57 protein-coding genes, 3 tRNA genes and 3 rRNA genes (2 of these 63 cut by a window edge) are annotated in these 54,779 nt (G+C 63.6%); 45 read left to right on the top strand and 18 right to left on the bottom strand.

The window, feature by feature from the left end:
* The 4 genes in view from hslV to ASS64_RS10485 are tightly spaced (at most 4 nt apart) and all read left to right on the top strand, a layout consistent with a single transcriptional unit that may run on beyond the window.
* A protein-coding gene (gene hslV, locus ASS64_RS10470) for an ATP-dependent protease subunit HslV (RefSeq protein ID WP_067693896.1) crosses the window boundary here: on the top strand, positions 1-180 show its 3' portion. It extends 381 nt beyond the left edge of the window; 180 of the gene's 561 nt are visible here — the last part of the coding sequence; its start codon lies off the left edge, out of view; its stop codon occupies positions 178-180.
* A 4-nt stretch (positions 181-184) separates the two neighbouring features.
* Positions 185-1,486 carry an ATP-dependent protease ATPase subunit HslU gene (gene hslU / locus ASS64_RS10475; RefSeq protein ID WP_067693899.1) on the top strand — a complete coding sequence of 434 codons (1,302 nt, stop codon included), beginning with the start codon at positions 185-187 and terminating at the stop codon, positions 1,484-1,486.
* Between the two features lie 4 nt (positions 1,487-1,490).
* Positions 1,491-1,946 (top strand): GNAT family N-acetyltransferase, encoded by a 456-nt coding sequence (locus ASS64_RS10480; protein WP_304438369.1) that lies wholly within the window; start codon positions 1,491-1,493, stop codon positions 1,944-1,946.
* A complete protein-coding gene (locus ASS64_RS10485) occupies positions 1,943-2,347 on the top strand; it encodes an ACT domain-containing protein (protein ID WP_067693906.1) in 405 nt (134 codons plus the stop codon). Before ASS64_RS10480 ends, ASS64_RS10485 begins: the two co-directional genes overlap by 4 nt.
* 81 nt (positions 2,348-2,428) lie before the next feature.
* Here ASS64_RS10485 and ASS64_RS10490 read toward each other — a convergent pair whose 3' ends face one another.
* The 3 genes from ASS64_RS10490 to ASS64_RS10500 all read right to left on the bottom strand — a co-directional run bounded on the left by ASS64_RS10490 (position 2,429) and on the right by ASS64_RS10500 (position 6,871).
* Positions 2,429-3,934 (bottom strand): SulP family inorganic anion transporter, encoded by a 1,506-nt coding sequence (locus ASS64_RS10490; RefSeq protein WP_067693910.1) that lies wholly within the window; start codon positions 3,932-3,934, stop codon positions 2,429-2,431.
* Between the two features lie 106 nt (positions 3,935-4,040).
* Positions 4,041-5,849 carry an ABC transporter ATP-binding protein/permease gene (locus ASS64_RS10495; protein WP_067693913.1) on the bottom strand — a complete coding sequence of 603 codons (1,809 nt, stop codon included), beginning with the start codon at positions 5,847-5,849 and terminating at the stop codon, positions 4,041-4,043.
* Positions 5,850-5,896: 47 nt separating this feature from the next.
* Entirely contained in the window at positions 5,897-6,871 is a 975-nt protein-coding gene (locus ASS64_RS10500; RefSeq protein ID WP_067693916.1) for an aspartyl protease family protein, read from the bottom strand.
* Between the two features lie 117 nt (positions 6,872-6,988).
* On the opposite strand from ASS64_RS10500, the gene ASS64_RS10505 reads away from it, so the two are divergent.
* On the top strand, positions 6,989-7,861 hold the full coding sequence (locus tag ASS64_RS10505; RefSeq protein WP_067693919.1) for a glycosyltransferase: 873 nt from the start codon (positions 6,989-6,991) through the stop codon (positions 7,859-7,861).
* Here the strand turns inward: ASS64_RS10505 and ASS64_RS10510 are convergent.
* Positions 7,779-9,320 (bottom strand): lipopolysaccharide biosynthesis protein, encoded by a 1,542-nt coding sequence (locus ASS64_RS10510; protein WP_083508309.1) that lies wholly within the window; start codon positions 9,318-9,320, stop codon positions 7,779-7,781. The two genes, ASS64_RS10505 and ASS64_RS10510, sit on opposite strands and share 83 nt — an antisense overlap.
* Before the next feature lie 630 nt (positions 9,321-9,950).
* Between ASS64_RS10510 and ASS64_RS10515 the strand changes: the two genes are divergently transcribed.
* The 6 genes from ASS64_RS10515 to ASS64_RS10540 all read left to right on the top strand — a co-directional run bounded on the left by ASS64_RS10515 (position 9,951) and on the right by ASS64_RS10540 (position 15,264).
* Positions 9,951-11,436 (top strand): 16S ribosomal RNA (locus ASS64_RS10515).
* Positions 11,437-11,618: 182 nt separating this feature from the next.
* A tRNA-Ile gene (locus ASS64_RS10520) sits at positions 11,619-11,695 on the top strand.
* Between the two features lie 15 nt (positions 11,696-11,710).
* Positions 11,711-11,786 (top strand) — tRNA-Ala (locus tag ASS64_RS10525).
* 260 nt (positions 11,787-12,046) lie between these two features.
* Positions 12,047-14,840, top strand: a 23S ribosomal RNA gene (locus ASS64_RS10530).
* A gap of 116 nt (positions 14,841-14,956) precedes the next feature.
* Positions 14,957-15,071 (top strand): 5S ribosomal RNA (gene rrf / locus ASS64_RS10535).
* The 16S, 23S and 5S rRNA genes sit together here with 3 tRNA genes alongside, the layout of an rRNA operon.
* A gap of 116 nt (positions 15,072-15,187) precedes the next feature.
* Positions 15,188-15,264: transfer RNA gene (locus ASS64_RS10540), tRNA-Met, on the top strand.
* 91 nt (positions 15,265-15,355) lie between these two features.
* Here ASS64_RS10540 and ASS64_RS10545 read toward each other — a convergent pair.
* Positions 15,356-16,105, bottom strand: coding sequence for an FMN-dependent NADH-azoreductase (locus ASS64_RS10545; RefSeq protein ID WP_067695183.1), 750 nt, complete (start codon positions 16,103-16,105; stop codon positions 15,356-15,358).
* Positions 16,106-16,252: 147 nt separating this feature from the next.
* Here ASS64_RS10545 and ASS64_RS10550 point away from each other — a divergent pair, with 147 nt between their 5' ends.
* Positions 16,253-17,116 carry a LysR substrate-binding domain-containing protein gene (locus ASS64_RS10550; RefSeq protein ID WP_067693922.1) on the top strand — a complete coding sequence of 288 codons (864 nt, stop codon included), beginning with the start codon at positions 16,253-16,255 and terminating at the stop codon, positions 17,114-17,116.
* Positions 17,117-17,129: 13 nt separating this feature from the next.
* On the opposite strand, the gene ASS64_RS10555 is transcribed toward ASS64_RS10550, so the two are convergent.
* A complete protein-coding gene (locus ASS64_RS10555; protein ID WP_067693925.1) occupies positions 17,130-18,332 on the bottom strand; it encodes a YbfB/YjiJ family MFS transporter in 1,203 nt (400 codons plus the stop codon).
* Positions 18,333-18,410: 78 nt separating this feature from the next.
* On the opposite strand from ASS64_RS10555, the gene ASS64_RS10560 reads away from it, so the two are divergent.
* Complete coding sequence (locus ASS64_RS10560; RefSeq protein WP_067693928.1) at positions 18,411-18,911, top strand: helix-turn-helix domain-containing protein; 501 nt, start codon at positions 18,411-18,413, stop codon at positions 18,909-18,911.
* Positions 18,912-19,578: 667 nt separating this feature from the next.
* Here the strand turns inward: ASS64_RS10560 and ASS64_RS10565 are convergent.
* Positions 19,579-20,142, bottom strand: a complete 564-nt coding sequence (locus ASS64_RS10565) for a PilZ domain-containing protein (protein WP_067693931.1) — start codon at positions 20,140-20,142, stop codon at positions 19,579-19,581.
* 184 nt (positions 20,143-20,326) lie between these two features.
* Positions 20,327-21,169, bottom strand: a complete 843-nt coding sequence (locus ASS64_RS10570) for a flagellin (RefSeq protein WP_067693934.1) — start codon at positions 21,167-21,169, stop codon at positions 20,327-20,329.
* A 223-nt stretch (positions 21,170-21,392) separates the two neighbouring features.
* Here ASS64_RS10570 and ASS64_RS10575 point away from each other — a divergent pair, with 223 nt between their 5' ends.
* From ASS64_RS10575 to ASS64_RS10665, 19 genes are all read left to right on the top strand, one after another.
* Positions 21,393-22,655: a sigma-54-dependent Fis family transcriptional regulator gene (locus ASS64_RS10575; protein WP_067693937.1), complete on the top strand. Its 1,263-nt coding sequence runs from the start codon at positions 21,393-21,395 to the stop codon at positions 22,653-22,655.
* Positions 22,652-23,014 (top strand): flagellar hook-basal body complex protein FliE, encoded by a 363-nt coding sequence (gene fliE, locus ASS64_RS10580; RefSeq protein ID WP_067693940.1) that lies wholly within the window; start codon positions 22,652-22,654, stop codon positions 23,012-23,014. Before ASS64_RS10575 ends, fliE begins: the two co-directional genes overlap by 4 nt.
* 3 nt (positions 23,015-23,017) lie before the next feature.
* Positions 23,018-24,649: a flagellar basal-body MS-ring/collar protein FliF gene (fliF, locus tag ASS64_RS10585; protein ID WP_083508312.1), complete on the top strand. Its 1,632-nt coding sequence runs from the start codon at positions 23,018-23,020 to the stop codon at positions 24,647-24,649.
* Positions 24,646-25,665: a flagellar motor switch protein FliG gene (gene fliG / locus ASS64_RS10590; protein ID WP_067693942.1), complete on the top strand. Its 1,020-nt coding sequence runs from the start codon at positions 24,646-24,648 to the stop codon at positions 25,663-25,665. The genes fliF and fliG overlap by 4 nt, the downstream gene beginning before the upstream one ends.
* On the top strand, positions 25,658-26,239 hold the full coding sequence (locus ASS64_RS10595; RefSeq protein WP_067693945.1) for a FliH/SctL family protein: 582 nt from the start codon (positions 25,658-25,660) through the stop codon (positions 26,237-26,239). Before fliG ends, ASS64_RS10595 begins: the two co-directional genes overlap by 8 nt.
* Complete coding sequence (locus ASS64_RS10600; protein WP_067693948.1) at positions 26,227-27,558, top strand: FliI/YscN family ATPase; 1,332 nt, start codon at positions 26,227-26,229, stop codon at positions 27,556-27,558. The genes ASS64_RS10595 and ASS64_RS10600 overlap by 13 nt, the downstream gene beginning before the upstream one ends.
* A complete protein-coding gene (locus ASS64_RS10605; RefSeq protein WP_067693951.1) occupies positions 27,548-27,934 on the top strand; it encodes a hypothetical protein in 387 nt (128 codons plus the stop codon). Before ASS64_RS10600 ends, ASS64_RS10605 begins: the two co-directional genes overlap by 11 nt.
* A gap of 60 nt (positions 27,935-27,994) precedes the next feature.
* The gene (locus ASS64_RS10610; RefSeq protein ID WP_067693954.1) at positions 27,995-29,623 is read left to right on the top strand and encodes a hypothetical protein; all 1,629 of its coding nucleotides are present in this window, start codon (positions 27,995-27,997) and stop codon (positions 29,621-29,623) included.
* Positions 29,624-29,656: 33 nt separating this feature from the next.
* On the top strand, positions 29,657-30,253 hold the full coding sequence (locus tag ASS64_RS10615) for a flagellar basal body-associated FliL family protein (protein WP_067693957.1): 597 nt from the start codon (positions 29,657-29,659) through the stop codon (positions 30,251-30,253).
* A complete protein-coding gene (locus ASS64_RS10620) occupies positions 30,253-31,146 on the top strand; it encodes a FliM/FliN family flagellar motor C-terminal domain-containing protein (RefSeq protein WP_198147696.1) in 894 nt (297 codons plus the stop codon). Before ASS64_RS10615 ends, ASS64_RS10620 begins: the two co-directional genes overlap by 1 nt.
* 5 nt (positions 31,147-31,151) lie before the next feature.
* The gene (gene fliN / locus ASS64_RS10625) at positions 31,152-31,475 is read left to right on the top strand and encodes a flagellar motor switch protein FliN (protein ID WP_157075165.1); all 324 of its coding nucleotides are present in this window, start codon (positions 31,152-31,154) and stop codon (positions 31,473-31,475) included.
* Positions 31,475-31,780, top strand: coding sequence for a flagellar biosynthetic protein FliO (locus ASS64_RS10630; RefSeq protein WP_067693964.1), 306 nt, complete (start codon positions 31,475-31,477; stop codon positions 31,778-31,780). Before fliN ends, ASS64_RS10630 begins: the two co-directional genes overlap by 1 nt.
* Positions 31,777-32,544 carry a flagellar type III secretion system pore protein FliP gene (fliP, locus tag ASS64_RS10635; protein ID WP_067693967.1) on the top strand — a complete coding sequence of 256 codons (768 nt, stop codon included), beginning with the start codon at positions 31,777-31,779 and terminating at the stop codon, positions 32,542-32,544. Before ASS64_RS10630 ends, fliP begins: the two co-directional genes overlap by 4 nt.
* A gap of 5 nt (positions 32,545-32,549) precedes the next feature.
* Entirely contained in the window at positions 32,550-32,822 is a 273-nt protein-coding gene (locus ASS64_RS10640; protein WP_067693970.1) for a flagellar biosynthetic protein FliQ, read from the top strand.
* 10 nt (positions 32,823-32,832) lie between these two features.
* Positions 32,833-33,618, top strand: a complete 786-nt coding sequence (fliR, locus tag ASS64_RS10645) for a flagellar biosynthetic protein FliR (RefSeq protein WP_067693973.1) — start codon at positions 32,833-32,835, stop codon at positions 33,616-33,618.
* Positions 33,615-34,778: a flagellar biosynthesis protein FlhB gene (locus tag ASS64_RS10650; protein ID WP_067693976.1), complete on the top strand. Its 1,164-nt coding sequence runs from the start codon at positions 33,615-33,617 to the stop codon at positions 34,776-34,778. The genes fliR and ASS64_RS10650 overlap by 4 nt, the downstream gene beginning before the upstream one ends.
* Complete coding sequence (fliD, locus tag ASS64_RS10655) at positions 34,775-36,193, top strand: flagellar filament capping protein FliD (protein WP_067693979.1); 1,419 nt, start codon at positions 34,775-34,777, stop codon at positions 36,191-36,193. Before ASS64_RS10650 ends, fliD begins: the two co-directional genes overlap by 4 nt.
* 1 nt (position 36,194) lies before the next feature.
* Positions 36,195-36,575 (top strand): flagellar protein FliS, encoded by a 381-nt coding sequence (locus tag ASS64_RS10660; protein WP_067693982.1) that lies wholly within the window; start codon positions 36,195-36,197, stop codon positions 36,573-36,575.
* Between the two features lie 265 nt (positions 36,576-36,840).
* Positions 36,841-37,437, top strand: a complete 597-nt coding sequence (locus tag ASS64_RS10665; protein ID WP_067693985.1) for a response regulator transcription factor — start codon at positions 36,841-36,843, stop codon at positions 37,435-37,437.
* On the opposite strand, the gene ASS64_RS10670 is transcribed toward ASS64_RS10665, so the two are convergent.
* From ASS64_RS10670 to ASS64_RS10710, 9 genes are all read right to left on the bottom strand, one after another.
* A complete protein-coding gene (locus ASS64_RS10670) occupies positions 37,432-37,755 on the bottom strand; it encodes a hypothetical protein (protein ID WP_157075166.1) in 324 nt (107 codons plus the stop codon). The genes ASS64_RS10665 and ASS64_RS10670 overlap by 6 nt on opposite strands.
* Positions 37,756-37,984: 229 nt before the next feature.
* Positions 37,985-38,701, bottom strand: a complete 717-nt coding sequence (locus ASS64_RS10675) for a sigma-70 family RNA polymerase sigma factor (RefSeq protein WP_067693991.1) — start codon at positions 38,699-38,701, stop codon at positions 37,985-37,987.
* On the bottom strand, positions 38,698-40,800 hold the full coding sequence (locus tag ASS64_RS10680) for a flagellar biosynthesis protein FlhA (RefSeq protein ID WP_067693994.1): 2,103 nt from the start codon (positions 40,798-40,800) through the stop codon (positions 38,698-38,700). Before ASS64_RS10680 ends, ASS64_RS10675 begins: the two co-directional genes overlap by 4 nt.
* Complete coding sequence (locus ASS64_RS10685) at positions 40,797-41,651, bottom strand: transglycosylase SLT domain-containing protein (RefSeq protein ID WP_234002382.1); 855 nt, start codon at positions 41,649-41,651, stop codon at positions 40,797-40,799. The genes ASS64_RS10680 and ASS64_RS10685 overlap by 4 nt, the downstream gene beginning before the upstream one ends.
* Before the next feature lie 75 nt (positions 41,652-41,726).
* The gene (locus tag ASS64_RS16700) at positions 41,727-42,062 is read right to left on the bottom strand and encodes a hypothetical protein (protein ID WP_157075167.1); all 336 of its coding nucleotides are present in this window, start codon (positions 42,060-42,062) and stop codon (positions 41,727-41,729) included.
* Positions 42,059-42,346: a flagellar biosynthesis anti-sigma factor FlgM gene (locus ASS64_RS16705; protein ID WP_067694000.1), complete on the bottom strand. Its 288-nt coding sequence runs from the start codon at positions 42,344-42,346 to the stop codon at positions 42,059-42,061. Before ASS64_RS16705 ends, ASS64_RS16700 begins: the two co-directional genes overlap by 4 nt.
* A gap of 80 nt (positions 42,347-42,426) precedes the next feature.
* Positions 42,427-42,939: a flagella basal body P-ring formation protein FlgA gene (locus tag ASS64_RS10700; protein WP_067694003.1), complete on the bottom strand. Its 513-nt coding sequence runs from the start codon at positions 42,937-42,939 to the stop codon at positions 42,427-42,429.
* A gap of 57 nt (positions 42,940-42,996) precedes the next feature.
* A complete protein-coding gene (locus ASS64_RS10705; RefSeq protein WP_067694006.1) occupies positions 42,997-43,437 on the bottom strand; it encodes a hypothetical protein in 441 nt (146 codons plus the stop codon).
* On the bottom strand, positions 43,434-44,090 hold the full coding sequence (locus ASS64_RS10710; protein ID WP_067694009.1) for a MotA/TolQ/ExbB proton channel family protein: 657 nt from the start codon (positions 44,088-44,090) through the stop codon (positions 43,434-43,436). The genes ASS64_RS10705 and ASS64_RS10710 overlap by 4 nt, the downstream gene beginning before the upstream one ends.
* Positions 44,091-44,272: 182 nt before the next feature.
* On the opposite strand from ASS64_RS10710, the gene flgB reads away from it, so the two are divergent.
* Genes flgB through ASS64_RS10775 form a run of 13 tightly spaced genes read left to right on the top strand, consistent with a single transcriptional unit; the run spans position 44,273 to position 53,738 of the window.
* A complete protein-coding gene (gene flgB / locus ASS64_RS10715) occupies positions 44,273-44,620 on the top strand; it encodes a flagellar basal body rod protein FlgB (protein WP_067694012.1) in 348 nt (115 codons plus the stop codon).
* 2 nt (positions 44,621-44,622) lie between these two features.
* Positions 44,623-45,027: a flagellar basal body rod protein FlgC gene (gene flgC / locus ASS64_RS10720; protein ID WP_083508313.1), complete on the top strand. Its 405-nt coding sequence runs from the start codon at positions 44,623-44,625 to the stop codon at positions 45,025-45,027.
* Complete coding sequence (locus tag ASS64_RS10725) at positions 45,024-45,308, top strand: flagellar hook assembly protein FlgD (RefSeq protein WP_067694019.1); 285 nt, start codon at positions 45,024-45,026, stop codon at positions 45,306-45,308. Before flgC ends, ASS64_RS10725 begins: the two co-directional genes overlap by 4 nt.
* Positions 45,309-45,323: 15 nt before the next feature.
* Complete coding sequence (locus ASS64_RS10730; protein ID WP_067694022.1) at positions 45,324-46,136, top strand: flagellar hook-basal body complex protein; 813 nt, start codon at positions 45,324-45,326, stop codon at positions 46,134-46,136.
* A 5-nt stretch (positions 46,137-46,141) separates the two neighbouring features.
* Positions 46,142-46,882 carry a flagellar basal body rod protein FlgF gene (locus ASS64_RS10735; protein WP_067694025.1) on the top strand — a complete coding sequence of 247 codons (741 nt, stop codon included), beginning with the start codon at positions 46,142-46,144 and terminating at the stop codon, positions 46,880-46,882.
* A 19-nt stretch (positions 46,883-46,901) separates the two neighbouring features.
* Complete coding sequence (flgG, locus tag ASS64_RS10740; protein ID WP_067694028.1) at positions 46,902-47,690, top strand: flagellar basal-body rod protein FlgG; 789 nt, start codon at positions 46,902-46,904, stop codon at positions 47,688-47,690.
* Between the two features lie 11 nt (positions 47,691-47,701).
* Positions 47,702-48,358 (top strand): flagellar basal body L-ring protein FlgH, encoded by a 657-nt coding sequence (locus ASS64_RS10745; protein WP_067694031.1) that lies wholly within the window; start codon positions 47,702-47,704, stop codon positions 48,356-48,358.
* A gap of 11 nt (positions 48,359-48,369) precedes the next feature.
* Complete coding sequence (locus tag ASS64_RS10750; protein ID WP_067695188.1) at positions 48,370-49,467, top strand: flagellar basal body P-ring protein FlgI; 1,098 nt, start codon at positions 48,370-48,372, stop codon at positions 49,465-49,467.
* Positions 49,464-49,769 carry a rod-binding protein gene (locus ASS64_RS10755; RefSeq protein WP_083508314.1) on the top strand — a complete coding sequence of 102 codons (306 nt, stop codon included), beginning with the start codon at positions 49,464-49,466 and terminating at the stop codon, positions 49,767-49,769. The genes ASS64_RS10750 and ASS64_RS10755 overlap by 4 nt, the downstream gene beginning before the upstream one ends.
* Positions 49,769-51,109: a flagellar hook-associated protein FlgK gene (gene flgK / locus ASS64_RS10760; protein WP_067694034.1), complete on the top strand. Its 1,341-nt coding sequence runs from the start codon at positions 49,769-49,771 to the stop codon at positions 51,107-51,109. The genes ASS64_RS10755 and flgK overlap by 1 nt, the downstream gene beginning before the upstream one ends.
* On the top strand, positions 51,106-52,017 hold the full coding sequence (locus ASS64_RS10765) for a flagellar biosynthesis protein FlgL (protein WP_067694037.1): 912 nt from the start codon (positions 51,106-51,108) through the stop codon (positions 52,015-52,017). Before flgK ends, ASS64_RS10765 begins: the two co-directional genes overlap by 4 nt.
* A 28-nt stretch (positions 52,018-52,045) precedes the next feature.
* Positions 52,046-52,909 (top strand): flagellar motor stator protein MotA, encoded by an 864-nt coding sequence (gene motA / locus ASS64_RS10770; protein ID WP_067694040.1) that lies wholly within the window; start codon positions 52,046-52,048, stop codon positions 52,907-52,909.
* Position 52,910: 1 nt separating this feature from the next.
* Positions 52,911-53,738, top strand: coding sequence for a flagellar motor protein MotB (locus tag ASS64_RS10775; RefSeq protein ID WP_067694043.1), 828 nt, complete (start codon positions 52,911-52,913; stop codon positions 53,736-53,738).
* Between the two features lie 25 nt (positions 53,739-53,763).
* Here the strand turns inward: ASS64_RS10775 and ASS64_RS10780 are convergent, their stop codons facing one another.
* Positions 53,764-54,779, bottom strand: partial view of a sigma-54 dependent transcriptional regulator gene (locus tag ASS64_RS10780; RefSeq protein ID WP_198147697.1) — the 3' portion only. The gene runs 406 nt beyond the window's last position; the window shows 1,016 of its 1,422 coding nt (coding positions 407-1,422); its start codon lies beyond the right edge, outside the window; its stop codon occupies positions 53,764-53,766.

Genomic DNA, 54,779 nt, shown 5'->3' on the forward strand with positions numbered 1-54,779 from the left:
GTGCTCGAACCCGAAGGCGGCATTGCCGCGATCGGATCGGGCGGCAATTACGCGCTTTCTGCGGCCAAGGCGCTGGTCGATTACGAAGACGATGCCGAAACCATTGCGCGCAAGGCGATGGCGGTCGCCGCCGATGTCTGCGTCTTCACCAACGGCAATGTGACCGTCGAAACGGTCTGAGGATTTGATGGACAATTTGACCCCCAAGGCGATCGTCGCCGCGCTCGACGAGCACATCATCGGCCAGAAAGACGCTAAGCGCGCGGTTGCCGTGGCGCTCCGCAATCGCTGGCGTCGCCAGCGGCTCGGCCCCGAACTGCGCGACGAGGTGACGCCCAAGAACATCCTGATGATCGGTCCCACCGGCTGCGGCAAGACCGAGATCAGCCGCCGGCTGGCCAGGCTCGCCGAAGCGCCGTTCATCAAGATCGAGGCGACCAAGTTCACCGAAGTCGGCTATGTCGGCCGCGATGTTGATCAGATCGCGCGCGACCTTGCCGAAGAGGCAATCCGTCTCGAGAAGGAGCGTCGTCGCGAGGCTGTGCGGGAGGCCGCCAGCGAAGCGGCGATGGAACGCCTGCTGACGGCGCTGGTTGGCGACAATGCCAGCGAGGCGACGCGCGAGGCGTTCCGCCAGCGGATCGTCGAGAATGCGATGAACGAGACCGAGGTCGAGGTCGAGGTGCGCGAACAGCCGGGCCAGCAGATGGACATTCCCGGCATGCCCGGCGGCGTCGGCATGATCGACCTCAGCGACATGCTCGGCAAGGCCATGGGCAAGAGCCCGATGAAACGCCGCAAGTTGAAAGTGCCCGATGCCTGGGATCGCCTCGTCGACGAGGAAGCTGAAAAGCGGATGGACCAGGACGACGTCAATCGCGTCGCGCTCGAAAATGCCGAGACCAACGGCATCGTCTTCCTCGACGAAATCGACAAGATCGCGGTTTCCGACGTCCGCGGCGGGAGCGTCAGCCGCGAGGGCGTGCAGCGCGATCTGCTGCCGCTGATCGAAGGCACGACGGTGGCGACGAAATACGGCCCGATGAAGACCGATCACGTGCTCTTCATCGCGTCGGGCGCGTTCCACGTCGCCAAGCCCAGCGACATGCTGCCCGAACTGCAGGGCCGCCTCCCGATCCGCGTCGAACTGCGCGCGCTGACCGAGGAGGACTTCGTGCGTATCCTCAAGGAGACGCGCGCCAACCTCGTCGAACAGTACACAGCGCTGATCGGTACCGAAGACGTGACGCTGGACTTCACCGACGATGCGATCGCCGAAGTCGCCAAGCTGGCGGCGCGGGTGAACGAGACCGTCGAGAATATCGGGGCTCGCCGCTTGCAAACGGTGATGGAACGCCTGCTCGAAGACATTAGCTTCGAAGCCGAGGAACATACCGGCGAGACCGTGACGATCGACGCGGCATATGTGCGCGAGCGGCTCGAAACGCTCGCCGGCGACGCCGACCTCAGCAAGTATATTCTCTAGCGTGGTGGAATACGCGCGCCTGGTCCCTGGCGACGCCGACAGGCTGGAAGAGCTCAACCTGTTCTTCGCGCGCGTATTTCCCGATCCGGAGGTTCTCGATTGCGAGGGTGCCTCGGCGCAGCAGCGCGCCGCATGGCTTGCCGATAATGGCAATGTCGCGCTGGTCGCGCTGGAGAGTTCGGAAATCGTCGGCGGGCTTGTCGCCTACCGGTTCGACAAGATCGAAGGTCGGCGCGAGTTCTACATCTACGATCTCGCCGTCGCGGAAGTGTATCGCAGGCGCAGTATCGCGACCCGGCTCATCGAGACACTCTGCCGGATCGCGCGGGATGCCGGGGCGTGGGTGGTATATGTACAGGCCGACCAGGCGGATGCCCCTGCCGTTGCGCTCTACACCAAGCTCGGCGCGCGGGAGGATGTCCTCCATTTCGATATCGATCCGAAAGTCATGAAGCCGTGAGTGACGCAGTCGGCGAGCTTCGGGCCATGCTTGCCGGCATGGCCCCGCGACTCGATCCGCGTCGCTGGCGCTTCGTCCTCGTCGAACCCGGCAATGCCCCGCAATTGCTGGGCGCCGCGATCGCCACCATTCGCGAGGATGAGGGCGTGACGGCGATCGTTCCGGCAAGGCTTGCAGAGGAGCTGGGCATGGAGGGACCGGACTTTGCGCGTATCACCTTGACCGTCCATTCCGATCTCGAAGGCATCGGCCTCACCGCGGTCGTCGCCAGCGCGCTCGCCGAGGCTGGCATTGCCTGCAACATGATCGCAGCCTTTCACCACGATCATGCCTTCGTGCCCGCCGACCGTGGGGAAGAGGCGCTGGAGATTCTATCGGCGCTCCAGGCCGGGCATAACTGATCCGGGCGCAGGCCGGGGTCACAGGCTGTCAGGTGCCATGGCCGGCGGGGCCCCCGCCTGCGCGGGGACTCTCCACGATCCTCACGGATGCGGCGCCAGCCCGATTTCCACGCCGGTCTTGTCGGTCAGCGCGAATTTGTCGACGAGGTCGCTGCTCGCCCGGTTGAGCCCGATGACCTGCACGCTGCGCCCGTTGCGGCGCATGCGCTCGACCACCTTGTCGAGCGCGCCCACTGCGCTGATGTCCCAGAAATGCGCCTTGCTGACGTCGATGATGACGTGATCGGCCGGGTCGGGCTGGGTGCTTTCGGGGCCGAGCGCTGCTTCGAAGCGCTCGACGCTGGCGTAGAATATCTGGCCCTCGGCGCGATAGGTGGCGGTATCGCCCTCGCGCTCGCGAACGACTTCGAACATGGTCATCACCTTATGAGTGAAGAACACGCCCGACAGAACCACGCCGGCAAGCACGCCGAGCGCGAGGTTGTGCGTGGCGACGACGACCGCCACCGTGGTCAGCATCACCACCGAGCTTTGCCAGGGGTGCTTCGAGAGATTGGGGATAGAGTTCCACGAGAAGGTCCCGATCGAAACCATGATCATGATCGCTACCAGCGCGGGCATCGGTACCTGGCCGACCAGATCGCCGAGCACTGCCAGCAAGATCAGCAGCGAAAGGCCCGCGGTGAAGGTCGACAGGCGCCCGCGCCCGCCGCTGGTGACGTTGATGACCGACTGACCGATCATTGCGCAGCCGCCCATGCCGCCGAACATGGCCGCGACGATGTTGGCCACGCCCTGGCCACCGCTTTCGCGGCGCTTGTTCGAACCGGTGTGGGTCATGTCGTCGACGATCTGCGCGGTCAGCAGCGATTCGAGCAGGCCGACCGCAGCCATGGTCGCCGAATAGGGGGCGATGATGGCGAGCGTTTCCCAGTTAAGCGGCACGTCGGGCAGCGCGAAATAGGGCAGGCCCTCGGGCAGCTCGCCCATGTCGGACACGGTATTTACCGGTGCATCGATCCAGATGGTGAGCGCGGTCAGCACCACGATCGCGACCAGCGGGCTGGGCACGGCGGTGGTCAGCTTGGGGATCAGGTAAATCATCGCCAGCGCGGCGGCGACCATGGCATAGGTCATCCAGCCGATCCCTTCCGCGGTCGGGTCGAGCTGCGGAAGCTGCGCCATGAAGATCAGGATGGCGAGCGCGTTGACGAAGCCAGTGATGACCGAGCGGCTGACGAACTGCATCAGCAGGTCGAGCCGCAACAGCGCAGCGATGCCCTGGAAGACACCCATCAGAATTGTCGCGGCAAAGAGGTATTCGACCCCGTGGTCGCGCACCAGCGGGATCACGACGACCGCGACCGCGGCGGTGGCGGCCGAAATCATGCCGGGTCGACCGCCGGTAAAGGCGATAACCATGGCGATGGCGACCGAGGCGTAGAGGCCGACGCGCGGATCGACGCCCGCGATGATCGAAAATCCGATCGCTTCGGGGATCAGCGCGAGCGCGACGACCAGCCCGGCGAGCAGGTCGGCACGGATATTGGAGAACCAGTCGCGGCGAATCGCGTCACGGTCGAACATGCGGAAATTCCGTTCGTCAAACTTGGGAAGGGTGCCGCGGGCGCGGCAAATCGCGCGCTACATGGACAATGTTGCACTGCAACACAACCCTTGGGGCTGCGAATTCCTATTCGGCGTGCGAGCGCTCGGCCTGCTGGCGTGCCCACATTTCCGCATAGAGACCGCGCGCCGACAGCAATTCGTCATGCGTGCCGCTCTCCGCCAGCCGACCCTGTTCGAGCACGAGGATCCGGTCGGCATCGGCGATGGTCGACAACCGGTGCGCGATGGCGAGGGTGGTGCGGTGTTCCGAAACGCGGCGCAGGGTGGCGAGGATTTCCTGTTCGGTACGGCTGTCGAGCGCGCTGGTGGCCTCGTCCAGCAGCAAGATCGGCGGATCCTTCACCAGCGTGCGGGCAATGGCCACGCGCTGCTTCTCGCCTCCCGATAGTTTCAGGCCGCGCTCGCCCACTTCGGTATCGAAGCCGTCCGGAAGGCGCTCGATGAAGGGGAGGATGGCCGCGGCACGCGCCGCCTCGACCACCTGCTCACGGTTCGCCCCGCCGCGCCCATAGGCGATGTTGTAACCGATCGTGTCGTTGAACAGCACGCTGTCCTGCGGGACGATGCCGATCATCTCGCGCAGGCTTGCCTGCGTGACCTGGGCGATGTCCTGCCCGTCGATCGATATGCGCCCTGCCTGCGGATCGTAGAAGCGAAACAGTAGCCGCCCGATCGTGCTCTTGCCCGCGCCCGAGGGGCCGACGATCGCGACATGGCTTCCCGCGGGCACTTCGAAGCTGAGCCCGTGGAGGATGGTGCGATCGTCCTCGTAGCCGAAGACGACATCCTCGAAGACGACGGTCGGCCGCTTCACGACCAATGCGGGCGCCCCCGGTGCGTCCTTCACCTCTGCTTCGGTATCGATCAGGCGGAACATCTCGGCCATGTCGATCAGGCCTTGCCGCACCGTCCGATAGACCATGCCGAGCATGTCGAGCGGGCGGAAGAGTTGCATCAAGTAGGTGTTGACCAACACGAGGTCGCCGGTCGTCAGCACGCCCTTGCTCCATTGCCAGACGGTAAAGGCCATGGCGCCGCCCATCAGCAGATTGGTGATGACCGCCTGGCTGATATTGAGCAGGCCGAGCGAGTTCTCGCTCTTGGTCGCGGCATCGGCGAAGGCACTGGCCGATTCGGCATAGCGCGCCCGCTCGCGCGCTTCGGCGCCGAAATACTTGACCGTTTCGTAATTGAGCAGGCTGTCGACCGAACGGGCGAGGGCGGTCCCGTCGAGCTCGTTCATCTGCCGGCGCAGCTCGTTGCGCCATTCGGTGATCTTGCGGGTCACCGTGATGTAAGCCGCAACTGTCAGCGCCGTGGCCGCGACCAGCTCCCAGCCGAAATTGATATAGAAGATGATCCCCACGGCTATCAGTTCGATCGCGGTCGGGGCGATATTGAACAGCAGGAAATAGAGCATGATGTCGATGCTCTTGGTCCCGCGGTCGATCGTCTTGGTGACCTCGCCCGTGCGCCGCGACAGGTGGAAGCGCAGCGATAGCTGGTGCAACCGGGTGAAGGTGTCTTCGGCCAGCTGGCGGGTGGCATCCTGCCCGACCCGCTCGAAGGTCATGTTGCGCAGATTGTCGAACACGACCGCGGCCAGGCGTCCCGCCGCATAGGCGATCACGAAGGCCAGCGCGACCATTGCCGCCTCGTTGCTCGGCGTGGTCATCGCATCGACCGCGCCCTTGTAGGCGAAGGGCAGTGCCAGCATCGTGCCCTTGGCCAGCAGCACGAACAGCATCGCGCCCACGATCCGCCGCCGCAGGTTCGGATTGTCGGCGGGCCAGAGATAGGGGAGGAAGCGCCGGACGGTGGCCCAGCCTTCGGGATCGTCGTGCTGGGCGGTACTGGCGGTGTCGGGCGGCATCGGCCGGTTACTTGGGGAAGCGCGTGCGGCGGGACAAGGTTTAAGCGCTAGGGCCAGTTGGCGGGCCAGCGGATTCCGTTTCGCACGCGCGCGCGATCATATTCGGCGGGCACGTCGAAGAGCACCCGGCGCTTGGCGAAATCGATCGCGACCCTGTCGAACACGCGCATGTTGCGGATGCCCAGGATCAAGGCGGGACGCTTGCTCAAGCCAAGGGCAGCGAAAATCGGGCTTTCGTTGAAGCCGATCGGGACATCGCCCATGGTCATCCCGCCGATCTCGAGTTTCCGTATGTAAGCGAGGTCGCTGACGACAAAAGTGCCGTGCGCATCGATCGTGCCGGTCTTGCCGCCCTCCGCCGCGCGCAGTCGCCGCATCAGGGCGCGGTTGCCCACGCTCGCCTGCGCCCCGGTATCGATCACCACCGCGACGCGCGTATTGTCCATGCGCGCATCGGTGATCACCATCTGCCCGAGCTTGCGGCGGGCGCGGACGATGATTTCGAACCCTGCATTGCCGCCCAGAGCCCTGGCATCGTCGACCAGCATGCGATCCTCGCGAAAATCGATCAGCACGCGCAGGTCCTGGAGGCTGTCGAGGCCGAGAATGCCGTCGGCACCGATATGGCGTTCATACAGGAGCGGCGATAGCAGGCCGGTGATCGAGCGGTCGGCGAAGCTGAGCTCGTCCACTTCGACCAGGTCGACGGCACGGGCACTGCCCAGCGCGACGAGCGTGGCCTGGCCGCGGCGCGGCAATGCGAGATCGTCGGCAACGGCATGCGTGATCGCGGTTGCCTGGGCACCGGTATCGATCAGGAAGCGGTAAGGGCCCACCCCGCCGATGGTCACGGGCACCGTGAGCCGTTCGTAGCGATCGCGATCGAGGATATGGTCCGCCGGAAGCTTTTGCGTAGTCTGGTCGCCATCGCCTGAGACCTGCGCCGCGGCAGGTACCGCAAGGGCGAAGAGGGCGGCTATCCGAGCCGTTCGCAAAAGCGCATGTCGAACCATCGTGTTCATCCGCTACGGGGTGTCGCACGGTACCACGTCGACGCGATCCGGCAAAACCGCCCGCCCGATTGCCGCCACCGCGCGCGGTGCTATAGCGCAATCCAGGCGCGACGAAATGGGCGAAGTATGACCGACGACAGCTGCCGGGTGCTCGTGACCGTGATGGCGCACAATGAAGAGCGGCGTATCGCCGCCTGCCTCGACAGCCTGCCGCTGGGCGATGCCGGAATACGCGTCGTGGTTGTCGTCAACGGCAGTCGCGACGGTACGGCCGGCATCGTGCGCGGCTATGCCGGGCGCGGCGTCGAACTGGTCGAATATGCGCAAGGCGGCAAGGCGCGCAGCTGGAGCCGGTTCATTCTCGACGAAGCGCCCGAGGCCGAGACTTATGTGTTCGTCGATGGCGATGCCGAACTCGAACCCGAATCCGTTGCCGCCCTGGAGCGGTGCCTTTCAAAGAACCCGCAGGCCAATGCCGCCGCCGCACCGCCGATGAACGGGCGCAATGCAGCTCACTATCGCCGGCTGATGGCTGAGGAAGCCGGTCTGTTCGGCGATTGCTACGCGCTGCGCGGCGAATTCGTCGATCGCTTGCGCGCCAGCGGTATCCGTCTGCCCGACGATTTGATCGGCGACGACGGGCTGATCGCGGCACTCGCGCATACCGATATCGGGCCCGATGCCGACTGGCGCGACGAGCGCGTGGTCGGCTGTCTGGAGGCAGGCTTCTATTGCGCGCCGAACCCGATCACCTCGCAGGGCTTGCGCCAGCAGGCGAGCCGGATGACCAATTATGCGCTGCGCGAGTATCAGAACCGGATCATCACCGCGATCATGCGCGAAAGCGGACCCAGGGGGCTGCCGCGCAAGCTGGTGGAGGTCTATCCGCAGTGGCTCGGGACGCTGAGGCCGCGGATCAATCCGCTATGGTATTGGTTCGATCGCCGGGCGCTGGCGCGGATGCGCTCGGCGGTAGCGGATCGGCAGGCGAGCGCCTGAGCATGGCGATCCCGCGGCGGACCACTTCGGGCCAGACGAGATAGAGTATGCCGGAGTAGGTCGCCGCGCCGGTGATCGCCAAGGCGCCCAGTGTCGCCACCGGGCCGATGTCGTCCGGCAGGGCCTGGCGCAGGCCGAGGACCACCGCAGCCATCGCGAGACAGGCAAGGGCGGGGGGCGCGGCTGCCAGCAGCAACCGCCATACGGACAGGTGGATCTGCGGGAGCGTTAGCGCCAGCGTGACTATCAGCAGCAGCGGCGCCGCGACCCACCAGGCCCGCACGAGCCCTTGCGCGCCATATTCCACGCCGATCAGAAAGGATGTGGCGAATATCGCCGCCCCGGCGATGCTGGTGGCCAGGTAGATGCCTTCCCTGCCCGTGGCGGTGCAGGTTGGCGAGCAGATGATCTGCACCGCCATCAGCGGCATCACGAGCGCGAGGCCCGAAACGATCGGTGCCATGCCGACCCATTTCTCCCCGAAGACGATCAGGATCGCTTCGGGCGCGGTCAGCGACAGCCCTATATAGATAGGCGCGACCACCAGCAGGACGCTTTGCACCGTGCGTTCGAAATAGGGGCCGAGGCTGCGACCGGACTTGTGCAGTTCTGCATAGGCGGGAAAGGCCACGTCGTTGAGCGGCGGGATAAAGCGACCCGTGACGATCAGCGTGAGGAACAGCGCTTCCGAATAGAGGCCCAGTTCGTAGGTGGTAAACGTGCGACCGGCGATGAAGATGTCGCTCTGGCTCTGGATGATCCAGAACAGCTGGCACAGCGTGAGCGCGCCCCCGAAGCCGATCATGCGGCGGGCGCCCTTCAGATTGAAGACGGGGCGCACCCATAGGCGTGCTGCGACGGTCATGATCACGGCGCGTACTGCATAGCCGGCGATCGGAGCATATATCAGCGCCCAGACGCCGAAGCCGAACCAGGCCAGCGTCAGCGCGGTGACTGCCGCCGCGATTGCGGATACCAGGTTGGCGATGCCCTGGCTGCGGAACTCGAGCCTGCGGGCAAGCAGGACGGTGGGCAACGCTGTGAAGGGGATGGCGATGAAGATCAGCGCCTGGACCCGCAACAGCTCGGCCACTTCGGGCTGGCCGTAGTAATCGGCCACGAAAGGGGCGAGCAGCAGCTGGATGGCGGCGAGCGATCCGTTCGTGATAAGAAGCAGGGCAAAGGCTTGGCCGATCTCGCGTTCGCCCACCTCTTCCGCCTGGATCAGCGAACTCGCGAAACTCCAGCCATTGAGGAAGTGCAGAGCGGTGACGATCACCTGGCTCATCGCGAACAGACCGTAGTCCGACGGATCCAGCAGGCGAACCACCAGAATGGTGGAGCCCCACGTGATGATCTGCGCGACCAGCTGGCTGCCCCACCTCCACGCGAGCGCGCTGCGTACGCGCGCGCCAAATCCTTCTGGTGGCTCCTGCTCGCTGACCCCGCTGATCCTCATGACAGGTTTGCTAGGCGCGATTCGACTCGAATGCGAGCGATGAGATTCGCCTTTCCGGCGTGAATCGCCACCGATTCCGGGTGTGAATCGGGGGTCCTTCATGGCTTTGCCCCCGGGTGCGGTTGAAGGCTACCGCAGGCTTCCTATATCGATGCATGACGCGATGGGGCCGGACCCCAGCTTTTCTGCGGGTTTGCAAAAAAATCGCAATAATTTTGCAAAAAGGCGTTGACCGAATCCCGGCCTCCGCCTAGATGGCCCTCACCGACGCGGCGCTGGCGGCTTCCACCGCCCACCGCATCGGTCGCCAACAGATACGGACAGCCGGCTCCCCCGGTAAGAAAGGGGGAACCAATCGCTGTCCGCTACTACTGTCTCTGGCGGCTCTTTGACATTGTTGGTTTTTGATGAAGGGACATGTGGGCGACGGCGCCCGGTCCGGGGACCTCAAGGCTCCGAGTACCGGTTTAACCTTAAGCCGATTGCCACATCCTGATCGCCTCCACAGGCGGTTTTGATGATGCATGTCCATTCGTATCCATTACGTTTGACAGTGCAGGTATCGGCTCCTTGAAGCTCATGCCAAGCAGGCTGGCGGGGTTTTCCCCGTGCTTGATTGGTGTGTGACACAAACTTGAGAGTTTGATCCTGGCTCAGAACGAACGCTGGCGGCATGCCTAACACATGCAAGTCGAACGAAGCCTTCGGGCTTAGTGGCGCACGGGTGCGTAACGCGTGGGAACCTGCCTTTAGGTTCGGAATAACAGTTAGAAATGACTGCTAATACCGGATAATGTCTTCGGACCAAAGATTTATCGCCTTTAGATGGGCCCGCGTTGGATTAGATAGTTGGTGGGGTAATGGCCTACCAAGTCGACGATCCATAGCTGGTCTGAGAGGATGATCAGCCACACTGGGACTGAGACACGGCCCAGACTCCTACGGGAGGCAGCAGTGGGGAATATTGGACAATGGGCGAAAGCCTGATCCAGCAATGCCGCGTGAGTGATGAAGGCCTTAGGGTTGTAAAGCTCTTTTACCAGGGATGATAATGACAGTACCTGGAGAATAAGCTCCGGCTAACTCCGTGCCAGCAGCCGCGGTAATACGGAGGGAGCTAGCGTTGTTCGGAATTACTGGGCGTAAAGCGCACGTAGGCGGCTTTTCAAGTCAGGGGTGAAATCCCGGGGCTCAACCCCGGAACTGCCCTTGAAACTGGATGGCTAGAATACTGGAGAGGTGAGTGGAATTCCGAGTGTAGAGGTGAAATTCGTAGATATTCGGAAGAACACCAGTGGCGAAGGCGACTCACTGGACAGTTATTGACGCTGAGGTGCGAAAGCGTGGGGAGCAAACAGGATTAGATACCCTGGTAGTCCACGCCGTAAACGATGATAACTAGCTGTCCGGGCTCATAGAGCTTGGGTGGCGCAGCTAACGCATTAAGTTATCCGCCTGGGGAGTACGGTCGCAAGATTAAAACTCAAAGGAATTGACGGGGGCCTGCACAAGCGGTGGAGCATGTGGTTTAATTCGAAGCAACGCGCAGAACCTTACCAGCCTTTGACATCCTAGGACGGTTTCTGGAGACAGATTCCTTCCCTTCGGGGACCTAGTGACAGGTGCTGCATGGCTGTCGTCAGCTCGTGTCGTGAGATGTTGGGTTAAGTCCCGCAACGAGCGCAACCCTCGTCCTTAGTTGCCATCATTTAGTTGGGCACTTTAAGGAAACTGCCGGTGATAAGCCGGAGGAAGGTGGGGATGACGTCAAGTCCTCATGGCCCTTACAGGCTGGGCTACACACGTGCTACAATGGCATCTACAGTGAGCAGCGATCCCGCGAGGGTTAGCTAATCTCCAAAAGATGTCTCAGTTCGGATTGTTCTCTGCAACTCGAGAGCATGAAGGCGGAATCGCTAGTAATCGCGGATCAGCATGCCGCGGTGAATACGTTCCCAGGCCTTGTACACACCGCCCGTCACACCATGGGAGTTGGATTCACCCGAAGGCGGTGCGCTAACCTTTTAGGAGGCAGCCGACCACGGTGGGTTCAGCGACTGGGGTGAAGTCGTAACAAGGTAGCCGTAGGGGAACCTGCGGCTGGATCACCTCCTTTCTAAGGATTGTCACGAAAGCGCCGACGCCAGACGTCGGAAGAGCTTCGCGACTTTCTAAAGAACAATGCCGTCGTCCTCATGTCCTTTCATCAATCGGATACAGCCTAGCGGGCTTGCTCGTTTAGGCTGTTTGCCTGAGCTGGCTTTTGCCGCCCGCGGCCGTAAGGCCCGCCTGGCGCATAGGCCCGTAGCTCAGTTGGTTAGAGCGCACCCCTGATAAGGGTGAGGTCGGTGGTTCAAATCCACTCGGGCCTACCATTTGCCTGGTCTTACGGGGCCTTAGCTCAGCTGGGAGAGCACCTGCTTTGCAAGCAGGGGGTCATCGGTTCGATCCCGATAGGCTCCACCAGGCAGCCAATCCGATAGATGAAACGAAAGCGGATCCCGCGTGTTTGCGGGTAGGTGGTTTCGACCACCGTCTTTGACATTGTGAATGGGTTTTTAAATCGATGCCGTGGCGCATGGATTGTAGGGTTTGCCTTCGGGCGGATCGTACAGACTATGCATCACACAAGATCAATCAAATTGATTATCTGGCTGAGATATTCCTCCGCACTATCGTGTGGCGACTGACTTTTATGCAGGTCTGTCGTTGATGGTGTGGATTCTCAAGCGTGAGGTAAGAGCATTTGGTGGATGCCTTGGCATGTGCAGGCGATGAAGGACGTGGCACGCTGCGATAAGCGTCGGGGAGTTGTGAGCAAACTTTGATCCGGCGATTTCCGAATGGGGAAACCCACCCTCACCATTTCCTTTCGATCTAGCTTCGGCTGGCTCGGAAAGAGGTGGATAGGGTATCACCGAAGTGAATATATAGCTTTGGTGAAGCGAACCCGGGGAACTGAAACATCTCAGTACCCGGAGGAAAAGACATCAACAGAGATTCCCGTAGTAGTGGCGAGCGAACCGGGACCAGGCCAGTGCCTTCATTTCAACTAGCAAAACACTTTGGAAAGAGTGGCCATAGTGGGTGACAGCCCCGTATGCGAAAGTGATGATGAAGGACTCGAGTAGGGCGGGACACGTGAAATCCTGTCTGAACATGGGGGGACCACCCTCCAAGCCTAAATACTCGCACATGACCAATAGCGAACACAGTACCGTGAGGGAAAGGTGAAAAGCACCCCGATTAGGGGAGTGAAACAGTACCTGAAACCGGATGCTTACAAGCAGTTGGAGCCCCATAGGGGGTGACAGCGTACCTCTTGCATAATGGGTCAGTGACTTAATTTATCGAGCAAGCTTAAGCCGTTAGGTGTAGGCGCAGCGAAAGCGAGTCTGAATAGGGCGACTGAGTTCGATGAATTAGACCCGAACCCCGGCGATCTAGGCATGGCCAGGTTGAAGGTGCGGTAACACGCACTGGAGGACCGAACCGGTGAATGTTGAAAAATTCTCGGATGAGCTGTGTTTAGGGGTGAAAGGCCAATCAAGCCGGGAAATAGCTGGTTCTCCGCGAAATCTATTGAGGTAGAGCGTCGGATGTATGCCGATGGGGGTAGAGCACTGGATGGGCTAGGGCTGCGCGAGCGGTACCAAACCTAACCAAACTCCGAATACCATCGAGTCTTATCCGGCAGACAGACGGCGGGTGCTAAGGTCCGTCGTCAAAAGGGAAACAGCCCTAACCTACAGCTAAGGTCCCCAAGTCATATCTAAGTGGGAAAGCATGTGGGAATCCCAAAACAACCAGGAGGTTGGCTTAGAAGCAGCCATCCTTTAAAGAAAGCGTAACAGCTCACTGGTCTAAATAAGGGTTCCTGCGGCGAAGATGTAACGGGGCTAAAGATATGCACCGAAGCTTAGGGTTCAGAATTTATTCTGAGCGGTAGCGGAGCGTTCCGTAAGCGAGTGAAGGCGAAGGGTAACCGACGCTGGACGTATCGGAAGTGCGAATGCTGACATGAGTAGCGACAAACAGGGTGAGATGCCCTGTCGCCGAAAGACCAAGGGTTCCTGCTCAACGCTAATCGGAGCAGGGTTAGCCGGCCCCTAAGACGAGCCCGAAGGGGGTAGTCGATGGGAACCACGTAAATATTCGTGGGCCTGAAGATGTGTGACGGATCGTGGACGTTGTTCGACCTTATTGGATTGGTCGGGCAGCCAAGCGGTTCCAGGAAATAGCCTCTTCACTATAGACCGTACCCGAAACCGACACAGGTGGTCAGGTAGAGTATACCAAGGCGCTTGAGAGAAGTATCCTGAAGGAACTCGGCAAATTGCCTCCGTACCTTCGGAAGAAGGAGGCCCCATATCGACGCAAGTCTTTGTGGGGGGCACAGGCCAGGGGGTAGCGACTGTTTAGCAAAAACACAGCACTCTGCTAAGTCGGCTTCAAGACGACGTATAGGGTGTGACGCCTGCCCGGTGCTCGAAGGTTAAGAGGAGGAGTGCAAGCTCCGAATTGAAGCCCGAGTAAACGGCGGCCGTAACTATAACGGTCCTAAGGTAGCGAAATTCCTTGTCGGGTAAGTTCCGACCTGCACGAATGGCGTAACGACTTCCCCACTGTCTCCAGGATATGCTCAGCGAAATTGAATTCTCCGTGAAGATGCGGAGTACCCGCGGTTAGACGGAAAGACCCCGTGCACCTTTACTGCAGCTTCAGAGTGGCATTAGGAAATTACTGTGTAGAATAGGTGGGAGGCTTTGAAACTCGGGCGCCAGTCCGAGGGGAGCCAACCTGTGAAATACCACCCTGTGATTTTCTGATGTCTAACCACGCACCGTTAGCCGGTGTTGGGACCCTCTGTGGCGGGTAGTTTGACTGGGGCGGTCGCCTCCTAAAGAGTAACGGAGGCGCGCGATGGTAGGCTCAGGACGGTTGGAAACCGTCTGCGAGAGTGCAATGGCATAAGCCTGCCTGACTGCGAGACTGACGAGTCGAGCAGAGACGAAAGTCGGTCATAGTGATCCGGTGGTCCCTCGTGGAAGGGCCATCGCTCAACGGATAAAAGGTACGCCGGGGATAACAGGCTGATGATTCCCAAGAGCTCATATCGACGGAATCGTTTGGCACCTCGATGTCGGCTCATCACATCCTGGGGCTGGAGCAGGTCCCAAGGGTTTGGCTGTTCGCCAATTAAAGTGGTACGTGAGCTGGGTTCAGAACGTCGCGAGACAGTTTGGTCCCTATCTGCCGTGGGCGTCGATTGTTGAAAGGAGTTGCCCCTAGTACGAGAGGACCGGGGTGAACGTGCCTCTGGTGTACCTGTCATCCTGCCAAGGGTGCCGCAGGGTAGCTATGCACGGACGGGATAACCGCTGAAAGCATCTAAGCGGGAAGCCTCCCTTGAGATAAGCAATCTTCGAACCGTCATAGACCATGACGTTGATAGGCCGGGTGTGGAAGCGCAGTAATGCGTGGAGCTAACCGGTCCTAATAGTTCTTTTCGCGCTTGTAGGATCCCGCCATCAACGACAGCCCTGTGCTGTCCGCGATGAGGAGGAAATCTCCCAAGCCGGATAAGCCCAGAAAGCTCAACAGCATCGATTTAAACCCGTCCGCCTGCTCTATTGCTTGGTGGCTATAGCGTCTGTGACCCACCCGATCCCATCTCGAACTCGGCCGTGAAACCGGACAGCGCCGATGGTACTAGTGCTCAAGCACTGGAAGAGTAGGTCGTCGCCAGGCATTACAGCAGGCGGGCGCGGTACAAACCCATTCACGATTTCACAAGCCGCTGCCGGGATCCCCGCGCGGCGGCTTTTTCGTCTCTGGCGACGGTCCAGGACGAACATAACTGGTGCCGCGGGGTGGAGCAGTCCGGTAGCTCGTCAGGCTCATAACCTGAAGGTCGTTGGTTCAAATCCAACCCCCGCAACCACTATTGTAGAACAAACCGGCTACCTCTGTGAGGTGGCCGGTTTGTTGTATGCGCAATCCACAATTCCATCGAGGTTTGCCGCATTGTCCGTCTATGCCGCAGCGCCGGCGACGGGTTTTCGATCTTGCCTGCCACCGTCCCGGTCCTCAACGACACCGCTCCGAGTAGTGCCGGACTGGAGGGATCCGAAGTCGGAAGCCAAGCGGGTAGCCAATTCGATCGTAGCTTTCGATGCTTGCTCCCACGAGGCGCGATGGCGGTGGTCCTTGAACTCCTGATACTCGACGACGATCGTGTCGATCGATGCCTTGGAAGCGCCGAGATAGTGGGCGCAGGCGGCGATGCCGGGGTCGAGCGCATTTTGTGCTTCCCGCACGCCGCCTGGAGCGAAACCGAATTCACCCCTGGCCGAGAGGACGACGAGATGCTTCCCGCTCAGCAGGGGTTCGATCGGGAAGTCTCCTCTCGAAAGATCGAAGGAAAATGTGCGTCCGATGCGCGCGACCTGGTCGAACCAGGCCTTGAGCGCCGCCGGCATGCCGTAATTGTACATCGGTGCGCCGATGACGACGATATCGGCGCACTCGAGCTCGTCGATCAAGCGGTCGGATTGAGCCAGCGCGTCTGTCATTCGAGAATCCCGCTGGCCGGGTTCTGTGAAAGCCGCCTCGATAAATCGATGATCGACGAAGTCGGGCGGGAAGCGACCGAGGTCCCGGTCGATCACGCGGGTATCGGACGCGCGTTCGCAAAAGGTTTCGGAAAAGAGCGCGGTCAGTTTGCGGGTGAGGGAGCGCTCTTCCAACTGGGCGCTTGAGTTTACAACCAAGAGAGTGGGCATATGCGTCATTCCTTTTTCCGGGATTTCGACAGCCGATCCCTAATCTTCGACCCTGGGGCTTGGCGAAGGAGGACTTCTCGCCCTATGGATGAATGAGATTCATCATCCGCAAACCTATCCATGCGCAAACTACCTCCTCTCCACGCCTTGCGCGCGTTCGAAGCGGCTGCCCGGCACGGTCATTTCGGGCGCGCGGCAGAGGAGCTGAACCTCGACCCCACCGCTATCAGCCATCAGGTGCGGAAGCTGGAAGCGCTGCTGGAGGTGGCGCTTTTCGAACGGAGGCCTCTACGGCTCACCGACGCGGGAGAGAGGCTCTATCCGGATTTGAAAGAGGCGTTGGACCGGATGGCCAACGCAGTGCACGCCGTCCAGCAAGCGAAGGTTCGACCCGTCGTCGTCTCGATGACGATGGCCTTCGCGGCCGAGTGGTTCACACCCCGTCTTCGCGAATTGCGGGCGATCACCGACGTTCCAATCGACGTGCATGCGGACAATGCTCCGGCCGATCTGCAGACGGGCGCGGTCGACATAGCGATCCGATCCCAGCGCAATGCCGATCGGGACGGTATCTGGTACAAGCTGTTCGATGACAAGCTTATCGCGGTTGCTTCGCCGTCTTTCCTGGAGCGGCACGGCCCAATCGAGACGACCGAAGCGATCCTTCGCGTCCCAGTCGTCGACTATCGCTGGTCTTCTCCTTCCCGCCGATCTCTCGGCTGGAATTCCTGGCTGCGCGCTGCCGGCATCGATGCTGGCGACATGTCCGTTGCCAGCAGCTTCACCGAGGAAAGTCACGCAATCCAGGCAGCGGTATCCGGTGTAGGCGCGGCGTTACTTTCGAGCCACCTCGTCGAGGCACGGCTGCAGAATGGAGAATTGGTACGGATCGGCAACCACGCGATTCCCGCTCCTGCCTTCTGGGCAGTTCGTGGCAATAGCATGCACCGGGAGGCCGACCTCGAAACGGTCGTCACCGCGATCCGCCGGTTGGCGCTTGGTCGCGAATAGTCCAGCGGCACGATCACGTCGGAGCGTCGCACAATCTTCCTTCCGAAGCCGCGGGCAGCGAGCTCTGTCTCAAGCCCGCAAGAGCGCCCGCCATGAGCAGAGCCGAAGAAAGAAGCAGGCCGCTTGCCAGATTGTCATGGAGATCCGTGACATAGCCCGAAAGCACGGGACCCACGATCTGTCCGAGGCCGAATGCCACGGTCATAAGTGCGATCGCGCCGCTCCATTGTTCCTGCGGATGATTGCGGCGCACGAAACTGGTGGTGGAGGCCACCACCGCGAAGAATGCGCTGCCGAAAAGGGCGGCGGAGGCGAGAAGAACCGGCCAGGAGGTCGAAAGCAGGGGAAGCGACGCCCCGACCGTGGTCGCCAGTCCGATAATCGCAAACGCACCGCCACCCGCTGCTCGCCTGATCGTCGATGACCAGACGATCGGCGACAGCATTGCCGAAAAGCCGATTACCACCCAGAAGATCGCCTGTTGGAGTGCGCCACCACCACCATCCCTCACATAAGCGATCATGAACGTCATGTAGGCGATATAGCCAGCCCCGAAGAGGCCATAACCGATGAGCATGGGAAGCATCGGACGGGTTTCGAGCTGGACATGCACAGTCGAACGCCCCGACGAAGTGCCACGAAACCCATAGGGAAGGGCGAGCCACAGGGGTAGGCAGATCGCAAGAAGCAGGCACCATCCGATCGGCCAGGATCCCGGGCCCAGCGACGAAATCACGAAGGGTACGCTGATGCCGGAAAGCACGATACCGAGCCCCGGCCCCGTATAGAGCAGGGCGAGCAACATTGCTTCGCGCCGTGGGTGGCGGGAGGCGAGCTGTGTCGCGATAACGGCGGCTCCGATATAGCCCAGACCGCCTCCGACACCTCCTATGAAACGGGCGGCGTTTAGCGCTAGCATCTCACCGGTCAGTGCGCAGATGAGCAGGGACTGGAGGCAGATGCCGATGCCGCAAAACGCAATAGATTTCGCACCGAATCTCTCGATCAGCCTTGTCGCCGCCAGTGCGCCTGCGAGGTACCCCACGGCATTCGTCGTATTGAGCCAACCAGCCGCTGCGTAAGTCCACCCGAGATCCTGCCGCATATCGGGCAGAAGCAAGGCGTAGGCGAACCGCGTGACGCCCAAGCCGACTGCCGGAGCTAGCGCCAAAGCCATGATCTGCAAGGCCGGAGGGAATCGGGTGGCGTGTACCATTACCTAGACCTGGGTTCGTATTTCGAACGCTGCGTAGCAAGGCTGGGTCTGCTTTGCAAACTTTGCTAGGGTGAGGACATGGACGAAACCAAGAAGGCAGAGACGGCGCCCCCGGTCGACCGGGTGATCGATGTCCCGCCATCCGAGTGCAGCCTTGCGAGGGCGATCGGCGAAATCGGCGACGCGTGGACGCTCCTGATTCTGCGCGAGGTGATCTGCGGAGTGACGCGCTTCGAAAAAATGCAGGAGGATCTGGGCATTTCCAGGGCGGTACTCTCCGACCGGTTGCAGAAATCGGTCGAATTCGGACTCCTCGAAAAGGTCGAGCACCGCGAACCCGGCCAAAGAATGCGCCACCGCTACGCGCTCACCGCAAAGGGACGCGCGCTGCTTCCTGCCCTCCTCGCATTGCGTCAATGGGCCGATGATTTCCTCAGAGACGAGCCGTCCCGGACCGTGTTCTGCGACAAGGATATGTCGAGAGTGACCGTTCTCATCACGAACGAGGCGGGCAAGCAAACCTCGGTAAACGACGTGATAGCCACCACGGTGGACGATATTGACGCGCGTTCGGGATAGATTTCCCGGATACGATACGCGGCGGTTGGGCCTGTCGGTCGGGTGGAGCGACGCCTCGCGCGAACCCGCTTTTGTCTGCAAACTGCTATCCGCTGGTGATGGAGTACCCAGTCGATGATGTTCTGCTCCCTGCGATAGCGCCGCTGGGTGCGCAGCTGTGCCTTCCGGCATCGGCCACAAACGCGATCAGATCATGGCTATCAAGGGCGCGGTCGCCAATAACGATGGCACCGTGCCTGAAGTCTGCGCGCAATGGCCCAACTCTGCGACTGTCGGGCTGTTGGCCGGGAGAAAGGAACGATCAGACCGGCAGACGGTTCTCGTTAATCACAGTATTGGCCTTGGTGCTCAGCCCCACAAAGAAGCGCCAACGCAGTTATCCGGCCCCTTTTGCGCCCGCCGATTTATCGTTGGAGTTGTTCATCGGCACGATCGAGCGCGAACTTCGTGCTGCCAGCGCCTCGACAACGCGCCCGCCAGTCATCGACCCGGGAAGTACCGCGCGGGCAGTTCGGCAACAGCGACCCAATGATCGTCCGAATGGTTCCGACAGTTCGAATGCACTATTTCGGAATTCCTTCCAGAAGCCTTGGATCGGTCAATTTTCCCGCACGCACGGATTACAAGTGCAGGGCCTAGCCGACTGCACCGGGTTCCCGCGCGGATGTCAGGGAATTTGCGTGGCCAACTTCCGCAGGGTTTGCGCGGCAATGTCCAGCGTCTGCAGCTTGGTCATGAAGCGCGCGACCACTGCCGGATCGTCGGCCAGTTCGTCGGCCAGCGCTTCCATCGCAGCGGCGGTATGATTGACTTCCTCGCGACTCAATTCGGTCGAGAACAGCGGGGCAGGGGTCTTGGGTGCCGGCGCCGAGACGAACTCGGCCTTGGCCATCTTCACCGCAGCATCGACTTCGGATTGTGTGCGGCGGCCTGAGGGCAGCCACTGACCGACATCGGCTGTGTTGCGGAACCGTATCCCGGCCTTGCCCGGTTTGACCCAGACGACATGCGCTTCGAGCGAGAGATCGCCGCGATGCAGCAGACATGGTGTGCCCGCGAGCGGCAGCACCGGGCCCTCGACCAGCGCGCCATTGGACGACATGTTGCGCACCTTGACCGTTTCGCGCGCACCCGAGGTGACGAGCGCGGCCATGACGAACATATTGGTTCGCGGTTCTGCGCGGGCGCAATTGGGATAGGCTTCCCGATTTTCATATGCGGCTGATAGCATGTCGTTTCCCTGAAACCCTCATGAAGCGGTCTTCGGCAATATTGGCTGATCTTAACCCTATGTGGAAATACTGATCGGCGTGCCTCATCAAGGCCGGCAAACCGGCCCCGCGCTCCAAAAGTGAAAGGCCCGCCGCTCTTGCAAGCGGCGGGCCCGATATCCCGTTGCCTGGGATTTAGGAGGATTAGCGGAGCAACGAGAGAACGTTCTGCTGGCTCTGGTTGGCCTGTGCCAGCATGGCGCCCGAAGCCTGGCTCAGGATCTGCGACTTGGCGAGCGCGGTCGTTTCAGCCGAATAGTCGGTGTCTTCGATCCGCGAACGTGCGTCGGACAGGTTGGTGATGTTGCTGTTCAGGCCGTTCACTGCCGATTCCAGACGGCTCTGGCCGGCACCGAGAGTGGCGCGAGCCCCGCTGATCGCGGTCAGGAGCGTGTCCGAGTTGGTGATGGTGGTGGCAGCGGCACCGGTGGTCGAAACGTCGGCGACGACTGCGGCACCCGAGTGCATGGTGCTGACGTCGAGAGCGTCGATCGACAGGGCGATCTGGCTGCCCGAGTCCGCGCTTGCCTGGATGTTGACGGTGCGTGCTGCACCGGCGTTACCCGTACCCGTGTCGAAGACGGCAACACCGTTGAACTTGGTGTTGTTCATCACGTCGCTGATCTGTGCGGTCAGCTGGTCGACTTCCTTCTGCATGTTGGCGCGGTCCGTGGCACCGTAGGTTTCCGAGGCCGACTGGACGGCCAGTTCGCGGACGCGCTGCACCATGTTGGTGACTTCGCCGAGCGCGCCTTCAGCGGTCTGCGCAAGCGAAATGCCGTCGTTGGCGTTGCGGACTGCCTGGCTCATGCCCTTGACCTGCGAGGTCATCGAGGTCGCGATGGCGAGGCCGGCGGCGTCGTCTTTCGCGCTGTTGATGCGCTTGCCGGTCGACAGGCGTTCCATGGCGGTGCCCAGCGACTTGCTGGCAGCGTTTGCGGCATTCGACGCCTTCAGCGCGCCGATATTGGTGTTGATGACGTTCATGGCTCATGTTCCCTTTGGTCTACGATCACTGCCCTCCCGGTCAGGATGCGGCAGCCGTGAACCAGACCGGCAAAATCGGCGCGGGATTAAGTGGGAGGGCGAAATCTGTGGTGTGAAGAATTAACCATCCTCGTAAATCTACCAGCCCTAAAATTATCCAATCTTTGGCCGTGGGGGTGGCATTTCCCGGTTCGTCGATAAGACTTGCCATTTGGGGGCACTGATGGACGGGATTACGAAGACTTCGAATTTTTCGCGCTTGCACGGACCGATCGAGGCCCGAATGGCGGGGATCGCGTCGTCTCTCTTCATGGAGCGGCCAGTGACGCTGGCGGACGAAAGCGATCTCGCTTCGAATCGCGACGCGCGTACCATTACGCTCGCGCGCGGCGAGAAGCCCGCGATCGAACTCGCCGGTGTCGGTGGCACGCTTACCTATAGCGATCCCATCGCCGAAAGCAGCATCGCCGCGCTGGTCGCGATGACTTACGCCGGACAGGGGCCGGTTGCGGCCGATCCCGCGTCGCTGTCGATCATCGCGCTGGCCGATCGTCTCGCGCGCACCGAGATTCCGGTGCTGATCAATGGCCCGACCGGGACCGGCAAGGAAGTCCTTTCCAATTTCATCCACCGCCGCAGCGCCCGCGCGGACAAGCCATTCATCGCCGTAAACTGCGCGGCAATTCCCGAAACCATGCTCGAAGCCTTGCTGTTCGGTCACGAGAAGGGCTCGTTCACCGGGGCCAATGCGGCGGGCGAAGGCTTCTTCCGCGCTGCCGATGGCGGCACCCTGCTGCTGGACGAGATTGCCGAAATGCCGCTGTCGCTGCAGGCGAAGCTGCTGCGCGCGCTGCAGGAAGGCGAAGTCGTGCCGATCGGCGCGACGCGCCCGGTCAAGGTCGATGTCCGCATCATCGCCTGTGCCAACCGCGATCTGCCGCACGAGGTTCAGGAAGGCCGCTTTCGCGCCGATCTTTATTATCGACTCAATGTCTTCCCCATCGAGATGCTGCCGCTGCGCGAGCGTCGGGCAGACATCGCGCCGCTGGCCTTCGCCATGCTGCTGCGTCATGTCGCCAAGGGTGAACGCATGCCGTGGATCGGCGATGCCGCGATTGCCGCGCTGACCGAATATGCGTGGCCGGGCAACGTCCGCGAACTCGAGAACGTCATGCGCCGGGCACTGCTGCTCGCGCAGGGCAAGGACGCCATCGAAGTCGAGCATATCGTGTTCGACATGACCGCGCGCGCGGTCGAGAAGCCGGTCGAGCCCGAAGTTGAAGCGGCGCCGGAAGCACCGGCCAAACCGGCCAAGCTGTCTAAGATCGTTCAGATATCCGAAGCGCGCGCCATCATGGAAGCGCTCGACGCGGTCGGTGGACACCGTGCCAATGCCGCGCGCGCGCTGGGCATCAGCGAGCGTACCCTCCGTTACCGACTGGCCTCCTTCCGTGAAGCCGGTATTGCCGTGGGAGCAGGCCGATGAACCCCGTAGGCGGAATTGGTGGGGGCGGCTCGATCGAACAGATCATCGCCCTGCGCCAGCAGATCATCGATCGTTCGAAGGTCCTGCAGGAAGTCCACCAGCCCAAACCCGCGGCGCCGACCGAAACGACGGCCACGACGCCCAGCTTTGGCGATACGCTGCGTACCGCGCTCGACAACGTCAATGCGGTGCAGGCCGAATCGGGGCGGATGACGGCCGCCTACGAACGCGGGGAAGAGACCGATATCGCCAAGGTGATGCTGGCCCGACAGGAGTCGAGCGTCGCCTTCGAAGCCACACTCCAGGTGCGCAACAAGCTGCTTGCCGCGTACCAGGAAACCATGCGGATGGGGATTTAATCCATGAACGGTCTGGTTCCTGCCGATAGCCCCGGCGGCGGCAGCAGCGGCATGCTCGCGCCGCTCACCACCGGGACGGGTACTTTTGGCGAGCGCCTGCGCGCCTTCACCGCGCAGCCCGCCGTCAGGAAAGTGCTGCCCTGGTTTGCCGGGACTGCCGGTCTCGGCCTGATGGCCCTGACCTGGGCGACCCTGTCGCCTGCGCCGCAGCGCGTGCTCTATTCATCGCTCGGCGATGCCGAGCGTGCCAGCGTGGTCGCGTCGCTCGACCAGGCCGGTATCAATTACACGATCGACAACAATACCGGCACGCTGACCGTGGGCGAAGACGATGTCTATCGCGCGCGGATGCTGGTCGCCTCGGACGGCTCCCTGGCTGCACCGGCGAGCGGCACCGACCTTATCGAAAGCCTGCCGATGGGCGCCAGCCGGACGCTCGAGGGCGACCGTCTGCGCGCGGCGCAGGAACGCGAACTCACTCTCACCATCATGGAGATCGACGGTGTCGAGGCCGTGCGTGTCCACATCGCCAAGGCCGAACGGTCGGTTTTCGTGCGCGAGGACGTTGCACCATCGGCATCGATCATGGTGCGCCTCGCGCGGGGTCGCCAATTGACCGATGGCCAGGTCATGGCGATCACCAATCTCGTCGCGGCTTCGGTGCCGGGGCTGGGGATCGATGCGGTCAAGGTCGTCGACCAGCATGGTAAATTGCTGACCCAGGCGCGCGATCCCAATACCGGCCGGGTCGATATGCAAGCGCAGATGGAGGCCAAGCTCAATGCGCAGGTCGACCAGTTGCTGGCGCCGATGTTCGGTGCCGGTGCCTTTACCTCGCAGGTCCAGGTCGAGCTCGACATGAACGAGGTTACTTCCGCGCGCGAAAGCTATGACAAGGACGGCACCGTCCGCCGCGAGACCACGCAGCAATCGCAGAGCAATGCGACGCAGGCGGGCGGCATTCCCGGCGTGCTGGCGAATACGCCGCCTGCCGATGGAGAAGCGCGCGAAGGCGCGCCCGAAGACACGCAGAATGCCGGCGCCGCCGGCGGCGTAGGCGAAAGCAGCGCAACGCGGGTTTACGAACTCGGCCGCGAGGTCTCGGTCTCCAATCTCTCCCCCGGTTCGATCAAGTATCTTTCCGTGGCCGTCGCCATCGACCAGGCTGCCCTGGCCGAAGCGAGCGCGGCCGACATCAACAAGGTCAAGGAACTCGTCTCGGCCGCGGTCGGTGCGCGGGAAGACCGTGGCGATCAGGTAACCGTGGTCATGCGCGCCTTCGAAAAGGTCGAAGCGGCGGAAATCCCATTCTACGAAACCAGCTGGTTCGGCATGGCCGTCCGCAACGGTGTCGCCATCCTTGCCGTGCTGTTGGTCTTGCTGCTCGCGGTGCGGCCGGCCGTCAAGGCGCTGCGCAGTGGACCGAAGAACGGCGGCACTCTTGAGCCAAGCGGGCAGGCGCTCGCACCGGCCCTTGGCAGCCCCAGCATGGGCGCTGTCACGCCGTACGACCGCGAGGCGCTTGATGGCCAGATCGAACTGGCCCAGCGGATCGCGCGCGAAAACCCGGATGATGCCGTGCTCGCGCTGCGTCGCATGCTGGCCGAAGACGTGCGCCCGGGAGTCTCGGCATGACCGCGCCCGCACCGCGCCTTCTCGGCGGCACCGACAAGGCCGCCATCATGGTCATGTTGCTGGCCGAAGAGGATGCATCGAAAATCCTCGGTCAGCTCACGCCCGACGAATTGCGCCAACTGGCCGGTACGATGTGCGGGATCGGTGAAATCGAGCCGCAGGCGATCGCGGATGCCATCGCAGGCTTCTCGCATTCGACCGAGAATGGCGGCATTTCGGGACATGGGCGGGTGGACAACGTTCGCAAGCTGCTCAACAGCGCAGTGGGCGAGGTCAAGACTGACAATTTGATGCGCCAGGTCGCGCCCGAGGCGGAGGAAGAAAGCCTCCCCGCGCTCGGACTGCTGCGTTGGCTCGATCCGAAGATAATCGGCGAGATCCTTGCCGACGAGCATCCTCAGGCGATCGCGGTTCTCCTGCTGCAACTCGATACCGAGGTGGCTGCGGCCGCTCTATCGGCGCTGCCCGAAGACCTGCACACGCCGGTGCTTCACCGGGTTGCTCGACTGGGTCCCGTGTCGCGCCAGGCCATCGAGATCCTCGAGCAGACGCTCAATGCGAAGATCGAACAACTGCACGGGACCATCCCGCTCACCATGGGCGGCATCAAGCATGCGGCCGAGATCATCAATCGTTCGCATCGCAACGTCGAGAAACGCGTGCTGCCCACGATCGGCAAGATCGACAAGCAGCTCGCCAAGGAACTCGAGAACGAGATGTTCAAGTTCGAGCACCTGTTTGCGCTCGATACGAAGATGACCGGCGTGCTGCTGCGCGAAGTCGAAAGCGATACGCTGATCCTTGCGCTCAAGGGCCTCGAAGAAGACCAGCGCGACCAATTCTACGGCGCCATGTCGTCGCGTGCCGCCGACGGTCTGCGCGACGAGATCGAAATGCGCGGACGGGTCAAGAAGGCCGATGTCGAAACCGCGCAGAAGGAAATTGTCGCCATCGCCAAGCGTCTCGTGGCGCAGGGCGACCTGATCATGGGCGAGGGCGACGAAGATTATGTCTAGGATCGCCTACGCCGCGCTGGGAAAGCGGGGGAATTTCGCCCGCGACGACCGCTATACCAAGCCGCAGATGGAAGTCGCAGCCGCCGAAGTCGAGGTCGAGGATGCGGCCGAGAAGGCCTATCGTGCGGGCTACGAGGACGGGCAGGTTTCCGCGCGCGCCGATTTCGAAGCGCAATTGCAGGCGGAGCGGGCCGGGCGTTCGGCGATCGAACTGGCCTTCGCCCGCTTCGATGCCGAAAGCGAGCGCCTGTTGCGCGACCGGATGCTCTCCACGGTTCAAGCGCTATGCGAGGAAGCCGTGCTTCCGCTCGCGCTCGACGCGGAAGGGCTTGCCCGGCGCGTCGAAGCGGCGGCCGCCATGCTGCAGCGCAAGCACGACCGGCGGATCATCCATATTCATCCCGAAGACCTCGAACTGGTCCGCGACAATGTGACCGGCGATCTCGAGCTCGTGGCCGATGGAAGTGTGGAGCGCGGTGGACTGCGCGTCGAGACCGATGATGGCGGGGTCGAGGACGGCCCTCAGCAATGGCGCCGCGCGCTCGCCGAAATTTTCGATACATGCAAGCACTGATCGACACGACTCTCGAGGCGGTCGAGGGCGCCTCGCTCGACCTCGCGCCGCGCCGGTTCGGCCGCGTTGTGGCCTGCGACGGCGGACTGATCGAGGTGTCCGGTCTTGGCGTGCCGATCGGCTCGATCTGCACCATCGCGCAGGGCGCGTCGACCGAGCACCGCGCCGAGACGATCGGGTTTCGCAACGGCCATACGATGATGATGATGCTGGGCGATACGGTCCTGTTGCGCCCGGGAGCCATCGTGCGACCGGAAGGACGCCCGGGCATGCTCAGTGTCGGCACCGAGTTCCTCGGGCGTGCTGTCGATGGATCGGGCGAACCGATCGATGGCGGCGGACCGATCATGACGACGACCAGTTGGCCCGCCGGCGGTCGCCGTGTCGGGGCACTCGACCGTTCGCGCGTGACTCAGGTGTTCGACAGTGGCATCCGTTCGCTCAACGCGCTCACTACCTTCGGCGTCGGCCAACGCATCGGCATCATGGCGGGTTCTGGCGTCGGAAAGTCCGTGTTGATGGATATGATCGTCGATGGCGCCCAGGCCGATGCGGTAGTCGTCGGACTGATCGGCGAACGTGCACGCGAGGTTTCCGATTTCGTTACGCGCCACATGTCGGGGGACCGCGCGGCAAGCACCGCGATCGTCGCCGTTCCCGCCGATCACGCCGCCAATCTGCGGCTTCGCGGCGCGATGTTGGCGACATCGATCGCCGAGCAACTGCGGTCGCAGGGCAAACGCGTGCTGCTGATACTCGACAGCCTGACCCGCGTCGCACATGCGGCGCGCGAAATCGGTATCCTGCTCGGCGAACCGGGGGCCGCCCGCGGCTATCCACCCTCTGCCCTGGCGACGATCACCAAGCTGATCGAGCGGGCCGGCAATTCGGAGGAATCGGGCGGGGCGATCACCGGGATCTATACCGTGCTCGCCGATGGCGACGACCAGAACGATCCGGTCGTCGACACCGCACGCGCCATCCTCGACGGACATATCGTACTTTCGCGCGAGATTGCGCAGCGCGGTCAGTATCCCGCAGTCGACGTGGGTGCCTCGCTCAGCCGAGTAATGAACGATATCGTCACCGCGGAACATGCCGCCACCGCCCGCCGGTTCAGGGCCTTGAGCGCAACTTACGAGGCCAATCGCGATCTCGTCATGATGGGCGCCTACCGGCAGGGGGCCGACCCCTTGCTCGATGAGGCAATCGCGCTGCACCCGCGCATGTGCCAGTTCCTTTCCCAGGGCGGCAGCGAAAGCGTGGATATCGCAACCGCTTTCGCCCAGATGACGGAGCTTGTCGGTCGTGACGGTTGAGCGACGCAAACTCAAGCGCGCGCAATTGATCCAGCGAATACGCACCGTCGAGCGGATGCAATCGGCTGTCGCTGCCAGCGAAGCCGAGGCCGCCCGCGCGCGCCTCGTCGGCGTCGCCGAGCGAACGCGCAGCCTTGCCGCGCACTATGCGCACCGCGAGGGCGAGATGGTCGGCGCCGATCTGCGCTCCGGCAGCGCGATGCGCGACCAGCTACAGAAGCTGACCGAGCTGAGCGAGAAGCAGGCGGAGGAAGCCGAACTGCAGTCGCAGGCCAAGCGCGAAGTGCTCGCGCAGTCGGACATGCGCCTGCGCAAGGCCGAAGAAGGCACGCGCGATCTCGTGCGCGCGATTGTCGCCGGTCTCGAAAAGGGCTGATTGTTCCGAAGTTTGGCACGCTTCTTGATAGAATGTCCGCGAACAAAAAGCGGACCTTCTATGACCCTTTCATTCAGCCTCCCCAGTTCGAACGATACGTCTTCGATCCTTGCCGGCCTCGATAGCGAGAGCGGGCGGAAAAGCACGGTTTCGGAGGGGGCTGACGGCTTTGCCGACCTGTTGAACAACCTCGCATCGATCGTCCCGCCAGCCAGTTTTGCTCCGGGCAAGACCGAGGGCGAGGGGCAAGGGCGGCAAACCAGCGATCTGCCGACCGGCAAAAGCTTGCCGGTTGCGATGCAGGAGCTGCCGGTCGGCGGGGACGGCGAAGCCGGCGCGGATGGAATCGGGGCGGAAATCGCCACCGTCATTCCGTTCGCATCGCTCACGCTGGCAGCTACTCCGATCGTATTGAAGGGTTCCGCCGCAACCGTTTCGGTTTCGCCCGAAGGCGGCGAAACCACGGCCACTCCCGCGCCCATGCTGCCGACGCTGGCGCGCGTTGCGGGGGGCGAGCGACAGGAAGGTACGCCGACGACGCACACGCCGGCAACCAAGGGTCAGGTTGCCGCTCCCTCGGGTGAGCCGAAAGGCGAAGGACTGCAGGTGCGCATTTCCGCTGCATCCGAACCGCGCGATGCGCGGATCACCGGTGCTACGCCCGCACTCGAGCGCGGCAAGGCGCGGCTCGAATTGCCCGCCGCTGCTTCCCCAATTGCAGCGAGGGTCCAGACGGCGCCCGGCGCCGCGACGCCTGTTGTCCATACCGGTGCATCGGCCGAAACCCTCGCTGGTGAAAAACCGCAATCGCTAGCAAACACTCTTCACGTGGCAGCGACGGCAGGTCGCGTTGCCGTGGCACCGTCCACCAGACTTTCGCCCGACGATGCGAGGGTCGCAGCCAAGCCTGCCACCATCGAACTCGGGGCCGCATCTGCCGCTTCCGCAAAGCCGGAAACCGCCGCGGCGCAACAAGGCGGCGCGGTCGAGCGGCCTGCGGCGGCAGTTTCGCAACCCGCACGGGCGAGCGAATTGGCAGCCGGCGCATCGACGAGCGATCGCAGGCCCGGCGAGGACACTGCGGCGGCAGACAAGGCCGCGCTTGCGCCGCGGGCAACCGCCGGCGCCGAGGGTTCGAAACCCATGCCGCAGGCGCAGGCTTTCGCGGCGCCGGTCGACGGGCTGGGTACCGCCGCTCGGCCCCTTGCCAGCGCGACGCCCCAAGCGGTCGTCAACGATCCTTTCGCCGACGTGGAACGCGTGGTCGAACACCTCATGGCAGCCCGCCAGGTCGATCTGTCCAAGCCGGCTGCGATTGCCGTCGCGCACCGCGAATTCGGCGCGCTGACCGTGACCTTTGACCAGTCGGCGGCTGGCGGAATGAATGTCGAGATCGCCGCCGAGAACAGCGAGGCCCAGCGCGCGCTGGCCGCCGCCATGGCCAATGATCGCGGCACCACCCGCCAGCAGGACAGCGTCGCGCAGCCCCACCAGGCGCAGAACCAGCCCGCGCCGACCACTTCGGAACGCGGCGGATCGGCGAATTCGGGCGGATCAAGCCTCGCCAATGGCAATGCCGAGGAGCAGCGCTCCAGCAATTCCGACCAGCGCAGAAGCCACGGCGACCGGGCTGCAAGCCAGCCCCATGCTCAGCCGCAGGCGTCATCCGACGATGCGCTTTACGCCTAATTAACCATCTTTCTTCACACGCAGGATTACACCATGGCCAACGAACAAGCCTCAGACTCCGAAGCGAAGGAACCCGCCAAGAAGAAGGGCGGCAAGCTCAAGCTGGTGATTTTCTCGGCCCTCCTTCTGGGCGCCGGCGGTGGCGGCACCTATGCCGCCTTTGCGAGCGGCATGCTCGGGGTCGGTGGCGCTGAGGCGGAGGACCCGAACCCGCAGCTGGTGCTCAAGGGCGAGGACGATCCCTATCCTGTCGGCGAAACCGGCAAATCGAAGGACAAAGCGCCCGTCGTGCATGGTGTGGGCGGCGGTGAATACCGTACCGCCTATTACGACTTTTCCGACGAGTTCACTTCGAACCTCGCGGATGGGACAGCGCTGGTCCAGGTGACGCTGGCGGCATCGACACATTACGACGGCCGCGTGCTGATGTGGCTCGGCGAGCACGAAACCGCGCTGCGCTCGCGCATTCTCGCCGAACTCGCCGCGACCAGCGAGGCCGATCTGGCCAGCGTGAGGGGCAAGGAAGAGCTGCAGAAGCGGCTGACCGCGGCGCTCAACGAGGTGCTGGAGGAGCGCGAGGGCTTCGGCGGCGTCAACAACGTCTACTTCCGGTCGTTCATCGTCCAATGATGAACACCCCGATCCCCGAGGCAGCGGCACGGGCTGCGCGCCACTGCGACGAGCTGCTCAGCAAGGCTGCCACTCCGCCCGATCTCGATCTCGAGTTCGCGCGCTTTGCCCGTGGCTTTGCCGAACAGGCGAATACCCATTTGTCCGTCCTGTGCGACGACCGCGGCCTGACCGCCGAAATCGTCGACACAGGGCTGCAGCCGGTTGGCGAATGGTACGCCACGGTCGGCGCGGCGCACCGCCACAGCTTCTTCTCGCTCGGCCAGGAAAGCCGCGGCATCCTCGTCTCGGTTCCGATCGGAGAACTGGCGGGCCAATTCGAGCGTATTCTCGGCGGCACCGGCGAGGTCGACGAAAGCTGCACCACCCTGCCAGCCTCGGCCATGCGGTTTGCGCAGCAGTTCGAGGACAAGATGGCGGAAATCCTGCGTCGCACGAGCGATCGCCGGGAAATCGCCGCGACGGCCAATGGCGACGAAGTCGAGCAAGTCGCCCCCTTCGGGGCAAGCGAGCGTGTCTGGACGGCAACGCTTGCCGTCTCTTCGGTCAAGTGCCCGCGCGTGTGGCAGGTTCGCCTCGCGGTATGCAATGCGATGATCGCCGAAATCGTCGGCACGCGCGCGGTATCACCAGCGACCGGGCGTACGATCGGTGCGCGCGGGATCGATGGTTCGGCGATCGCCGAAGTCGACCTGCCGCTGCGCGCAGTGCTGGTGGATGTCCCGATGTCGGTGGCTCGGCTGGCAAGCCTCGCGCCCGGCGCGGTCATCCCCGTCGCGGTCAACCGCAACGTGCCGCTGCTGACCGGTAATCTCACGATCGCGCACGGCTGCGTCGGCGAACTCGACGACCGTGTCGCCCTCGAACTCACCCAATCTTTCCTCTCGGAGTAGAACACATGGCTTCGCATGCAGACGGCTTCGGCCTCATCCAGGACATCGATGTCCGCCTCACCGTAGAACTCGGCCGCAAGTCGATGCGCCTGCGCGACGTCCTTGCGCTGGGCGAATCCAGCGTGATCGAGCTCGACCGCCTGACCGACGAGCCGCTCGACATGTTCGTCAATGGCAAGCTGATCGCCCGCGGCGAAGTCATCGCTCAGGGGAGCCGTTTCGCCATCCGGGTGCTCGAGATCGTCGGTGCATCGCCAAGCGAACCTTCGATGGATCGTCGGCCCCAGCCGCTTACGGTTACGCCGGCCGGTGCGGGCGAGGCTGCCTGATGCTCTGGTACGTCCTCAAGCTCCTGATCGTATTGCCCGTGATCGGGCTGATGATCTGGGGCAGCCTCAAGCTGGCCAAGAAGATGCAAGGTCAGTTCGGTGCGCCTGCCGGCGGCAGCAAGGCGGTGCGCATCGTCGAAAGCACCATGCTTTCGCCGACGCTGCGTCTCGCCGTCATCGAGTTTCACGGCCGTGAAATCCTCGTTTCGACCTCGCGCAACGGCCTGACGCGCCTGGCCGAGGCCCCGGCCCGGGCGCAGACGCAGCCCCTGGCGCAACCCCAGACGCAGGACCTGCTTCAGTGATCGTTCGCGTGACCAAATGGGCTGCGGCCCTGGCAGCGCTCGCCTACCCTGCGCTTGCCAGCGCGCAGACCGGCGATGCCGCCGTATCGGGCGCGCTCGACCGCGCCTTCGGGCAGATGGCGGGTGCGGGCGGTGAGCCGCTAAGCCTGTCGCTCCAGCTTCTGCTGGTGATGGGCCTGTTGACCATCCTGCCGGCGCTCCTGCTGATGATGACCAGCTTCACCCGCATCATCGTGGTGCTGGCGATCCTGCGCCAGGCGCTGGGCCTGCAACAGTCGCCGCCCAACCAGGTGCTGATCGGAATCAGCCTGTTCCTCTCGCTGTTCATCATGGCACCCACGCTGGAACGCGTGAACGAGGCCGCCATCGCCCCCTATTCGGCGGGCGAGATCGGCGCCGAAGTCGCGATCGAACGCGCCGGCGACCAGTTCCACAGTTTCATGATCCGCCAGACGCGCGAATACGACCTAGAGATGTTCGCCGACATCGCCGGGGCTGGGCAATTCGACAGTCCGCAGGACGTTCCGTTCTCGATCCTGCTGCCCGCCTTCGTCACCAGCGAGCTGAAGACCGCCTTCCAGATCGGCTTCATGCTGTTCCTGCCATTTCTCGTCATCGATCTCGTCGTCTCCAGCGTGCTTATGAGCCTGGGCATGATGATGATGAGCCCGATGATCGTATCTCTGCCTTTCAAGCTGCTGCTCTTCGTCCTCGTCGACGGCTGGGCGCTGCTGATGGGTTCGCTCGCCTCAAGCTTCGGATAGATATCATGGACGAAAGCGCCGTTCTCCTTTCCATGGCCGACCGCATGTTGTGGATCGCGGCCCTCGTGGCGGCGCCGATCCTGTTGGCTAGCCTTGCCATCGGTCTCGTGATCGGGCTCGTGCAGGCGGCCACATCGGTCAACGAACAGACGCTGACCTTCGTCCCCAAGCTGGGCGCGGTGGCCGTGGTGCTGGTCATCCTCGGCGCCTCGATGATGGCGCTGGTGGGCGATTTCACGCACGATATCTTCGCCGAGATCGCGCGGATCGGCGACTGAGATCCCTGCCGTGAACGGGATCGACTTCGGACTTGGTGCGCTCGAGCAGGACATGTGGCGGGTCGTCTTCCTGATGACCCGGCTGGGTGCCGCGCTGCTTGCCGCACCCTTTTTCGGGGCGAGCTCGGTACCGATGTCGGCGCGCGTGTCGATCACCGGTGCGCTGGCGATCTTCGTGTCGGTCTGGATGCCCGATATCGCCACTCCTCCGGCGCTGCTGTCGCTCGAAGGCATGCTGGCGATTGCGGGCGAAGTCATCATCGGGCTCGCGCTCGGGTTCATCCTGCAACTGGCCTTTGCCGCGCCGACCGTTGCCGCCGAACTGATCGGGGGCGGAATGGGGATGAGCATGGCGGTCTCGCAGGATGCCATGGGTGGCGGCACGACCACGTCCTTCGGCCAGTATTTCATGATCGTGCTGACGCTGATCTTCCTTGCCACCGGCGCACACCTCCACTGGATCGCGCTGGTGACCGAAAGCTATCGGGCTTTCCCGCCGGGACAGACCTGGCTCGGCGCCGAGCGTTTCGCCGCAATCGCGGGCTTCGCCAGCTTTATGTTCGAGACCGCTCTGCGGATCGCGCTGCCGGTCACGCTGATCCTGCTGCTGGTGCAGGTGCTGACGGGTGTCCTCAGCCGCTCGGCCCCCGCGCTCAACCTGTTCGCTCTTGGCCTGCCAGCGGGCGTGCTCGCTGGGCTGGCGGCCTTGATCATCTCCGCACCGCTGATCTTCGACCAGTTCACCGGCCTTGTCGGCGATGCGCTCGAACAGACCGAAAGCGTGATCGTCCAATGAGCGAGGAGACCGCCGGCGAGAAGACCTTTGCCCCGACAGAGAAGCGGCTCGCCGATGCCGCGAAGAAGGGCGACGTCCTGCGGTCCAAGGATGCGGGTACGGCTGCGGTCATGCTGTTCGGCGGCGCCTGGCTGGCGCTTGCCGGACCCTGGCTGCTCGAAGGGCTGTCGCAACTCGCGCGCGAAGCCTTCCTGTTCGATGCCCGGGACATGAACGATTTCGTGATCGAGGACCTGTTCATGCAGGGGCTGCTGCTCGGGGTGCCGGCGATCCTCACGCTGGCCGTGCCGGTGCTCATTCTCACGCTGATCACACAGCTCAGCTTCGGGCGCGGGCGTTGGGTGATCGGCAATCTCAAGGCCAAGGGCCAGCGGATCAATCCGTTACAGGGTCTCAAGCGTATGTTCGGCCCGCAGGGGCTGATCGAGATGGGCAAGGGAATCCTCAAGATCATCCTGCTCGGCGCGATTGCGGCGGTGTGGTGGTGGACCAGCATGGAAACGATCATCGGGCTGGGGCGCGGCAATCTGTCGGCCCAGCTGACGGCGGCGTGGTATTCGATCATCTCGCTGGTCTTCGCGCTCAGCGCGGGCCTGATCGTCATCGCTTTCGTCGATCTGCCGATCCAGTGGCTGCGCCAGCAGAAGCGCCTCAAGATGAGCCACCAGGAATTGCGCGACGAGAACAAGCAAACCGAAGGCTCGCCCGAAATGCGCGCCGCGCGGCGCCAACGCCAGCGCGATATCGCCACCGGGTCGGTCTCGGGCGCGATGCGCGAGGCGCAATTCGTGATCACCAACCCGACCCATTTCGCCGTCGCGATGACCTATGATCCGGCCAAGGCATCGGCGCCTATCGTGCTGGCCAAGGGCCGCGGCGACAAGGCGCTCGCGATGAAAGAGCTGGCACGCGAGCTGGAGCTGCCGATGCTCGAGATCCCGCAGCTCGCGCGTTCGGTCTATTACACCACGCGCGAACGGCAGATCATCTGCGAGGATCTCTATGGTGCGGTCGCTTCGGTGCTGGCCTACGTCTTCTCGCTCAAGCGCGGCGAGACGCCGCCGATGCCGGCGGTCGACGTGCCTGCCGCGCTGCGTTTCGACGCCGATGGCAGATTGACGGTTAATCCCCGGGGCGGCGCGTCGTTATCAGAACGATGAGTATTTCGACCTCCTCGATCGCCTCCTCGCTCGGCATTGGCAGCGGCGTAGACATGACCGGTCTCGCCGAACAGCTGGCCGAGGCGCAGTTCGCCGGGCGAAACCAGCGACTGACCGACCAGTCGGAAGTGCTCGAACGGCGCATTTCGCTGGCCGGATCGATCCGCAGCAGCCTGTCGACCTTCTCCGCCGCGCTGGGCGACCGGCTGCGCACGGGCGATCTAGCGCCGCTGCCCTCGATCACCAACCCGGCGGTCGCCGGCGTTTCGACTCCCGTCGGTACGCTGGGCAAGGGCAGCTATTCGCTCGAGGTCACGAAACTGGCCAGCAATCAGGTGCTTACCGGCCCGACCTATGCCGCGGAAACCGATACCGTCGGGGCCGGCACGCTGACCATACGGTTCGGCGAAACGACCAATGCTGCCTTCACCGAGGATACGGCCAGCACACCGCTGACGATCGATATTGCAGTGGGCGCGACACTGAAGGACGTGGCATCGGCCATCAATGCCAAGAACGCCGGGCTCAACGCCTATATCGCGCAGACTTCAGGGGGCGCGCAGCTGGTCGTAAAGGGCGCGGACGGGGTCCAGAACGGCTTTATAATCGAGGCAACCGAAGACGGCGCCAATCCGGGCCTGTCGGCACTCGCATGGCAGCCGGGAAGCGATCCAGCACGGCTGGTCAAGACATCCGCCGATGCCGAGTTCCTGCTCGACGGTCTGGCCCGCACCAGCGATTCCAACACGATCGACAGCGTCGCGCCGGGCCTCTCGCTTACACTGACCGGCACCAATGTCGGCGCGCCCGCTACGATTTCGTTCAACAGCCCCAACAGCGCGATCTCGAGCGTGATGCAGGACATCACCGGCGCGCTCAATGAAATCGTTGCCGAATTGCGCAGCGCCATCAATCCGCTCACCGGGGACCTGGCCCGCGATGCGGGTGCCCGGGCGCTCAGCCGGAGCCTGTCGGGCCTGGGATCGCTCGAGATCATGCCCAATGCGCCCGATGGGGCGCCGCGCACACTGGCCGAACTCGGCCTCGCCATTCAGCGCGACGGCAGCTTCGCTTTCGACAGCGCGACGCTCAATGCGACGCTGGCGCGCGACCCATCGGGCGTCGCCGCCATGTTCACCACGGGCATCGACGGCGTCTATGCGACGATCGACCGCATGGCGCGGTCGAACGCCGTTTCGAGCGACCCCGGCACGCTGGCCGGATCCATCGCCCGCTACCAGTCGCAGTCGCAGGAGGTTACGCGGGATCTCGAGAAACTGGCCGAGCAGCAGGAAGTCCTGCGCTCGAACATGGTGATACGCTTCGCCAAGGCCGACAGCCGAGTGGCCGCATCGCAATCCACCCTATCCTTCCTCCAGTCGCAGATCGACGTCTGGAATTCACAGAGAGACTGACATGCTGGCCCGTGCGCAACCTCGCGACGCCTATCGGCAAAGCAATTTCGACGCCCGGCTGATGGCCAGCGGTCGCGAAGACCTGGTGCTGATCTGCCTCGACGACCTGATCGAGAATCTGGGCGTCCTCCAGATCGCGGAATCGCGCAAGGATCGCGCGGTGCGCAGTCGCACGCTGACCCGCTGCGTCACCGCCCTGACCGCTTTGGAAATGGGTATCGACCGCGATGCCGAACTCGCCACGAGCCTGTTGCAGTTCTACGGCGCTGCCAAGAGCCTCCTGCTCGACTCGATCAGCGCAGTCGACCTGCATAAAATCGCGCAATTGCGCGAAGATATGGCGGAAATCGCATCGGCCTTCAGGGCGGCGAAGCTGGCCTGAACGCCGGATCGGCGCGGCCAAACGGCATTCCCCCCATTTCAGAACCTGCCAGCGGCTTCCGGTTCGCATCCTTGACATCCCGATAACCGTCTCGTCGGGTCATGGCGTGTTGCGCGCACTCCTTGCCAGACCCGTTCCGAACCGCGCGATGAAGCACACCGCGCGCGGCGGGGCAGCGCATACGCATAAATACGTAGCCTGCTGGAAGGTCATGTTAAGGATCAATCGCTAAGGGTTTACCCATAGTTGCAGGAGTGTCACGGACATGGGAGAGTCCCGAACCGTTTACTATATCGTCGACGCGGACCTCGAGCGGCGCAATGCGCTGAGCCGCGCGGTCGGCAACCGTGCCCGGGCGGTTCCGCTGGAATCCGTCGAGGAAATCGGCGGCCACTGGGCGCAAGGTGCATGTTTCCTGATCCATGACAGCGATACCGCGGTCGAGGACTGTCACGCCCTCCTGAGCCGGTCCGATCAAGACGCATCGATCATCGCCTATCGCGACAGCGCCGATGTCGAAACCGTTTTCGATGCACTCGATCGTGGCGCCATGGGATATTTCGAGTATTCGGCAGACGCGGACGACCCCTACTCCAAGATCGAATCCTTGCGGTGCCGCAGCTTGCGCGAGCAGGGATTGCGCCATCGCCGCCAATCGGCTGTGCGCCGGCTCGAACAGCTGAGCCAGCGCGAGCGCGAAGTGCTGAGCGCCGTCGCAGAAGGCCATTCGAACAAGGCGATTGCCCGCCAGCTGTCGATCAGTCCGCGGACGATCGAGATTCACCGTCGCAATGTAATCGCCAAGCTCGAGGTGGCGAACAGCATCGGTGCAGTCCGCGTAGCGATGGAAGCCAGCCTATAGGTCCGGGCCGTCGTCCGCATTGGCTGCAGCGATGATGGCGACCAGCGCACGCGCATAGGCGCCAAGCAATGCGATCGCCGGATCGTCGGCGAAGAAATTACCTTCTTCGACATCGTCGACGATCTTCACCAGACCTGACGACGAACCGATTGCCGAACAGCCGATCAAAATGCCCCGCGTGGGACCGACGAGTTCCATGGCGGCGCACAGTTGCGCGTCCACTTCGAGAAGCTGCGCCAGCCGGGCATTGTCCGCCCGCTTCGAAAGGATGGCGGCGAGCGCTGGCGGGGCGTCGTCGAGAATCGCAGCCAGAGCCACGATCGCATCATGCGAGGTCTGGAATCCACCTACCGAACATGAATCCACGAAAGACAGGATTCGGCTTTCCCAAGGCGACATCGGAGTTATCCCGAACGGAATGGCCCCGCAAAAGGGGTGCGTTACGGTGCGATTACACCGCAATACTGGTAGCTGTCATCCGTTCTGGCACGTATTGGCAAGATTTTTTGCATAATTTCTCGGGGTTTGTGCGCTCATACGTGGTTTTCTAGCGATCGACGATGGCCAGGCGCAGCTTCGAGAGCGCCGATGACTTGAGCTGGTGAACGCGCGGCACGCTCACATCGAGGACGGCGGCGATCTCGGTCAGGTTCAGCTCTTCGATGAAATGCAGCTTGACGATCAGCTGGAGGCGTTCGGGCAGGCTTGCGATCGCTTCGGCGAGGGCTTCCCGGTCGTCGGCTTCGAGCAGGCGCGCCTCGGCATCGGGTTCTTCCGAAGTGAACGCCGGATTTGCGTCGGAATAGCAATCTTCGAGATCGACCACGCGCGTCGCCAGCTGTGTGCGCATGTCGTGATACTCCTCGACCGATACATCCATCGCGAAGGCGATTTCCTCGGCCGAAGGATCGCGGCCCAGGCTGATGCGCAGCTGGTCGATCGCGCCGTCGATGCGGCGGCGCTGGGCAGCGGCGCCGCGTGCATGCGGCGATTGGGAGCGCAAGAGATCGATCATCGCCCCGCGCACACGCATCTTGGCATAGGCGGCAAAGCCATCTTCGCCCGGCCGATCATGGCGCTGCGCGCATTCGGTCAGCGCGATCATTCCGGCCTGAAGCAGGTCGTCGACATCCAGGGACGCGCCGCAGCTACCCTCGTAATACCATGCTAGCTTGCGGACCATGGGCAGGAATTTCCCAATCCGCTGATTGGTCTCGCTCGTATAGGCGCGCTGCGCATTGAAATTGGAGTGGTCGTACTTCATGCCGCGAGGGCCTCCGTTTCATGGCCGAGTTGAGCAGGCTGTTCGGGTGCTTCGTCGCCCACCACCGCGATCACTTCGATTGGCTGGGCGGCGGGCAGTTCGTTGATCGACAGCACCAGGCATTGCGGCGCACGCAGGCGCAGCAGGGCGGTCAGCGCACGCCGTGCGCGCGGCTGGACGATGAGGGCCGGGCGCGTTGCCGAAGGGTCGCGCTGCGAGACGATGGCGGCGATGCGTTCGCCGATCGACCGCGCAAGGTCGGGTTCGATCACGATCTCGCCCGATGCGGGGTCCTGCAGCCCGCCGACGACCATGTCCTCGAGACCCGCAGCCAAGGTTATTACCGGCAGTTTTGCGTCGGGCGGGCAGGCTTCGCCCACGATCATCGCGCCAAGGTCGGCGCGGACGATGTCGATCATGCGATCGTGCTCCGCGGTTTGCTGTGCGGCGAGCGAGATGCTCGAGAAGACGCGCAGCGAATGGCGCAGCGAGATGCCGTCGGCGAGCAGCGCCTTGAGCAGGCGAGTTACGGCAGCCAGCGTCAGTGGCTGCGGGGTGAAGGATTCGATCAGCTGACCATGGCGCGCACGCAGATGGTCGAGCAGGTCGCGCACCTGGTCGGGGCCGAGCAGGTCCTGCGCCCGTGCTGCCAGCAATTGGTGGATCTGCGTGGCGATGACGCTCTCCGGATCGACCGCGAGGTAGCCCTCGGCCACTGCCAGGTCGCGGGTGCCCGGATCGATCCACAGCGCCGGGCAGCCGAAGCTGGGGTCGACCGTCGCTTCGCCGGGGACGGCCTGCGAGTGCATGACTTCGCCTGTGTCGATCGCCAGCAGGTGGTCGGGCTTGATCTTGCCGCCGCCGATCGTCGCACCGCCCAGCGTGATGCGATAGGCGTCGGGCTCGACTTCGAAGCTGTCCTCGATACGGAATTGGGGGATGATAAAGCCGAAGGTCTGGCACATTTGCTTGCGCAGGCCGGTCAGGCGCGCGACCAGTGTCGCGCCGCGCTTCTCGTCGGTCAGGTGGATCAGGCCGTAGCCGAGCTGGATCGTGACCAGCGTCTGGTCGGAAACCTCGTCGATCGCGATATGCGCAGGGTCGGGCGTGACCACCGGCTCGGGTATGTTTTCCGCCGCTTCCTGGCGCTTGCGCAGGCTGTGCCACAGCCAGAACGCGCCTGCCGAGAGCGGCAGGATGATCGATTGCGGCATCGCCGGAATGCAGCCGATGACGAACAGGATACAGGCGACGGGCAGCCAGATCTTGGGATCGGCGAGCTGGCCGCCGATCTGGCCGGTCAGGTCGCGCGCGTCGGATACGCGGGTGACGATGACGGCGGCCGCTATCGACAGCAGCAGCGCGGGCACCGATGCGACAAGCGCATCGCCGACCGCGAGCGTGACGTAGAATTCGGCCGCTTCGCCGGCCGACAGGTCGTGAGTCGAAACGCCCAGCACCAGGCCCGCGATGACATTGATGAGCAGGATCAGCAGCGCGGCGACGGCATCGCCTTTCACGAATTTGCTGGCACCGTCCATCGAGCCATAGAAGTCGGCCTCGGTGGCGATTTCGCGCCGACGTGCCTTGGCCTCGTCGGCGGTCAGCAGGCCGGCCGCGAGATCGGCGTCGATCGCCATCTGCTTGCCGGGCAGGGCGTCGAGGGTGAAGCGGGCGGAGACTTCGGACACGCGGCCGGCGCCCTTGGTCACGACCATCAAATTGATGATCATCAGGATCAGGAAGACGAAGATACCGACGGCGAAATTGCCGCCGATGAGGAAGGCGCCGAAGGCCTCGATAACCTTGCCCGCTGCCGCGCCACCCTCATGCCCGTTCAGCAAGACGATGCGTGTCGATGCGACATTCAGCGCAAGACGCAGGAGCGTGGCGAACAGCAGCACCGACGGGAATGACGAGAAGTCGAGCGGTTTCTTGGCGTTCATCGCCGCCATCAGCACCGATACCGACAGGGCGATGTTCATCACGAAGAACACGTCGAGCAGCATCGCAGGGATCGGCATGACCATCAGCAGGATGATGGTCAGGATGCCGATCGGCAGGGCGAGCCCGGGGTTGAGGATCTGACGCGCGCTCACAGGCCGAGCGCCTTGAATTTGCCATAGGCGGCGGCGATGTGTTCATTCGCGCGGCTGCCGCCGGCGCTGCCGTCGCCGAAGGTGGACCGCAGCGTGTCGGCCATCGACGGACGCGGACCACCCGCAGGGGGCAGTGGCGGTGGCGCCAGATTGCCGCGGGTGGACACGGTGTGCTGGAATTGCGGCTGCGCCGCCATCGCCGCGAAGTCGTGTTCGATGGCCCGACCGCCGCCGGGCACCGGCGTCTGGCCATAGGCGGCATCGACCTTGTCGCGCATCAGCGTCATCACCTCGCCGACCGAGCGCGGCGATCCGCCGGCATAGAAGATCGAACGGTTAGCGCGGGCGGCCTGCGGCATCAGGGCAGCGGCCGACTGGTCGGGATTGCTGTCCAACACGCCGAGGAATTTCTGCGCCCCGCCGAGGCCGAGGAAATGCGCGAGATAGAGTTCGGCCGGTTCTGGCTCGCGGCCCAGCGTCGTGCGCAGCCCCTGTGCATTGTCGCGCGTCAATTCGGCGGCCATCAGAGACGAGGCGTCGGCGTCGTAGCGCAGCGACAGGATGTGATTGCGCGTCGCCGCGTCGCTCACCCGCCCATTGGGGCTGATGGCGGCATCGGCCCAATCCATGCCGTGCTTGGCGCCATGCCGGTCGAGCGTGCGCAGCCAGGTGGAATCGATGAATTGGTAGAGCCCAGTCGCACTCGAGGTTCGCGCCTTGGCGCTGGGGTCGAGACCGGATTCGAGCCTGGCCTGGGCCAGCAGGTAATCGAAGTCGACACCCGTCCGCGTCGCTGCGCGGGCGATCGCTCCCTGCACTTCTGCGGTCTGGACTGGATTGACTGTAGGCACGAAACCTCCGGGAATTGTTCTCCCGGCAGTTCAGCAAGATGCGTGCCAAATCTCCCGCCCAAGCGGGCTGGATCGTCAGGCGAGTGCCACGCCCATATTCTGGCGAGGCAGGGCCGCGTAGGGCTGGCTGTTGCCGCTCAGCGCGCCCAGGCGGTTCTGGACATTGCTGGCAATCAGGTTGCGCAGGCGGCGGTTGATCTCGTTCAGACGGCGCACCGCGTCGAGGACGCCGAGGCATTCCTCGTCCAGGCTGGCCTGGTCCACCGCTTCGAGCTTTGCGCACAAATCCATCTTGCTATTCGTGCAGGTAACGATGCGATCGAGGTCGAGGGCGGCAAGTGCCTGCCGCTCACCCTGCAAAAGTGCGAGCATCTGTTGCAGGGTAGCCAGCGTGTCCTTCTTACGGGTCATTTCCCGACCTTTCCATAAAGGCCCGCAGCGATGATCCCATCGGCGATTTCGGTGGGGATCAGCGGGTAGGTGCCGGTTTCCAGCGCTTTGCGGATTTCCGCCACACGGTCGTGGTCGACGGGAACCTCACGGCCCGCCGAAACGCGCGAAGTCGAAATGGGGGCTTCGGCTTCGCGCGCTTCGGCAGCGACCTTCTGCGAGGGCGAGATCTTCCCTGCAGGCGAGACGGCTGCGCTCGGGCGCAGCACCGATCCCTGAAATTCCGGCAATCCGACAATACGCATCGTTTCGCTCCATTGACTGGTCGCTCAGAAGAACGGCGAAAGATGCGCGGGTTTAACTCCCCGGCAATAAAATTTGCCGGTTACGGCAATTCGATGCCGACCTGGCCCGGGCGAATGACCATGGCGCGAAGCGTTTCGGTCTTTTCGCCGGCGGCGCGGACCTTGATCCATTCGCCCTGCGCACCGTCTTCGACGGCGGATCCTTGCCGGGTCAGGGTAAAGCCGCTGCCGCGCACGAGAATGCTGACGTTTTCGCCGCGCTTGACCAGCGTCTCGCCATATTGCTGCGCGAAACGGCCGGAGCCTCCGGCACCGCCATCCACCGCAACATAGATGCGCCAGCCCGCGCTGGGACAGGCGACCTGGATCGAGCGCTGGTCGCGCCCGAACCATTGCAGATCGAGCGGAGACTGGCAGTGCGACAGCCGCAGGCGGCGGTCGACGGGCAGCTTGGCGCCGCCCGGCTGGCCGACTTCGGCGCCGGTGAAATCGGCCACGGCGCGATCGATGATCGACAGGTCCATCGGCGCTGCGGCCACGGCCGAGGTCGCGAAGAGCGCGGCGGCGAGTGATCCTAGAAACTGGTGACGCATGATCGATTCTGGCTCCGGTTTACGAGTGTACCCCCGGCGATCGGGAGCGTTTCGCGATTACGGAGCAAGACTCGTGCCAGCCGGCGGCATGCGCAGGTAATCGACCGAGATCGCGACCTCGTCCTTCCTATTCGGGGTCGCGATCAGGCGTGCCGCGACGCCGGCGGCCTCCGCCTCGGCCATCAGCCGTTCGCCCTCGGCCAACGCCTCGACCCGGCGATGGGGGGCATATCCTATGGAAATCGTCGCCACCTGGCGTTCGTCGGTGACCGTTGCGATCAGCCATTCGCGGACCTCTTCGCCCCGGACGGGACGGTGCAGGGCCAGCGCGGAAGAAGCGACCGGCGCCTGAGCGTCGGGGGCGGCTATGACCGTGGGCGTTTCGTCTTCTCCGGCCGGCGCCGCATTTGTCCCGGCGGCCTGGGCGGTGATCAGGAACAGGATCAGCGCGAGATCCGCGGTGATCGTCTGCCAGCCCGATGTGGGACGCAGGATCATGCCGCCACCTTCGCCGCGACCGGCGCGGCATCGGCCTTGCCGGCCTTCTGGATGCCGTTGGCCAGCCATTCGAGCACTTCGTCGCGATCGCGTTCTTCCTGACGCGACCTGCGCGCGATGGCATTGCCGATGGGAGAGAAGAGGAAATTGGCGGCGACGAGGCCGTAGAGGGTGGTGACCACCGCCGTCGAGATCGCGCCGACGATCCCGCTGTTCGCCGCCGCCGCACCCTGCGCCTGGCCGAGCGCGATCAGCGTGCCGGCGAGCCCGAGGACGGGCGCGAGTTCGGCGGCGCTGTCGAATACGCGCATGGCGGTGTGCGCATTGGCCAGCCGGGCGTCCTTGAACTTGGAGTGCTCGCCATGCAGCGACTGGATCGAACGCTGGCTGATCATGAGGTCCGACAGGCTGTCGAATTCCCTATCGCCGAAATGGTGTGGTTCGGCGCGAAGGAAGCCGTCGTCGGCGATTTCGCGGATCTGGACGGCCAGGCTGGCCTTGGCCCTTGCGGCATCGAAGGGTTCATCGAACAGGCCGCGCAATGCGCATAGCGCAATGCGGCCGTCCGCGACGCCGCAGCGCAGCAGCGTCGCCGCCAAGGTGCCGGCAAGGACGATGGCGAGCGCCATCGGATCGAACCAGGTATCCAGCATGAAGTTGCTTCTCCTTGCCGCCAAGAACGGCCGGAGTCTGCCGAGATTTATCCGGCGGACGAACTTTGCCGCCTACCGGCAAGCGCTTGCCACATTCTGCCGCTTTGGCCTTTTCCGGCCCTGCAAATCCACTTTGGCACGCCCCTTGCTGAACATTTCCCGTAATTTTTGCGGAGGCTCAGATGAGCGACAGATTGTTCGGCATTCACGGGGCGGCACTGGAGATCCGGTCGCAGCGCATGGGTGTGCTCGGTTCGAACATCGCCAATGCGGGAACGCCCGGCTACAAGGCGCGCGACGTGGACTTTGCCGCCGCGCTGCAGGCCAAGCTGGGCGGCGCCGATACCGCCCGCGCAACCGATAGCGCCATTCAGTATCGCGTCCCGACCATGGCGAGCCTCGACGGCAATACCGTCGAAATGTCGACCGAACAGGCTGCCTTCGCCGAAAACGCGGTGGCCTACACCGCCACGCTCAACTTCCTGCGCGGACGGGTCGAAACCGTCACGCGCGCGATCAAGGGCGAATGACGATGGCCGGTCCCAATTCCTTCTTCGATATCGGCCACCGCGCCATGTCCGCGCAGCTCGTGCGGATGAACACGGCGGCCTCCAACCTCGCCAATGCCGGCTCCGTGTCGGGCAGCGAGGAAGAGGCCTACCGCCCGATGCGCACGGTGTTCGAGCAGGAACTCGATCGCGCGACCGGCCTGTCTTCGGTCCGCGTGGGCGGGGTGGTGCGCGAGGACGTCGCGCCGATCCGCCGCCACGATCCGGGCCACCCGCTGGCCGACGAAAACGGCGACGTCTGGGAAGCCCCGGTCGATGAGAACGCCGAGATGGTCGAGATGCTCGAAGCGTCCCGCCAGTACCGCAACATGGTCGAGGCCATGTCGACCGCCAAGCAGCTCATGCTCGAAACGATGAGGATGAAATGATCACTCCTATTACCAATCAGGCGGCCAATTCCGCCACGTCGAATGCGCCTGTCGCAGGCCGCGGCATGGACTCGCTGGGGCAGGGTGACTTCCTGCGCCTGCTGACCGTCCAGATGCAGCAGCAGGACCCCTTCAATCCGGTCGATAACAAGGAAATGCTCGCCCAGATGGCGCAGTTCTCCTCGCTGGCCGGGGTCGCCGAAACCAATGCCATGCTCGAGCGGATTGCGGACAAGCTCGACCAGTTGATCGTCACCAACCAGTCCGCATCCGACACCTGATCAGGGAGACAATCCATGTCCTTCTACACTTCGCTTAACGGCATGAAGAATGCGCAGACCTCGCTCGGGGTCATCGCGCACAACATCTCGAACTCGGAAACCCACGGCTTCAAGCGCAGCCGCACCGAGTTTTCCGAAATCGTTGCCGGATCGGCGCTGACCAACCCGCGCATGATCCAGGGCATCGGTTCGTCGGTGTCGTCGATCACGCAGAATTTCGCGCTCGGCCCGGTCGAGCAGACCGGTTCGGCGCTGGATCTCGCGATTACCGGTGATGGCTTCTTCACCATGCGCTCGGGCACGGACGGTTCCACGCTCTATACCCGCGCGGGCTCTTTCGCGCTGACCGAAGCCGGCTTCGTGGCCGACAGCGCGGGCAATCGTCTCCAGGTTTTCCCGGTGGATGCCAATGGCCAGGTGACCGGCAACACGCTGTCCGATGCCCAGGTCCCCGCCGTGAATGCCGCCGGTGCGGAATTCGCCGGTGTCACCATCACTTCCACCGGTCTGGTCCAGGCGTCCTATGCCGATGGTTCGGTCGAACCGGTCGGTGCCGTGGCGCTCGCCAGCTTCATTTCGCCCACCGGCCTCAAGAAAGTCGGCGCGGCGAACTGGGAGAGCACCGGCCTGTCGGGCGCGGCCAGCTATGGTTCGCCGGGCTCGGGGGCTTACGGCTCGCTGCTATCGGGTGCGCTCGAGCGCTCGAACGTCGATATCGCCGAGGAACTGGTCAGCCTGATCACCGCGCAGCGGAACTTCCAGGCCAATGCCAAGGCGATCGATACCGCGACCCAGATCTCGCAGACGGTCATCAACCTGCGGAGCTGATCGCCATGGACCGCCTAATCCATACCGCGCTTTCGGGCATGCGGGCGTCGATGGACAGCCAGCGCGTCATCGCGAGCAACATGGCCAACGCCAATACGCTCGGGTTTCGTGCGGAATTGCTCGATCAGCGTCCGGTCACGATCGAGGGCCAGCCCAACGAGGCCCGGGCGATGCAGACCGCAAGCGTCCGCGGCGCGGATATGGCGGCGGGCGAGACCATCGAGACGGGGCGCGAGCTCGACATCGCGATGGAAACCGATGCGCTGATGGCGGTGCAGGCCGCGGATGGAACCGAAGCCTACACCCGCCGCGGCGATCTGTCGGTTTCGGCCACGGGCCTGCTCGTCAATGGCGAGGGGCATCCGGTGCTGGGCGACAACGGACCGATCACGATCCCGCCGGTCGGCATCCCGGCGATCGCGCCCGATGGCACGATCACCATTGCCGATCCCGCCACGCCCGAACAGGCGCCGGCCGAGATCGGCCGGATCAAGCTGGCGGCGTGGGAAGGCTCGCCGGTGAGCAAGGGGCTCGACGGCCTGTTCCGCGTCGAAGGCGGCGGCATCCTGCCGACCGACGAGGCGGCCACCGTCAAGACCGGCGCGCTGGAACAGTCAAACGTGAAAACCACCGAAGTTCTGGTCGACATGATCGATGCGCAGCGGCTCTTCGCCATGCGCAGCAAGGTCATCTCCACCGCACGCGAAATCGACGAAAGCGGCGCGCAGCTCATGCGCCTCGGCTAATCAGGGGAAAGGATAGTCCATGCCCACTTCAGCCCTTCAGGTCGCCCGTACCGGGCTCGAGGCACAGGATGCGCGCATGCGCGTCATCGCCAACAACCTCGCCAATGTCGGCACTACCGGCTTCAAGCGCGATCGCGCCAATTTCGCCACGCTCGCCTATCAGGACGCGCGCGTCGCCGGCCAGCGATCGTCGGGCGAGACCGCCTATGCCACCGGGCTCAACCTGGGCACCGGCGTGGCGGTCCAGTCGACCAGCCAGATCATGACGCAGGGCGCGCTCAGCAACACCGACAATGCTTTCGACCTCGCGCTCGACGGGGATGGCTATTTCCAGATCGAGATGCCCGGCGGTCAGATCGGCTATACCCGGGCAGGCAATTTCACGCTCTCGCCGGAAGGCCAGCTGGTCACCCAGCAGGGCTATGCCGTCCAGCCCGCGATCACCGTTCCCGAAGGGGCCACGGCAATCGCCGTGGCGCCGGACGGCACCGTATCGGCGGCGCTGCCGGGCGAGGCCGAGCCTGCCGAACTCGGCCAGATCCAGGTCGCGCGTTTCACCAACCCCTCGGGCCTGCAGGCGATCGGCGACAACTTCCTCGTCGAAACCGCGGCCAGCGGCGCTGCCGAACTGGCCGCCGCCGGCGAGAACGGTCGCGGGAACATCCGCCAGGGCATGCTCGAAGGCTCGAACGTCAACATCGTCCAGGAACTGGTCGAGATGATCGAAGCCCAGCGCGCCTACGAAATCAGCTCGAAGATGGTCTCCGCCGTCGACGAAATGCTGCGCAACGCCAACCAGACGCTGTGAGGAATTTCGCCATGAAACCCGCTATCTGTCTCGTCCCGCTGGCGCTCGCCCTGTCGGCCTGCGGCGGTGGCTCGGCGCGCCCCGAGGGCTTCTCGGCCGCGCTTCCGCCCGCTCCGCAGCAAATGGCACCCGCGCGCCATCAGGACGGCGCGATCTACCAGGCCAGCCACGGCTATGCGCCGCTCTATTACGGCAACCGCGCAGCCAGGGTCGGCGATATCGTGACCATCGTGCTGGTGGAACGCACGCGGACGTCGAAATCGACCAGCGGATCGACCAATCGGGACGGCGACATCGGCCTTTCGCTGCCGCAATTCATCGGTATCGACGACAGCGACCTTAATGCCTCGGGCGGATCGTCGTTCACAGGTTCGGGCGATGCATCGCAGGCCAGTTCGATCCGGGCGGACCTGACCGTGACCATTGCCGAAGTTCGCCCGAACGGGACGGCATTGGTGCGCGGGGAAAAGGTCATGCAACTCAGCCAGGGCGAAGAATGGGTCCAGCTTTCGGGCATCATCCGCCTCGCCGATATCGACCAGGACAACCGTGTCCCGTCGATCCGCGTGGCCGATGCGCGCATTTCCTATTCCGGCGCAGGGTCGATCCAGCGCGCAAGCCGCGAAGGCTGGCTGTCGCGCTTCTTCGGCGCGATTTCGCCGTTCTGAGGATGCCGATCATGATCCGTCGTCTCGCCCTCATTTTCGCCGCGCTGCTCGCGTCGCTGCCGGTTCCGGCAGCGGCCGAGCGAGTCCGCGACCTCGGACAGTTCCAGTCGGTTCGCTCCAACCAGTTGACCGGTTACGGCATCGTCGTGGGCCTCGACGGGTCGGGCGACGACAATTTCGCTTACCTGACGCAGGCCATGCGCGGCGTGTCGGGCCGTCTCGGCCTGCAGCTGCCGCCCGGGGTCAACCCGGCGCTCAAGAATGCCGCGGCGGTCATCATCACCGCCGAACTGCCCGCATTCGCCAAACCCGGCCAGCGGATCGACGTGACCGTTTCGACCATGGGCAAGGCCAAGTCGCTGCGCGGCGGGGCCTTGGTGATGACGCCGCTCTATGGTGCCGATGGCCAGATCTATGCGATGGCGCAGGGCAACCTCGCCGTGGGCGGGCTCGGAATCTCCGGCCAGGACGGTTCAAAATTGACCGTCAACGTGCCCACCGTGGGCCGGATCGCCGATGGCGCGACAGTCGAGCAAGCGGTGTCGAGCAATTTCGATTTCAGCGAGGTTCTGCGCTGGAACCTCTACTATGCCGACTTCCTGACCATTTCGCGCGTGCGCGATGCGATCAACGCCGCCTATCCGGGCATGGCGCAGGTCGAAGATGGCGTCACGCTTGCGCTCATGCTGCCGCCCGGCGCCAATACGCGCGCCGAGATCATGGCGCGGATCGAGATGCTCGAAGTCAATCCCGCCGAACGCGCAGCCAGGGTCGTGATCAACAGCCGCACCGGCACGATCGTGATCTCCAGCGCCGTGCGGCTGGCTCCCGCGGCGATCAGCCACGGCAGCCTCGTGGTGCGGATCGACGAGAACCCGATGGTCGTCCAGCCCGCACCGTTCTCGCGCGGCCGGACGGCGCTCGAACCCAACAGCACGATTTCGGCCAGCCAGCAGGATGGGGTCGTCGCTCAGGTCGGTCCCGGCGCATCGCTGGCCGAAGTGGTCGATGCACTCAACGCGCTTGGCGCCAGCCCGGCGGACCTCGTCGCAATCCTCGAAGGATTGAAACAGGCCGGATCGCTGACGGCGGAGCTGGTGATCATATGACGACCTTGCCGATCAACCTGACCGGCGCGAAGCCGCTGGTCGAACGCGAGGCCGCACCGAACCGCAATGAATTGCGCGACGCGGCCCAGCAGTTCGAGGCCATTCTGCTGCGCCAGATGCTGGCCAGCGCACGGAGCACCGACTTCGGCGGCAACGACCTGTTCGGCGGCGAGGGCGAAGACACTTTCCGCGAAATGCGCGATTCGCAGTTTGCCGAGCTGACTGCCCGATCGGGCCAGCTGGGGTTTGCCGAGGCGATCGAGAACCAGCTTTCGCGCTTCCTCCCACAGGGTGACCTCTGATGGCATCGGACCTTCTCTCGATTGCCGCAAGTGGCGCCCGCGCGGCGCGCGGTGCGCTCGACGTAACGGCGCAGAACATCGCCAATGCTTCGAGTGACGGCTATGTCCGCCGCAGCCTGCGGATCGAGGAGGTCTCGGCCTCGGGCGGTGCCGGGCGGGTCGGGGATATCTCGCTCTCCGGTGCAAGGATCGCTGAGATCCGCCGCAATGCCGATTCCTTCCTGCAGGGCGAAGTCCGCCGGACCTCGGGCGACCTGCAGCGCGCCAATGTCGAATTGTCGGGCCTGCGCAATATGGAAAGCGCGCTCGAACAATCGGGCGTCTTCACGTCTCTCGTCGAATTCGAGGCGGTTCTCCAGCAGCTCAGCGGCGATCCGGTGGATCCGGCGCGCCGCGCTGCGGCGATCGCGGAAGCCACCACGCTGGCGAACAAGTTCAACATTACCGCATCGAGCTTCGACGCGGTGGGCGATGGCCTGCGCTTCGACACCGATGCACAGATCGCCGAAACGAACATCATCGGCGGTGAACTCGCGAGGGTGAATCTGCGCCTGACACGCGCCGGGAGCGGCAGCAGCGACCGTGCGGCGCTGCTCGACCAGCGCGACCAGCTGCTCGAACGGCTGGCCGGCTTCACGTCGGTTTCCACCCAATTCGCGATCGACGGGACAGTCGCCGTATCGCTCGGCACCAATCCGCCGCGCGGTTTCGTTCAGGGCGGAAACGCCGGAACGCTCACTTCGATTGTGGCGGCCGACGGCACGCTCACCTTTGCTGTCGACGGCCAGGCGGCGACGCCCGGATCGGGCAGCCTTGCGGGCGCATCTCTCGCCCTCACCGAACTGGCAACGGTGCGTACGCGTCTCGACACGATCGCCGCCGGGCTCGCCGACGCGGTGAACAATGCGCAGGCCGCCGGTGCCGCGCTCGACGGCACGCAAGGACAACCGATTTTCGCCGGGAACACGGCGGGCACGCTTCGCGTCGTCATGACCGACGGTCGGGGCATCGCGACGGCTCCAACCGGAGCGGTGGCGGGAAGCCGCGACGACACCAACCTCAACGCGCTGCGCCAGTCGCTCGCCGGTATCGATCCCGCGCAGCAGCTGAGCGGGCTGCTGTTCGACGTGTCGAGCAAGGTCGCGGGACGGAACGTGACCCAGAGCGCACTGGAAACCATCGCGTCGTCAGCGCGCGTTTCGCTCGAAGCGCAGTCCGGCGTCGATCTCGACCAGGAAGCCGCCAATCTCATCCGCTTCCAGCAGGCGTTCCAGGCTTCGGGCCGCGCCATGCAGACGGCCAGCGAAATCTTCGACACTCTCTTGGGGATCGGGCGATGATCAACCTCAGCACCGGCGCCTTTTACGAGCGGGGAACCCGCCAGATCGGGACTCTCCGCGCACGGGCGGAATCGCTCCAGCAACAGATCGGCACGGGCGAACGTCTCGAACGCTCGTCGGACGACCCGGTCGCTGCGGCCCGGCTGCGCATGCTGGCGCGCAACGAGCGCATCGCGAATGTCGACACGCGCAACTCGCAGCTCGCCGAAGCCGATCTTTCGCTCACCGACCAGACACTGGGGTCGATCGCCGATGTCGTCGTGCGGGTGCGCGAACTGGCTGTCCAGGCCTCGGGCGAGACTCTCAGCGACGAGCAGCGCGCTTCCATCGGGATCGAAATCGCAGGATTGCGGGAGAATCTGGTCCTGCTCGCCAACAGCAGAAACATCGCCGGCCATGCGCTCCTCGGCGGGCAAACAGCCGGCGCGGCCTATGTCGATGACGGCACGAGCGCGCAGTTCGTTGGCTCCACCAGCGTGACGCCGCTCGAAATCGGAGAGGGGCAGTCGGTGATTCCGGGTATGACCGGTCCGGACATTTTCGAGTTCGATGCGACCAACGGCCAGACCGACCTGTTCGCCGTTCTGGGGGGCCTTGCGGCCGCGCTGTCTGCTGGTGGTCAGGCGGCCGCCGATGCCAGCTCGGCGGCGCTCGCCGATCTCGACGCGGGTCTCGAAAAGGTCACTACCGCACAGACCGTCGTCGGCTCGCGGCTGAACTGGATCGATCTCATGGCCGAGCGGCGCGAAAACAATGCCGAGCGGATCGCCGATGAACGCCTCGATGTGGGCGGGGCGGATATCGCGGTAACGATGAGCCGGCTGCAGGAAACCATGACCGTTCTCGAAGCGAGCCAGGCCAGCTTCGTCCGCCTCGCCAATCTTTCGCTGTTTTCAATGCTGCGCTGATCGCGCGCGTAACTGGAGGAATTGCACAATGTACGCGATCATCGGTATCATAGTCCTGATCATCATGGTTTTCGGCGGCTTCATGCTCAGCGGTGGTGCGATGGGTCCCGTCCTGGCGGCCATGCCCTACGAAATGCTAATCATCGGCGGCGCCGCCATCGGCGCGATGGTTGCGGGCAATTCGCTCGACGGCCTGAAGGCTATCGGCGCGGCATTCAAAAAGATCTTCAAGGGGCCGCAGCACAACAAGCAGGACCATATCGATGCGATCGCGCTGACCACGCAGCTGATGCGCATGCTGAAGAATGACGGCCCCGTCGCGCTCGAGAGCCACCTCGACGATCCGGCCAATTCGACCGTGTTCAGCGAGTATCCGAACCTGCTCGGGAACAAGGCGCTGATCGCGCTGATCTGCGACACGCTGACGCTGCTGGTGGTATCCTCGGGTACGCTCGAGACGCATGCGGTGGAAGAGGTGATGGACAATGCGATGAAGACGCATTTCCACGAAATCCACGAGCCGCAGCACAGCCTCGAGAAACTGTCGGATGCGCTGCCCGCACTCGGCATCGTCGCCGCCGTGCTTGGCGTGGTGAAAACCATGGGGTCGATCGACGAGCCGCCCGAAGTGCTTGGCAAGATGATCGGCGCGGCGCTGGTCGGTACCTTCCTCGGCGTGCTGCTCGCTTATGGTGTCGTGGGCCCGCTCGCTGGACGTCTCAAGCAGGTGCTGGAACAGGACGAGCAGATCTTCCACGCTGTCAAACAGGTGATCATCGCCTCGCTCTACGGCCATCCGCAGCCGCTGGTGGTGGAAAGCGCGCGATCCAGCCTCGGCCACACGGTGCGTCCTGGCCTGAACGAACTCCTCGACGCGCTGCGGGGCCGGTAAGATGGCCAGTACGCCCGCGGGTCGCAACGACCCCGTCCCCGTCATCGTCAAGAAGGTCACCGTCGTTCAGGCGGGGCATCATGGTGGAGCCTGGAAGGTCGCCTATGCCGACTTCGTCACCGCAATGATGGCCTTCTTCCTGCTGCTCTGGCTGCTCGGCGCGACGACCGAGGACCAACGCAAGGGTCTGGCGGATTATTTCACGCCGACGCTGGTCAAGACCAAGGAACAAAGCGCGGGCGCCGATGGCGTGTTGAGCGGCTCTTCGCTGGTCGATGTCGACAATTATCCCCATGCCGCCGGGCAGACGGGCACGCAGACGCTGACCGTGCCGCGCGATGCGACCGGCGGTCCGAAGGAGGGCATGGCTAGCATCAAGCGCATCCAGCTGCGCGTAACCGAAGCCACCGCCGACAAGGAACGCCTCAAGCGGCTGATGCGCCAGGTACGCATGATCGATACCACGACGGGCATCCGGATCGATCTGGTCGATGACGCGGACTTCTCGATGTTCTCGCTCGGCACGACCGTGCTCACAACCGATGCGCGCGATCTGCTCGCCGTGGTGGGCGAGGCGATCGCACCCGAACTGGGCAAGATCACCGTGCGCGGCCATACGGACGCTCTGAAGTATCGCGATCCCACGCGGGTGAACAACTGGTCGCTTTCCGCGGGCCGGGCCGAAACCACACGGCAGACGTTGATCCGCAACGGTATCGCCGCCAACCGTTTTCGCCGGATCGAAGGGGTTGCGGATACCGAACCGCTGATTTCGGGTGATCCCGCCGACCCGCGCAACCGGCGGATCTCGATCTCGCTGGAGGATTGAGGGGCGGAGCGCAACAAGCGCTCGTCTAGCGACGTCCCCAGCGGTCCATCTTGCGGTAGATCGTCGACGGATTCACGGCCAATTCCCTCGCCGCATGGGTGACATTGCCGTCATGACGATCGAGCGCGGCCTCGATCGCCATCCGTTCGACCTGGGCCAGCGTCATGCCCTCGAAATCGGGGGCATGTCTCGGGGGTGGGGTGGGTGATGGCGCCAGGTCCGGCGAGGCGGGCGGCAGAGCTTCGAACGTTCGCTCCGCATGGGATGTCGCCTCGCGCAGCGGCTGGAAATGGCCCGGTGCCAGGTCGGGAATGTCGATCGATCGTCCGGATGACGTGATCGCCGCTCTGCGCAGCACATTCTGCAACTCACGAACGTTGCCGGGCCAGGGATGGGTCAGGATCGCAGCACGGGTCGCGCCGCCGAGTGTGATTGCGGACCGGTTTTCCTCGCGCGCGATCGCGGTCAGGAAATGGTCGGCAAGCAGCAGGATGTCGTCACCGCGCTCGCGCAGCGGGGGCAAGTGGATCGGGATGACGTTGAGGCGATAGTAGAGGTCTTCGCGAAAGCGGCCCTCGGCCACCTCGCGCAGGGGATCGCGATTTGTCGCGCAAACGATCCGCACATCGACCGGCTCGGCCTTGGCAGAGCCGACACGCTGGATCATGCCCGTCTGGATGAAGCGCAGCAGCTTGACCTGCAGCTTGAGCTCCATCTCGCAGATTTCGTCGAGGAACAGCGTGCCGCCATCGGCCGCCTTGGCCGCGCCGATGCGATTCTCGATCGCTCCGGTGAAGGCGCCTTTGACATGGCCGAACAGTTCGCTTTCGAGCAGGTTTTCGGGAATGGCTCCGCAATTGATCGCGACGAAGGCCTTGTTGCGGCGGCGCGAGGCCGAATGGAGGGCTTCGGCGGTCACTTCCTTGCCGGTGCCGCTTTCGCCGGTCACGAAGACGCTGGCCCGCGAATCGGCAACCTGCTCGACGGTACGGAATACGGCCTGCATGGCCGGCGATTGTCCGATAAATCCGTGAAAGCGCG

Origin of the sequence: Erythrobacter sp. AP23 (assembly GCF_001542855.1) — a bacterium.
Lineage (GTDB): Bacteria > Pseudomonadota > Alphaproteobacteria > Sphingomonadales > Sphingomonadaceae > Qipengyuania.

What these genes read in the sequence shown, in the direction of transcription:
- ASS64_RS10495 (WP_067693913.1), bottom strand. Translation starts at nt 5,849, where the DNA reads ATGCCGCCCGACACCGCCAGTACCGCCCAGCACGACGATCCCGAAGGC.
- flgC (WP_083508313.1), top strand. Translation starts at nt 44,623, where the DNA reads ATGGCCGGTCCCAATTCCTTCTTCGATATCGGCCACCGCGCCATGTCC.
- motA (WP_067694040.1), top strand. Translation starts at nt 52,046, where the DNA reads ATGTACGCGATCATCGGTATCATAGTCCTGATCATCATGGTTTTCGGC.
- ASS64_RS10545 (WP_067695183.1), bottom strand. Translation starts at nt 16,105, where the DNA reads ATGCCCACTCTCTTGGTTGTAAACTCAAGCGCCCAGTTGGAAGAGCGC.
- ASS64_RS10630 (WP_067693964.1), top strand. Translation starts at nt 31,475, where the DNA reads ATGCTCTGGTACGTCCTCAAGCTCCTGATCGTATTGCCCGTGATCGGG.
- ASS64_RS10565 (WP_067693931.1), bottom strand. Translation starts at nt 20,142, where the DNA reads ATGCTATCAGCCGCATATGAAAATCGGGAAGCCTATCCCAATTGCGCC.
- ASS64_RS10660 (WP_067693982.1), top strand. Translation starts at nt 36,195, where the DNA reads ATGCTGGCCCGTGCGCAACCTCGCGACGCCTATCGGCAAAGCAATTTC.
- ASS64_RS10560 (WP_067693928.1), top strand. Translation starts at nt 18,411, where the DNA reads ATGGACGAAACCAAGAAGGCAGAGACGGCGCCCCCGGTCGACCGGGTG.
- ASS64_RS10730 (WP_067694022.1), top strand. Translation starts at nt 45,324, where the DNA reads ATGTCCTTCTACACTTCGCTTAACGGCATGAAGAATGCGCAGACCTCG.
- ASS64_RS10490 (WP_067693910.1), bottom strand. Translation starts at nt 3,934, where the DNA reads ATGTTCGACCGTGACGCGATTCGCCGCGACTGGTTCTCCAATATCCGT.
- ASS64_RS10600 (WP_067693948.1), top strand. Translation starts at nt 26,227, where the DNA reads ATGCAAGCACTGATCGACACGACTCTCGAGGCGGTCGAGGGCGCCTCG.
- ASS64_RS10765 (WP_067694037.1), top strand. Translation starts at nt 51,106, where the DNA reads ATGATCAACCTCAGCACCGGCGCCTTTTACGAGCGGGGAACCCGCCAG.
- ASS64_RS10650 (WP_067693976.1), top strand. Translation starts at nt 33,615, where the DNA reads ATGAGCGAGGAGACCGCCGGCGAGAAGACCTTTGCCCCGACAGAGAAG.
- ASS64_RS10615 (WP_067693957.1), top strand. Translation starts at nt 29,657, where the DNA reads ATGGCCAACGAACAAGCCTCAGACTCCGAAGCGAAGGAACCCGCCAAG.
- ASS64_RS10500 (WP_067693916.1), bottom strand. Translation starts at nt 6,871, where the DNA reads ATGAACACGATGGTTCGACATGCGCTTTTGCGAACGGCTCGGATAGCC.
- ASS64_RS10595 (WP_067693945.1), top strand. Translation starts at nt 25,658, where the DNA reads ATGTCTAGGATCGCCTACGCCGCGCTGGGAAAGCGGGGGAATTTCGCC.
- ASS64_RS10735 (WP_067694025.1), top strand. Translation starts at nt 46,142, where the DNA reads ATGGACCGCCTAATCCATACCGCGCTTTCGGGCATGCGGGCGTCGATG.
- ASS64_RS10705 (WP_067694006.1), bottom strand. Translation starts at nt 43,437, where the DNA reads ATGATCCTGCGTCCCACATCGGGCTGGCAGACGATCACCGCGGATCTC.
- ASS64_RS16705 (WP_067694000.1), bottom strand. Translation starts at nt 42,346, where the DNA reads ATGCGTATTGTCGGATTGCCGGAATTTCAGGGATCGGTGCTGCGCCCG.
- ASS64_RS10700 (WP_067694003.1), bottom strand. Translation starts at nt 42,939, where the DNA reads ATGCGTCACCAGTTTCTAGGATCACTCGCCGCCGCGCTCTTCGCGACC.
- fliD (WP_067693979.1), top strand. Translation starts at nt 34,775, where the DNA reads ATGAGTATTTCGACCTCCTCGATCGCCTCCTCGCTCGGCATTGGCAGC.
- ASS64_RS10570 (WP_067693934.1), bottom strand. Translation starts at nt 21,169, where the DNA reads ATGAACGTCATCAACACCAATATCGGCGCGCTGAAGGCGTCGAATGCC.
- ASS64_RS10725 (WP_067694019.1), top strand. Translation starts at nt 45,024, where the DNA reads ATGATCACTCCTATTACCAATCAGGCGGCCAATTCCGCCACGTCGAAT.
- ASS64_RS10555 (WP_067693925.1), bottom strand. Translation starts at nt 18,332, where the DNA reads ATGGTACACGCCACCCGATTCCCTCCGGCCTTGCAGATCATGGCTTTG.
- ASS64_RS10775 (WP_067694043.1), top strand. Translation starts at nt 52,911, where the DNA reads ATGGCCAGTACGCCCGCGGGTCGCAACGACCCCGTCCCCGTCATCGTC.
- flgG (WP_067694028.1), top strand. Translation starts at nt 46,902, where the DNA reads ATGCCCACTTCAGCCCTTCAGGTCGCCCGTACCGGGCTCGAGGCACAG.
- ASS64_RS10675 (WP_067693991.1), bottom strand. Translation starts at nt 38,701, where the DNA reads ATGAAGTACGACCACTCCAATTTCAATGCGCAGCGCGCCTATACGAGC.
- flgB (WP_067694012.1), top strand. Translation starts at nt 44,273, where the DNA reads ATGAGCGACAGATTGTTCGGCATTCACGGGGCGGCACTGGAGATCCGG.
- ASS64_RS10750 (WP_067695188.1), top strand. Translation starts at nt 48,370, where the DNA reads ATGATCCGTCGTCTCGCCCTCATTTTCGCCGCGCTGCTCGCGTCGCTG.
- fliN (WP_157075165.1), top strand. Translation starts at nt 31,152, where the DNA reads ATGGCTTCGCATGCAGACGGCTTCGGCCTCATCCAGGACATCGATGTC.
- ASS64_RS16700 (WP_157075167.1), bottom strand. Translation starts at nt 42,062, where the DNA reads ATGACCCGTAAGAAGGACACGCTGGCTACCCTGCAACAGATGCTCGCA.
- ASS64_RS10745 (WP_067694031.1), top strand. Translation starts at nt 47,702, where the DNA reads ATGAAACCCGCTATCTGTCTCGTCCCGCTGGCGCTCGCCCTGTCGGCC.
- ASS64_RS10510 (WP_083508309.1), bottom strand. Translation starts at nt 9,320, where the DNA reads ATGAGGATCAGCGGGGTCAGCGAGCAGGAGCCACCAGAAGGATTTGGC.
- ASS64_RS10640 (WP_067693970.1), top strand. Translation starts at nt 32,550, where the DNA reads ATGGACGAAAGCGCCGTTCTCCTTTCCATGGCCGACCGCATGTTGTGG.
- ASS64_RS10755 (WP_083508314.1), top strand. Translation starts at nt 49,464, where the DNA reads ATGACGACCTTGCCGATCAACCTGACCGGCGCGAAGCCGCTGGTCGAA.
- ASS64_RS10665 (WP_067693985.1), top strand. Translation starts at nt 36,841, where the DNA reads ATGGGAGAGTCCCGAACCGTTTACTATATCGTCGACGCGGACCTCGAG.
- flgK (WP_067694034.1), top strand. Translation starts at nt 49,769, where the DNA reads ATGGCATCGGACCTTCTCTCGATTGCCGCAAGTGGCGCCCGCGCGGCG.
- fliF (WP_083508312.1), top strand. Translation starts at nt 23,018, where the DNA reads ATGAACGGTCTGGTTCCTGCCGATAGCCCCGGCGGCGGCAGCAGCGGC.
- fliE (WP_067693940.1), top strand. Translation starts at nt 22,652, where the DNA reads ATGAACCCCGTAGGCGGAATTGGTGGGGGCGGCTCGATCGAACAGATC.
- ASS64_RS10610 (WP_067693954.1), top strand. Translation starts at nt 27,995, where the DNA reads ATGACCCTTTCATTCAGCCTCCCCAGTTCGAACGATACGTCTTCGATC.
- ASS64_RS10710 (WP_067694009.1), bottom strand. Translation starts at nt 44,090, where the DNA reads ATGCTGGATACCTGGTTCGATCCGATGGCGCTCGCCATCGTCCTTGCC.
- ASS64_RS10575 (WP_067693937.1), top strand. Translation starts at nt 21,393, where the DNA reads ATGGACGGGATTACGAAGACTTCGAATTTTTCGCGCTTGCACGGACCG.
- ASS64_RS10620 (WP_198147696.1), top strand. Translation starts at nt 30,253, where the DNA reads ATGAACACCCCGATCCCCGAGGCAGCGGCACGGGCTGCGCGCCACTGC.
- ASS64_RS10505 (WP_067693919.1), top strand. Translation starts at nt 6,989, where the DNA reads ATGACCGACGACAGCTGCCGGGTGCTCGTGACCGTGATGGCGCACAAT.
- fliG (WP_067693942.1), top strand. Translation starts at nt 24,646, where the DNA reads ATGACCGCGCCCGCACCGCGCCTTCTCGGCGGCACCGACAAGGCCGCC.